Origin of the sequence: Nocardia sp. NPDC058176 (assembly GCF_042883805.1) — a bacterium.
Classification (GTDB): Bacteria; Actinomycetota; Actinomycetes; order Mycobacteriales; family Mycobacteriaceae; genus Nocardia.
In genome coordinates this window covers 912,091-966,873 of record NZ_JBHVVA010000001.1, presented here as the reverse complement: position 1 = coordinate 966,873, position 54,783 = coordinate 912,091, and the positions used below count along the sequence as shown (strand labels likewise).

Annotated in this window: 53 protein-coding genes (2 of these 53 cut by a window edge); 29 read left to right on the top strand and 24 right to left on the bottom strand. The window is 70.0% G+C overall.

Annotation, left to right across the window (positions count from 1 at the left end; translation table 11 throughout):
- The 8 genes in view from ACFVVM_RS04600 to ACFVVM_RS04565 are tightly spaced (at most 15 nt apart) and all read right to left on the bottom strand, a layout consistent with a single transcriptional unit that may run on beyond the window.
- Nucleotides 1-298, bottom strand: partial view of an ABC transporter substrate-binding protein gene (locus ACFVVM_RS04600; RefSeq protein ID WP_387612918.1) — the 5' portion only. 644 nt of this gene lie to the left of the window's left edge; the window shows 298 of its 942 coding nt (coding positions 1-298); it begins with the start codon at nt 296-298; the stop codon falls past the left edge of the window.
- Complete coding sequence (locus ACFVVM_RS04595) at nt 295-1,014, bottom strand: class II aldolase/adducin family protein (protein ID WP_387612916.1); 720 nt, start codon at nt 1,012-1,014, stop codon at nt 295-297. Before ACFVVM_RS04595 ends, ACFVVM_RS04600 begins: the two co-directional genes overlap by 4 nt.
- Before the next feature lie 15 nt (nt 1,015-1,029).
- Complete coding sequence (locus tag ACFVVM_RS04590; RefSeq protein WP_387612914.1) at nt 1,030-2,199, bottom strand: LLM class flavin-dependent oxidoreductase; 1,170 nt, start codon at nt 2,197-2,199, stop codon at nt 1,030-1,032.
- Nucleotides 2,196-3,296 carry an LLM class flavin-dependent oxidoreductase gene (locus tag ACFVVM_RS04585; RefSeq protein ID WP_387612912.1) on the bottom strand — a complete coding sequence of 367 codons (1,101 nt, stop codon included), beginning with the start codon at nt 3,294-3,296 and terminating at the stop codon, nt 2,196-2,198. Before ACFVVM_RS04585 ends, ACFVVM_RS04590 begins: the two co-directional genes overlap by 4 nt.
- On the bottom strand, nt 3,293-4,318 hold the full coding sequence (locus ACFVVM_RS04580) for an ABC transporter substrate-binding protein (RefSeq protein ID WP_387612910.1): 1,026 nt from the start codon (nt 4,316-4,318) through the stop codon (nt 3,293-3,295). The genes ACFVVM_RS04585 and ACFVVM_RS04580 overlap by 4 nt, the downstream gene beginning before the upstream one ends.
- The gene (locus ACFVVM_RS04575; RefSeq protein ID WP_387612908.1) at nt 4,315-5,073 is read right to left on the bottom strand and encodes an ABC transporter ATP-binding protein; all 759 of its coding nucleotides are present in this window, start codon (nt 5,071-5,073) and stop codon (nt 4,315-4,317) included. Before ACFVVM_RS04575 ends, ACFVVM_RS04580 begins: the two co-directional genes overlap by 4 nt.
- Nucleotides 5,070-5,885 carry an ABC transporter permease gene (locus tag ACFVVM_RS04570; protein ID WP_387612906.1) on the bottom strand — a complete coding sequence of 272 codons (816 nt, stop codon included), beginning with the start codon at nt 5,883-5,885 and terminating at the stop codon, nt 5,070-5,072. The genes ACFVVM_RS04575 and ACFVVM_RS04570 overlap by 4 nt, the downstream gene beginning before the upstream one ends.
- 1 nt (nt 5,886) lies before the next feature.
- Nucleotides 5,887-6,924, bottom strand: a complete 1,038-nt coding sequence (locus tag ACFVVM_RS04565; protein WP_387612904.1) for an NrtA/SsuA/CpmA family ABC transporter substrate-binding protein — start codon at nt 6,922-6,924, stop codon at nt 5,887-5,889.
- A gap of 211 nt (nt 6,925-7,135) precedes the next feature.
- On the opposite strand from ACFVVM_RS04565, the gene ACFVVM_RS04560 reads away from it, so the two are divergent.
- The 3 genes from ACFVVM_RS04560 to ACFVVM_RS04550 all read left to right on the top strand — a co-directional run bounded on the left by ACFVVM_RS04560 (nt 7,136) and on the right by ACFVVM_RS04550 (nt 10,438).
- Nucleotides 7,136-7,885 (top strand): IclR family transcriptional regulator, encoded by a 750-nt coding sequence (locus ACFVVM_RS04560; protein WP_387612902.1) that lies wholly within the window; start codon nt 7,136-7,138, stop codon nt 7,883-7,885.
- Nucleotides 7,886-7,999: 114 nt separating this feature from the next.
- A complete protein-coding gene (locus tag ACFVVM_RS04555; RefSeq protein ID WP_387612900.1) occupies nt 8,000-9,421 on the top strand; it encodes an MDR family MFS transporter in 1,422 nt (473 codons plus the stop codon).
- Between the two features lie 75 nt (nt 9,422-9,496).
- Nucleotides 9,497-10,438: a class I SAM-dependent methyltransferase gene (locus tag ACFVVM_RS04550; protein ID WP_387612898.1), complete on the top strand. Its 942-nt coding sequence runs from the start codon at nt 9,497-9,499 to the stop codon at nt 10,436-10,438.
- Here the strand turns inward: ACFVVM_RS04550 and ACFVVM_RS04545 are convergent.
- On the bottom strand, nt 10,435-11,439 hold the full coding sequence (locus tag ACFVVM_RS04545; protein ID WP_387612897.1) for a hypothetical protein: 1,005 nt from the start codon (nt 11,437-11,439) through the stop codon (nt 10,435-10,437). The genes ACFVVM_RS04550 and ACFVVM_RS04545 overlap by 4 nt on opposite strands.
- A 229-nt stretch (nt 11,440-11,668) precedes the next feature.
- On the opposite strand from ACFVVM_RS04545, the gene ACFVVM_RS04540 reads away from it, so the two are divergent.
- Nucleotides 11,669-12,661: an LLM class flavin-dependent oxidoreductase gene (locus ACFVVM_RS04540; RefSeq protein WP_387612895.1), complete on the top strand. Its 993-nt coding sequence runs from the start codon at nt 11,669-11,671 to the stop codon at nt 12,659-12,661.
- Between the two features lie 12 nt (nt 12,662-12,673).
- Here ACFVVM_RS04540 and ACFVVM_RS04535 read toward each other — a convergent pair whose 3' ends face one another.
- A complete protein-coding gene (locus tag ACFVVM_RS04535) occupies nt 12,674-13,501 on the bottom strand; it encodes an NADPH-dependent oxidoreductase (RefSeq protein WP_387612893.1) in 828 nt (275 codons plus the stop codon).
- A 131-nt stretch (nt 13,502-13,632) separates the two neighbouring features.
- On the opposite strand from ACFVVM_RS04535, the gene ACFVVM_RS04530 reads away from it, so the two are divergent.
- Nucleotides 13,633-14,211 carry a pyridoxamine 5'-phosphate oxidase family protein gene (locus ACFVVM_RS04530; RefSeq protein WP_387612891.1) on the top strand — a complete coding sequence of 193 codons (579 nt, stop codon included), beginning with the start codon at nt 13,633-13,635 and terminating at the stop codon, nt 14,209-14,211.
- Between the two features lie 9 nt (nt 14,212-14,220).
- Here the strand turns inward: ACFVVM_RS04530 and ACFVVM_RS04525 are convergent, their stop codons facing one another.
- The gene (locus tag ACFVVM_RS04525; protein WP_387612889.1) at nt 14,221-15,153 is read right to left on the bottom strand and encodes a LysR family transcriptional regulator; all 933 of its coding nucleotides are present in this window, start codon (nt 15,151-15,153) and stop codon (nt 14,221-14,223) included.
- 76 nt (nt 15,154-15,229) lie between these two features.
- Here ACFVVM_RS04525 and ACFVVM_RS04520 point away from each other — a divergent pair, with 76 nt between their 5' ends.
- A complete protein-coding gene (locus ACFVVM_RS04520) occupies nt 15,230-16,447 on the top strand; it encodes an MFS transporter (protein ID WP_387612887.1) in 1,218 nt (405 codons plus the stop codon).
- Nucleotides 16,448-16,507: 60 nt separating this feature from the next.
- On the opposite strand, the gene ACFVVM_RS04515 is transcribed toward ACFVVM_RS04520, so the two are convergent.
- Entirely contained in the window at nt 16,508-17,245 is a 738-nt protein-coding gene (locus ACFVVM_RS04515) for a glutamine amidotransferase (protein ID WP_387612886.1), read from the bottom strand.
- A gap of 61 nt (nt 17,246-17,306) precedes the next feature.
- Nucleotides 17,307-18,299, bottom strand: coding sequence for an SMP-30/gluconolactonase/LRE family protein (locus tag ACFVVM_RS04510; RefSeq protein ID WP_387612885.1), 993 nt, complete (start codon nt 18,297-18,299; stop codon nt 17,307-17,309).
- A gap of 178 nt (nt 18,300-18,477) precedes the next feature.
- On the opposite strand from ACFVVM_RS04510, the gene ACFVVM_RS04505 reads away from it, so the two are divergent.
- From ACFVVM_RS04505 to ACFVVM_RS04430, 16 genes are all read left to right on the top strand, one after another.
- On the top strand, nt 18,478-19,005 hold the full coding sequence (locus ACFVVM_RS04505; RefSeq protein ID WP_387612884.1) for a MarR family winged helix-turn-helix transcriptional regulator: 528 nt from the start codon (nt 18,478-18,480) through the stop codon (nt 19,003-19,005).
- Nucleotides 19,006-19,201: 196 nt separating this feature from the next.
- Nucleotides 19,202-20,737 (top strand): aldehyde dehydrogenase, encoded by a 1,536-nt coding sequence (locus ACFVVM_RS04500; RefSeq protein ID WP_387612883.1) that lies wholly within the window; start codon nt 19,202-19,204, stop codon nt 20,735-20,737.
- Nucleotides 20,734-21,102, top strand: a complete 369-nt coding sequence (locus ACFVVM_RS04495; RefSeq protein WP_387612881.1) for a RidA family protein — start codon at nt 20,734-20,736, stop codon at nt 21,100-21,102. The genes ACFVVM_RS04500 and ACFVVM_RS04495 overlap by 4 nt, the downstream gene beginning before the upstream one ends.
- Nucleotides 21,103-21,152: 50 nt before the next feature.
- Complete coding sequence (locus ACFVVM_RS04490; protein ID WP_387612879.1) at nt 21,153-21,671, top strand: cupin domain-containing protein; 519 nt, start codon at nt 21,153-21,155, stop codon at nt 21,669-21,671.
- Between the two features lie 35 nt (nt 21,672-21,706).
- On the top strand, nt 21,707-22,657 hold the full coding sequence (locus tag ACFVVM_RS04485; protein ID WP_387612877.1) for a PDR/VanB family oxidoreductase: 951 nt from the start codon (nt 21,707-21,709) through the stop codon (nt 22,655-22,657).
- A 1-nt stretch (nt 22,658) separates the two neighbouring features.
- Nucleotides 22,659-23,669 (top strand): VOC family protein, encoded by a 1,011-nt coding sequence (locus tag ACFVVM_RS04480; RefSeq protein WP_387612875.1) that lies wholly within the window; start codon nt 22,659-22,661, stop codon nt 23,667-23,669.
- Nucleotides 23,666-24,637 (top strand): alpha/beta fold hydrolase, encoded by a 972-nt coding sequence (locus tag ACFVVM_RS04475; protein ID WP_387612873.1) that lies wholly within the window; start codon nt 23,666-23,668, stop codon nt 24,635-24,637. The genes ACFVVM_RS04480 and ACFVVM_RS04475 overlap by 4 nt, the downstream gene beginning before the upstream one ends.
- Nucleotides 24,634-25,371, top strand: a complete 738-nt coding sequence (locus tag ACFVVM_RS04470) for an SDR family oxidoreductase (protein ID WP_387612871.1) — start codon at nt 24,634-24,636, stop codon at nt 25,369-25,371. Before ACFVVM_RS04475 ends, ACFVVM_RS04470 begins: the two co-directional genes overlap by 4 nt.
- A gap of 24 nt (nt 25,372-25,395) precedes the next feature.
- A complete protein-coding gene (locus tag ACFVVM_RS04465; RefSeq protein WP_387612869.1) occupies nt 25,396-26,178 on the top strand; it encodes an SDR family oxidoreductase in 783 nt (260 codons plus the stop codon).
- Between the two features lie 25 nt (nt 26,179-26,203).
- On the top strand, nt 26,204-27,883 hold the full coding sequence (locus ACFVVM_RS04460; protein WP_387612868.1) for a thiamine pyrophosphate-binding protein: 1,680 nt from the start codon (nt 26,204-26,206) through the stop codon (nt 27,881-27,883).
- A complete protein-coding gene (locus tag ACFVVM_RS04455) occupies nt 27,880-28,344 on the top strand; it encodes an alpha/beta fold hydrolase (RefSeq protein WP_387612866.1) in 465 nt (154 codons plus the stop codon). The genes ACFVVM_RS04460 and ACFVVM_RS04455 overlap by 4 nt, the downstream gene beginning before the upstream one ends.
- Nucleotides 28,341-28,574 (top strand): recombinase-like helix-turn-helix domain-containing protein, encoded by a 234-nt coding sequence (locus tag ACFVVM_RS04450; protein ID WP_387612864.1) that lies wholly within the window; start codon nt 28,341-28,343, stop codon nt 28,572-28,574. Before ACFVVM_RS04455 ends, ACFVVM_RS04450 begins: the two co-directional genes overlap by 4 nt.
- 1 nt (nt 28,575) lies before the next feature.
- Nucleotides 28,576-29,664, top strand: a complete 1,089-nt coding sequence (locus ACFVVM_RS04445; RefSeq protein WP_387612863.1) for a Rieske 2Fe-2S domain-containing protein — start codon at nt 28,576-28,578, stop codon at nt 29,662-29,664.
- Nucleotides 29,661-29,999: a hypothetical protein gene (locus tag ACFVVM_RS04440; protein ID WP_387612862.1), complete on the top strand. Its 339-nt coding sequence runs from the start codon at nt 29,661-29,663 to the stop codon at nt 29,997-29,999. Before ACFVVM_RS04445 ends, ACFVVM_RS04440 begins: the two co-directional genes overlap by 4 nt.
- Before the next feature lie 66 nt (nt 30,000-30,065).
- Nucleotides 30,066-31,337 carry an MFS transporter gene (locus tag ACFVVM_RS04435; protein ID WP_387612860.1) on the top strand — a complete coding sequence of 424 codons (1,272 nt, stop codon included), beginning with the start codon at nt 30,066-30,068 and terminating at the stop codon, nt 31,335-31,337.
- A gap of 9 nt (nt 31,338-31,346) precedes the next feature.
- Complete coding sequence (locus ACFVVM_RS04430; protein ID WP_387612858.1) at nt 31,347-32,093, top strand: M50 family metallopeptidase; 747 nt, start codon at nt 31,347-31,349, stop codon at nt 32,091-32,093.
- Here ACFVVM_RS04430 and ACFVVM_RS04425 read toward each other — a convergent pair.
- On the bottom strand, nt 32,084-32,566 hold the full coding sequence (locus ACFVVM_RS04425; protein ID WP_387616752.1) for a gluconokinase: 483 nt from the start codon (nt 32,564-32,566) through the stop codon (nt 32,084-32,086). The two genes, ACFVVM_RS04430 and ACFVVM_RS04425, sit on opposite strands and share 10 nt — an antisense overlap.
- Nucleotides 32,567-32,697: 131 nt before the next feature.
- Between ACFVVM_RS04425 and ACFVVM_RS04420 the strand changes: the two genes are divergently transcribed.
- Nucleotides 32,698-33,615 (top strand): LLM class F420-dependent oxidoreductase, encoded by a 918-nt coding sequence (locus tag ACFVVM_RS04420; protein WP_387612856.1) that lies wholly within the window; start codon nt 32,698-32,700, stop codon nt 33,613-33,615.
- A 12-nt stretch (nt 33,616-33,627) separates the two neighbouring features.
- Here ACFVVM_RS04420 and ACFVVM_RS04415 read toward each other — a convergent pair whose 3' ends face one another.
- The gene (locus ACFVVM_RS04415; RefSeq protein ID WP_387612854.1) at nt 33,628-35,664 is read right to left on the bottom strand and encodes a CocE/NonD family hydrolase; all 2,037 of its coding nucleotides are present in this window, start codon (nt 35,662-35,664) and stop codon (nt 33,628-33,630) included.
- Between the two features lie 238 nt (nt 35,665-35,902).
- Here ACFVVM_RS04415 and ACFVVM_RS04410 point away from each other — a divergent pair, with 238 nt between their 5' ends.
- The gene (locus ACFVVM_RS04410; protein ID WP_387612852.1) at nt 35,903-36,703 is read left to right on the top strand and encodes a VOC family protein; all 801 of its coding nucleotides are present in this window, start codon (nt 35,903-35,905) and stop codon (nt 36,701-36,703) included.
- 5 nt (nt 36,704-36,708) lie between these two features.
- Here the strand turns inward: ACFVVM_RS04410 and ACFVVM_RS04405 are convergent, their stop codons facing one another.
- Nucleotides 36,709-38,658: an alkyl/aryl-sulfatase gene (locus ACFVVM_RS04405; RefSeq protein WP_387616750.1), complete on the bottom strand. Its 1,950-nt coding sequence runs from the start codon at nt 38,656-38,658 to the stop codon at nt 36,709-36,711.
- Between the two features lie 140 nt (nt 38,659-38,798).
- Nucleotides 38,799-40,604 (bottom strand): PucR family transcriptional regulator, encoded by a 1,806-nt coding sequence (locus ACFVVM_RS04400; RefSeq protein WP_387612850.1) that lies wholly within the window; start codon nt 40,602-40,604, stop codon nt 38,799-38,801.
- A gap of 134 nt (nt 40,605-40,738) precedes the next feature.
- Between ACFVVM_RS04400 and pruA the strand changes: the two genes are divergently transcribed.
- The 3 genes from pruA to ACFVVM_RS04385 are packed head-to-tail and all read left to right on the top strand — an operon-like array spanning nt 40,739 to nt 43,997.
- Nucleotides 40,739-42,391 (top strand): L-glutamate gamma-semialdehyde dehydrogenase, encoded by a 1,653-nt coding sequence (gene pruA, locus ACFVVM_RS04395; RefSeq protein ID WP_387612848.1) that lies wholly within the window; start codon nt 40,739-40,741, stop codon nt 42,389-42,391.
- Nucleotides 42,391-43,347, top strand: a complete 957-nt coding sequence (locus ACFVVM_RS04390; RefSeq protein WP_387612846.1) for a proline dehydrogenase family protein — start codon at nt 42,391-42,393, stop codon at nt 43,345-43,347. The genes pruA and ACFVVM_RS04390 overlap by 1 nt, the downstream gene beginning before the upstream one ends.
- A gap of 38 nt (nt 43,348-43,385) precedes the next feature.
- Nucleotides 43,386-43,997 carry a TetR/AcrR family transcriptional regulator gene (locus tag ACFVVM_RS04385; protein ID WP_387612845.1) on the top strand — a complete coding sequence of 204 codons (612 nt, stop codon included), beginning with the start codon at nt 43,386-43,388 and terminating at the stop codon, nt 43,995-43,997.
- Here the strand turns inward: ACFVVM_RS04385 and ACFVVM_RS04380 are convergent.
- Nucleotides 43,980-46,046, bottom strand: a complete 2,067-nt coding sequence (locus ACFVVM_RS04380; protein WP_387612843.1) for an AMP-binding protein — start codon at nt 46,044-46,046, stop codon at nt 43,980-43,982. The two genes, ACFVVM_RS04385 and ACFVVM_RS04380, sit on opposite strands and share 18 nt — an antisense overlap.
- Nucleotides 46,047-46,360: 314 nt before the next feature.
- Here ACFVVM_RS04380 and ACFVVM_RS04375 point away from each other — a divergent pair, with 314 nt between their 5' ends.
- The gene (locus ACFVVM_RS04375) at nt 46,361-48,931 is read left to right on the top strand and encodes an ATP-dependent Clp protease ATP-binding subunit (protein WP_387612841.1); all 2,571 of its coding nucleotides are present in this window, start codon (nt 46,361-46,363) and stop codon (nt 48,929-48,931) included.
- Nucleotides 48,932-48,982: 51 nt separating this feature from the next.
- Here ACFVVM_RS04375 and ACFVVM_RS04370 read toward each other — a convergent pair whose 3' ends face one another.
- From ACFVVM_RS04370 to ACFVVM_RS04360, 3 genes are all read right to left on the bottom strand, one after another.
- Nucleotides 48,983-49,375 carry a hypothetical protein gene (locus tag ACFVVM_RS04370; protein ID WP_387612840.1) on the bottom strand — a complete coding sequence of 131 codons (393 nt, stop codon included), beginning with the start codon at nt 49,373-49,375 and terminating at the stop codon, nt 48,983-48,985.
- A 130-nt stretch (nt 49,376-49,505) separates the two neighbouring features.
- The gene (locus ACFVVM_RS04365; protein ID WP_387612838.1) at nt 49,506-50,435 is read right to left on the bottom strand and encodes a carbohydrate-binding protein; all 930 of its coding nucleotides are present in this window, start codon (nt 50,433-50,435) and stop codon (nt 49,506-49,508) included.
- 318 nt (nt 50,436-50,753) lie between these two features.
- Nucleotides 50,754-51,986 carry a cytochrome P450 gene (locus tag ACFVVM_RS04360; protein WP_387612836.1) on the bottom strand — a complete coding sequence of 411 codons (1,233 nt, stop codon included), beginning with the start codon at nt 51,984-51,986 and terminating at the stop codon, nt 50,754-50,756.
- A gap of 208 nt (nt 51,987-52,194) precedes the next feature.
- Here ACFVVM_RS04360 and ACFVVM_RS04355 point away from each other — a divergent pair, with 208 nt between their 5' ends.
- Nucleotides 52,195-52,749, top strand: a complete 555-nt coding sequence (locus ACFVVM_RS04355; protein ID WP_387612834.1) for a TetR/AcrR family transcriptional regulator — start codon at nt 52,195-52,197, stop codon at nt 52,747-52,749.
- 6 nt (nt 52,750-52,755) lie between these two features.
- On the opposite strand, the gene ACFVVM_RS04350 is transcribed toward ACFVVM_RS04355, so the two are convergent.
- The 3 genes in view from ACFVVM_RS04350 to ACFVVM_RS04340 are tightly spaced (at most 2 nt apart) and all read right to left on the bottom strand, a layout consistent with a single transcriptional unit that may run on beyond the window.
- The gene (locus ACFVVM_RS04350; RefSeq protein WP_387616748.1) at nt 52,756-53,958 is read right to left on the bottom strand and encodes a cytochrome P450; all 1,203 of its coding nucleotides are present in this window, start codon (nt 53,956-53,958) and stop codon (nt 52,756-52,758) included.
- Between the two features lie 2 nt (nt 53,959-53,960).
- Nucleotides 53,961-54,560 carry an ATP/GTP-binding protein gene (locus tag ACFVVM_RS04345; RefSeq protein WP_071928221.1) on the bottom strand — a complete coding sequence of 200 codons (600 nt, stop codon included), beginning with the start codon at nt 54,558-54,560 and terminating at the stop codon, nt 53,961-53,963.
- On the bottom strand, nt 54,535-54,783 hold the 3' portion of the coding sequence (locus ACFVVM_RS04340; protein WP_071928220.1) for a DUF742 domain-containing protein. The gene runs 102 nt beyond the window's last position; only the last 249 of its 351 coding nucleotides appear in the window; the start codon falls outside the window, past its right edge — the gene reads right to left on this strand; its stop codon occupies nt 54,535-54,537. The genes ACFVVM_RS04345 and ACFVVM_RS04340 overlap by 26 nt, the downstream gene beginning before the upstream one ends.

The window sequence follows — 54,783 nt, the reverse complement described above, 5'->3', positions numbered from 1 at the left end:
CGAGCCTGCCGTTCTCCACGCGCGGACCGGAGATGCCGAGGTAGACGATGTCGCGCTGGTTGGCCAGGGCGGTGAGCGGCGGGGTGAAGCCGGTGCCGATGATGTCGTAGCCGCCCTCGGTGAACAGCCAGTCCGAGTGCTCGCCGGGCAGACCGGTCTTGGGGTCGACACGCTCGGCAGCGGGCAGGGCGCGCAGGTCGACCCATTCGACCTCGGGCAGCAGCCGTTCGAGGATCCCGCGGTGGCGCAGGACGAACAGCGAGTTGTTGTGCGGGAAGTAGCCGACACGAATACTCATCGGGCGTCTCCGATCAGGCCGAGACGACGGGCCTCGTCGACCAGTCCGCTGCGCTTCCACTGCACCGCCAGGTTCGACGGATCGAATTCGACCGAGCCACCGAGGGTTTCGGCGATGGCCTGATACTGCGCGCCCTCTTCGAGGAGCACGACGAACTTCGCCAGCTCGAGCAGACCGGCCCGGCCGATGACATTGGCGCCACCGTTGGCCTCGAAGATCGCGACCAGGTGCGGGTCGGCGACGAGACGGTCGAGAATGAAATCGCCCGCGCCGATGGTGCGGTCGATGTGCGGCGGGATCTCGCGCGAGAGCGTGAGCCGCTGCGAGGCCGCGTAGCGGATGGGCAGGGTGCGGTGGGTCTGCGCCCAGCCACCCAGCCACGGGGTGTGGATGTGCACGACGGAGGTGATCTCGGGGTGTGCGCGGAAGACCTTCGCGTAGCCGGTGACGAAACCGGCGGATCCCTTGCCGGACAGCACTTCTCCGTCGAAGGTGGCCACCACGGGTTCGACGGTGCGGTCGGTGGCCCACGGGCCCGGTTCGTTGAGGGCGACGGCGATCTCCTCGCCGGGCACCCGCTCCACGAAGTTGACGGTGCCGTTGCCGGTGACGGTGCCGGTCTCCCGGAACACCCGGAACGCGGTGTCGGCGTCGCGGGTCGCCGCCTCGACGAAGGCCGTGACGGCCTCCGGCAGACGGGTTTCGGTGGTGGTCATCGGTGAACTCCTGCGTTATCGGGCCGTCGCGAGGACGGTGTCGGTGGACGGGGTGGTGAGCCGGGAGCGGCCGAGCAGCGGCAGTACTTCCTCGCCGACCCGGTAGGCCTCCTCCAGGTGCGGATTGCCCGCGAGGATGAAGGCGTCGACGCCGAGCTCGATGAGTTCGTCGAGCCGCTCGGCGACCTGCTCGTAGCTGCCGACCAGGCCGAAGGCGGGACCGCCGCGGATCAGGCTGAAGCCGCACCAGACATTCGGTTGGACCTCCAGATCGCGGTAACCGGTGATGGTCTCGGGCACCCAGCCGGTGATCCGCGCCGCGCCGACCGAGTCGCCCTGGGCGGCGCGGTTGGCGGCCTCGCGGTCGACGAAGGCCCAGCCCTTCTCGATCTCGGCCCACGCCGCTTCCTCGGTGTGGCGGGCGACGATGTCGATGCGGACCGCGAATTTCGGTGTGCGGCCGGTGCTCTCGGCATGGCGGCGGACTCCGTCGAACTTGGCGCGCAGGTCGGCGTAGGGCTCGAGCCAGGACAGGTAGTAGTCGGCGTGGCGGCCCGCCGCGGCGACGGCGGCGCCCGAGGAGCCGGAGAAGTACACCTCCGGGAAGGGCTGACCGGCCAGTCCCGGTGGCAGGGCGGCGCCTTCGGTGCGGAAGAAGCGGCCGTCGTGGTCGTAGGGTTCGCCGTCCCAGACTCCGCGCAGCACGTCGAGGAATTCGGTGGTGCGGGCGTAGCGGTCGTCGTGGGAAACCTTGTCGCCCCACCACAATTGGGCCGGTCCCCCGCCGCCGCTGATGATGTTGTAGACCAGCCGGCCGCCGGTGGCTCGTTGCAGGCTCGCCGACATCCGCGCCGCCTGCACCGGGTGCAGGAAGCCGGGCTGGAAGGCGACCATGAACCGGTAGGTGGTGGTCTCGGCGGCCAGCGCGGCGGCGAAGGCCCACGGGTCGTCGGTCACCGGGAACGAGGGCAGCAGACCACCGAGGAAACCGGCCGACTCGGATGCCTTCGCGACGGCGGCGACGTGGTCGAGGTAGGTGTAGTGGTCGAGTTCGCCGCCGCGCACGGCCGGGGCGAGGTTGCCCGGGCCGTAGCCGCCCGCATTGCCCCGGTTGTAGCGGCGCGGGGTGCGCAGGGAGGCGTGGTCGCCTTCCATGCCGATGCGCCAGTAGACGTCGATGCTCATGCGCTGACCTCCTGCGCGGTGGTGAGGGTGCGGCCCGCCGGGTCGACGCGGAACAGCAGGTGCTCGCCCGCCCGGTGGATCTCCTCGATGTTCGGATGCCCGGACAGCACGAAGCTGTGCACGCCGGCGAGCTCGTAGACCGAGAGCTGGCGGGCCACCTGCTCGTAGCTGCCGACCAGGCCGATGCGCTGGTCGTAGCCGAGCGCGTCGAACCCGGCCCAGCGGCCGTCGCCGAGGGCGTGTTCGGTCGCGGGCTCGGGGCGGCCGAGTTCGGCCCACTGCCGGTGCACGCGCGCCCACGCCTCGTCCTCGGTTTCCCTGGCGATGACGGGCAGCTCGAGGGCGATACGCACCCGGCGACCGGCCGCGGCGGCCCGCTCCCCCAGTTCGGCGGTGGCGCGCGAGATTCCGTCCGGCTGCTCGGTGAGCACGTGCACGTCACCGTGCGCGGCCGACAGGGCAAGCGCCGCGGGCGAGGTGCCGCTCAGGTGCACGGTGGGGAACGGCAGACCGGACAGGATGCCGCGGAAGCCGCCGTCGATCACGTCGTAGTAGCGGCCCGCGTATTCGAAGCCGGTCCCGGCGAATCCGGCGGCGCCGATCTCGTTCTCGTTCCAGACGCCGCGCGCGACGGTCAGGAATTCCGCGGCCCGCTCGTAGCGTTCCTCGCCCGCCACGAGGTCACCGCGCGAGCGGGCCTCGGCGGGGTCGGTGTCCACGGCCAGCCGCCAGTTCAACCGCCCCGCCGAGTGCCGCTGGAGGGTGGCAGAAACCTTGGCCGCGTAGACCGGTGTGCCGAACGCGGGCTGGAATTCGACGGTGACCCGGGTGTAGCGGGTGGCGCGCAGGGCCGCGCCCGCCACGATCCACGATTCCTCGCCGAGTGGGTCGTAGGGGGCGAGCACGCCGTCGAAGCCGTTGAGTTCGGCCGCGTCGACGATCTGGGCCAGTTCGTCGAAGGGACCGAACCGGCCCGGTCGCACATCGGTGGTCTCGGTCAGGGCAGCCTGCGGGCCGAAACCGCCGCGACCACGCAGTTGCGGCCGGGCGCGACGACCGTCGCCGCGGCTGGGCAACCGCCAGTGGAACTCGGTCATGCGGGCACCTGCTCGGCGGCGACGATCTCCGCGGCGCGGGCCAACGGTTCGGGGGCGACCCAGGATTCGAGGTCGAAGTCGGCGGCCAGGAAGCCGTGGGAGTAGAGGAACTGCTTCTGCACGCCGAGCAGCTCGACCCGTTCGGCGGTGAGCGAGGGGTGCAGGCCGCGATGGAACTCGTCACCATAGGCGGCGGCGACACCCTCGGGCCCGGACAGGGTTTCGCGCTGCAGCACCGCGCGGACACCGTCGAGATCACCGGCGGCCCAGTCGGCGGCGCGCAGGCTCTGCGCGAGGAAACCGATCACGACCTCGGGCCGGGACTCGAGCAGGTCGGCGTGCACGGTGATCGGGCGCGGGGTGCCGTTGTTGACGCGAAGCCGCTTGGTCGCGGAGGCGTCCAGATCGACTGCGACGCGCAGTCCGTGTTCCTTCGCCACCTCCTGGGCGCGGGCGCCCTTGACGTAGATGGCGTCGACCTTGCCCTCCAGCAGCTCCTCGACGCCCCAGGTGGTCGAGCGGTTCCGGGACTGGATCTCGGTGCGCACCTGCGGATCCCGCTCGACCGCGAGTTCGGTGACCACCACATCGGCCAGGGTGAGCCCGGCCGGGCGCAGGGCGTTGACGAAGCCGTGCAGCGCCATCGCCCGCGGGAAGCTGCGGGCCTGGTCCTGTGCCCAGGCGGGCACACCGACGCGCAGACCGGCCAGCCCGGCCGCCTCGGTGACCGCGGAGTCGGGGCCGACCAGGATCGCCTGCGCCTCGTCGATCCAGGTGAGCCCGATCAGCCGCGTCGGCGAGCCCTGCGCGCGGGCGGCCAGCGCGGGCACATTGCCGCCCTCGCGGATCAGCCCGGACAGGTCGTGCAGGAAGTGGTGGCCGGCGAGCTCGGGGCCCGCGTCCTGGAGGACACCGAATTCCAGCCCGGCACCGGCGGCGGTCTCGCCGAGCCAGCCGAGGCTGTGCGCGAGGCCGCTCGCGGTCGGCACGGGGCAGCGGGTGTACCACAGGGTTTCGGTCATGACAGGCTCCTTGTGTGTGGTCCCACGCCGAGCTGGGCGAGGAATTCCGTTCGGTAACCGAGGGTTTCGGGCGCCGCGTGATCGCGCGAGCGGGGCAGATCGATGACCTCGTCCACGGCGAAGCGGCCGCGGTCGAGGATGAGCACACGGTCGGCGAGCCGGATCGCCTCGTCGACGTCGTGGGTGACCATGAGCACGGCGGGGCGATGCCGGGCGACGAGATCGCCCACCAGGTCCTGCATCTGGAGCCGGGTCAGCGCGTCCAGTGCCGCGAACGGCTCGTCGAGCAGCAGCAGTTCGGGCTCCCGGACCAGCGCTCTGGCCAGGGCGGCACGCTGGGCCTCGCCGCCGGAGAGGGTGGCGGGCCACTGGCTCGCCTTGCCGTCGAGGTGCACCTCGTCGAGCGCGCGCAGGCCGGCCTCGCGCTGTGCCTTGCCCCGGCGCAGGCCGACGATCACATTGGCCAGCACCCGCTTCGACGGGATCAGCCGCGGTTCCTGATAGACGGTGGTGCGGCGCGGAGGTACCAGGACTTCCCCGCCGTCGGGCGTTTCGAGACCGGTGAGCAGCCGCAGCAGGGTGGTCTTGCCGGTGCCGCTGGGCCCGAGCAGCACGACGAACTCGCCGCGCCGGATGGTCAGGTCGATGCCGTCGAGCACGGTCTTGTCGCCGAAGGCCTTGCGCAGACCGGTGATCGAGACCGCCACCGGGGCCTGGGTCGAGGCCGGGACGGGTGCGGCTGTCGTCGTCGTCATCGGATCGCCACCTGCTTGCGCCAGGGCATCGCGTAGCGTTCCGCGAGCCGAACGAGCATGTCGAACACCAGACCGAGCAGCGCGTAGAGGACCACGCACAACACCATGTAGTCGGTGCGGTTGTATTCCTGGGCCAGCGTCACCAGATAGCCGACCCCCTCCTGCGTGCCCACCTGTTCGGCGGCGATCAGGCCGGTGATGCTGATCGACAGGCACACCCGCAGCGCCATCAGGATGCCGGGCAGCGCGGCGGGAATGATCACCTCGAGGACGAGCCGGGTGCCGGTGAGCCCGAAACTGCGGGCGGCCTCGACCATCTTGCGATCGACATTGCGCACCCCGAGATAGGTGTAGGCGTACATCGGCGGCATGGTCGCCACCGCGATCAGCAGCACCTTGTACAGCTCGTCGATGCCGAACCAGGCGATGAACAGCGGCACCAGTGCCAGGAACGGCACCGCCCGCACGATCTGCAGGGTCGAGTCGACGAGTTCCTCACCGAGGCTCGACAGGCCCGACAGCAGTCCGAGGATCAGCCCCACCGAGACGCCGAGCGCGACGCCGGCGGCCGCGCGGCCGAACGAGGCGAGCGCGAAATCGACGAGCTGACCGCTCTTGAACAGCTCGAGGAACGCCGTCCAGACCGCGGCGGGTCCGGCGATCACCCGCGGTGAGATGGCACCGCTGGCCGAGCCCGCCCACCACGCCACCACGATGGCGGCGGGCAGGGTGGCACGCAGGCCCAGCGAGAGCCAGCGCGGACGCTGCCGGGGCACGCGTGCCCGCGGCGGCGCCAAGGCGAGGGTGCTCATGTCAGTCTTCCTTCAGCGCGGCCAGCTGCTCCGGGGTGAGCTTGGACTTCAGGTCGTAGAAGATGTCGTCGGCGGTGATCCGGCGGGTGATGACGCCGTTGTCGGCGAAGGTGTTCACCACATCGGCCAGGTCGGTGGCATCGGACTCGGTCGGCAGGCGCGGCACGGTGACCTCGCCACCGACCCGGACGGCGTCGGCGAGGCGGTCACCGGTCAGCGCGCGCGGGCCGGTCTTGTCGAAGACGTTCTCGAAGTCGGCGGGCGCGGCCTTCTGCTTCGCGGTGAGGTCCTGCAGCACTTCCAGGTACTTGGCGGCGATGTCGGGGCGCTCGTCCAGGACCTCGGTGCGGAAGACCACCACGGTGTTGTCCTTGGAACCGATCGACTGCTCGGTGGCGATCTCCACCGCGCCGGCGGCCTTGGCCTCCTGGTACGGGATCAGGAACGAGGCCCACGCGTCGACCTTGCCGGTGGCGAAGGCGGAGGCGGCGTCCTTCTGCTGGAGCGGAACCCGGGTCACCTGATCGGGCGAGATACCCGCCTGGGCAAGGGCTTTCAAGGTGATGTACTCGCCCTTGGCGGCCGGATTGACCGCGATCCGCTTGCCCACCAGCCCGGCCACCGTGGTCACGCCCGATTCCGGGGTGACGACGATGCCGCTCTGGTCCTGTCCGGCCGGGTCGGCCACCGCGACGATCTTCACGCCGACGTCCTTGGACAGCGCGCCGACCACAGGGCTGAACGCGGCGCCGGAGACGTCGAGTTCGCCGGTGTTGAACAGCTTCAGGTTGGAGCTGAAGCCCGGAGTCGTGTTGACCCACTGGATCTTCGCGCCCAGCGGGGCCAGCGCGGCGTCGAAGGTGCCGTCGCGCTTGCCGACCGCGAGCGGGCCGGTGTTGCCGGGATCGGTGACCTTGAGGACGAACGAGTCCTGCGCCCCCTGCTCCGGGGTGGAGTCGGAGCCACACGCCGCGACGAGGGCGACGGCGGGAACGATCGCGAGGGCGATCCGCGAGAAGGCAGACAGCCTGCGGGTCATGGGGGCTCCTGTTCGGAAAGGGCGGGTGATGCCTACGCAGCGTAGGAGCGAGTGTGGTGCCGAACGAGGGATGTCTTTCCATGGATCGGAAAGCTTGACAGAGATGCTTTCGCCGTTCTATGCAGTTCGATCCATCGATGCCAGCTGGACCTTTCCGCACAGCGGAATACGAACGGCTGTTTCGGCATCCGCCTGTGTTACCGTCGCTGCTGTGGAGACCCCCAGCGTGCAGACCGTGACCAGGGCCCTGTCGGTACTCGACTGCTTTCGTGGCGGCGAGGAGCGCGGGGTCTCCGAGGTCGCGCGCGCCCAGGGCCTCGCGGTGAGCACCACCCACCGCCTGCTCGGCGCGCTCGTGGAGGCCGGTTTCCTGGAGAAGAACGCCGAGTCCAGCCGCTATCGGATGGGTGGCGCGCTGGCCGAGTACGGGCAGATCGCCTACCGCCAGCACAAGATCTATCTCGCCGAGCCCTACCTCGAACAGCTGGCCGCGACCACCGGGGCGAGCGCGTCGGTCGCCACCCGCCACCACATCCACGCCGTACTGCTCGGAACCAGCCGGTGGCGTGAGAGCGACGGGCACAAGCTGCAGGGCGTTCGGCTGCCGTTGCACGCCAGCGCGCTGGGCAAGGCACTGCTGGCGTGGTCGGAGGTCAGCGACGACGAATTGCGTTCGCTGCCTTACGAAGAGGGCACCGAGCGTTCGGTCTCGGGGCCGGAGGAGTTGCGCGCGGAGCTGATCCTGACCCGCGAGCGCGGCTACGCCTTCAACGATCGCGAACTCGATCCCGGTTTCCGCACCATCGGCATGCCCATCCTCGACCCGCAGGGCCGGTGCCGGTTCGCGCTCGGGATGCGCGGGCCCGCCACGCTGATGATCGACGAGCGGGTGCCGTTCTTCGTCGAACTGGCCAAGGTGACCGCCGCCGAGATCGCCGCGAAGTTCGCCGCCGCGAGCTGAACGACCGCGCCCGGCGCCGATCGCGTCACACCGCCGGTAATTTCCGCGCGGAAACAATCGCGCCGCCGATACGTTGTCCCCGGATGGTTGGTCGAAGCAACGAGAGGATCGCCGGTGGCAACGGAGACCGCGAGTCCGGCCATCGGCCTGCGTTCCGAGCGCGGACCGATCCTCGCATCGCTGATGCTGGCGACCGGACTGGTCGCGCTCGACTCGACCATCATCGCCACCGCGGTGCTCACCATCACCGACACCCTCGGCGGGTTCGCGCTGTTCCCCTGGTTGTTCTCGATCTACCTGCTCGCGCAGGCGGTGACGGTGCCGATCTACGGCAAGCTCGCCGACATGGTGGGGCGCAAGCCGATCATCCTGGTCGGGATCGCGGTGTTCGCGCTGGGCTCGCTGCTGTGCGGGCTCGCCACCAGCATGGTGGCGTTGATCGTGTTCCGGGCGATCCAGGGCATCGGCGCCGGGGCGATCCAGCCGATGACGATGGTGATCGCCGGTGATCTCTACACCCTCGCCGAACGCGCCAAAGTTCAGGGCTACCTGGCCGGTGTGTGGGCCAGTTCGGCGGTGCTCGGGCCGCTGCTGGGCGGCGCGTTCGCCGACTATCTGAGCTGGCGTCTGATCTTCCTGGTCAATCTGCCGCTGTGCGCGGTCGCGGCCTGGATGCTGGTGCGCCACTTCACCGAATCGGCACCGCGGCGCGCGCAGCGGATCGACTATCTCGGCGCCGTGCTGCTCACGCTCGGCGCGGGCGGGGTCATTCTCGGTCTGCTCGAAGGCGGTCAGGCCTGGGCGTGGACCTCACCGATCTCGCTGGGGTTGTTCGCCGGCAGCGTGGCGTTGCTCGGGTTGTTCACGGTGGTCGAACTGCGCGTGGCGAATCCGATTCTGCCGCTGTGGATCTTCACCCGGCGGGTGGTGATCGCGAGCAGTACCGTCTCGCTGCTGATCGGCGCGGTCGTGCTCGGACTCACCTCCTACGTGCCGACCTTCGCCCAGGGCGTGCTCGGCACCGGGGCGCTCGTGGCCGGACTGACGGTCGGCGCGCTCACCCTCGGCTGGCCGCTGGCCGCCTCGAATGCCGGACGGCTCTACCTGCGGTGGGGTTTCCGCATCACCGCCCTCATCGGCAGCGCGCTCGCGGCGCTCGGCTGCGCGACCACCCTGCTCATCGACGAGCAGGCGAGCACCTGGCAGATCGCGGTGTCGTGCTTCCTGATCGGCGGCGGTATGGGCCTGGTCGCCACACCGACGCTGATCGCCGCCCAGGCCAGTGCCGAATGGCAGGAACGCGGCGTGGTGACCTCGGCCAACATGTTCGCGCGCTCGCTGGGCAGCGCGGTCGGCGTCGCGGTCTTCGGCGCGGTGGTCAACGCGGGCATTCGCGATCCCGACCACCCCGCGCCCACCGAACTCGCCCACGGCATCCACCTCGTCTTCGTCGCCATGTTCGTGATGGCGGTGATCATGCTCGTCGCCGCGATCACCATGCCGGGACGGACGAAGGTCGTGCCGGTCGACGCGTGAGCGACGGCCGGATGGTGGCCCCGCGCGAGATCGGTTGCGGGCCACGATGCTCGGTAAGGTCGGGGAATGTGGGGAATGGGATATAAGGAACAGGACAGTGACCGGGCGGCGCTGCGGGCTCGTCGCGCGAGTTCGTTCGGGTCGCAGGCCGCGATCTACGCCGAGCATCGGCCGGACTATCCGGCGGCGAGTGTCCGCTGGGCGCTCGAGCCGCTGGGTGGACGGGACGCGCCGGTCGTCCTCGATCTGGGCGCGGGGACCGGGAAGCTCACCGAGGGGTTGCTCGCGGTCGGCGCCGAGGTGATCGCCGTGGAACCCGATGACGCGATGCGCGCCGAGCTGGTCCGCCGATTTCCCGGGGTGACCGCGTTGTCCGGTACGGCGGAGGCGATTCCGCTGGCCGACAGGTCGGTGGACGCGGTGGTCGCCGGGCAGGCATTCCACTGGTTCGATCAGGAGCGGGCGTTTCCCGAGATCGCGCGGGTGCTGCGCGCGGACGGGGTGTTCGCGGCGTTCTGGAATCGGGACAACGACCAGGTCCCGTGGGTCGTCGGGCTGCAACGGGTCATGCTCAGCGACGCGTCGTTCGAGCCGCGCAAGGGTAGCATCCGGCGACCGACGCACCCGCTGCTCACCGAGTTCGAGCACGCCGAGTTCGACCACACGCACCGACGCACCGCCGAATCCCTCACGGCCACCATCGGCACGCACTCACACACCGTCGTCATCTCCGAGACACAGCGGGCCGAACTGCTCGACCGGATCCACACCTACCTGAGCCGCACACCGGAGACCGCCGACGGCGAGTTCGATTTCCCGCTGCGCACCGACGTGCTCCGGGCGAAAACTGCGCGCCGACGCGCCGGAATGATCCCGAAGGTCGACACCACCACCCGCGCGGGTCGAATCGCCCTGGTCGTAGTTGGACCGTTGATCACCAGGCACTCAGGCGAGCATCGGCCGAGAAGCCCACGCCACCATTGCCTGGTGATCGACTGTCCAGGTCAGGTGTCCTAGCTGGCCCGCTCCTCTCGGCGGCGGACGACGTCGACGATCTCGCCGGGGGCGAACTCGACGACGCGGCGGACCCTGGAGTTCGCAACCGGGGCCAGGTCGACCACGATCGGGGCGCCGGGGCCCGCGTGGGTGATCACGGTGATCCGGTCCTGGAGGTAGCCGCCGTCGGGGACGGCCACGCGGATGACGTCGCCGACGGTGAGCGCTTCGGCGTGAATCGCACCGCCGGGCACGATGGTGTCGACGGTGCCGCACCGGGTGTGACCCGCGGTGGCGCCGAGACCTCGTTCGGCGATGGTCCACCACACCGGGGTGTCCGGCTCGCCGGTGCCGAGGCGGCGGTGCCACGCCAGGACCCGGTCGCGTTCGGCTTCGGCGCCCGCGCGGGTCTCGTGCAGGGAGATCTGGCGGCGGACCGGGGCGTTGCGTGGTCGGCTCGTGCCCGCGGCGCCGTCGATCACCAGGATCCAGCGGGCGCCCGCCGCGGTGTCGCGGTGTGCCGAGACGCGCTTGGCCAGGGCCAGGCCCGGTGTCGCGCCGAGCCGGTCGGCCGCCTCCTCGATGCTGTCGGCGAGGCCGAGTGAGCGCAGCAGTTCGGCGACGGTCAGCTCCGAGGTGCCCAGTTCCTGGGCGAGCGCGGGCATCGGGGTGCGGCGGCGCCAGCCGATCCGGGCGCAGTGCTCGTGCCTGGTGAACCACAGGCCGCTGCGGGCGCGGCGGTGCCGGTCGACGACCACCGCCCACCAGTCCCATTCCGGTTCGGCGACCAGCCGTCCCCGGATCCAGCGTTCTCGCTCGGCCGTGGACACCCGGTCCTCGGGCGGGACGAAATTGCGCAGCGCGGCGCGTACCGCGGACTCGGTACGCCCCAGCGTGTGCGCGGTGCGCGCCAAGTCGACCCCGGCGCGCAGGTCGTCGGCCAGGACCCGGTACTCCGATTCCCGCCAGGTGGTTCCATGCCTGCTCGGTGGCAGCAGATCACCACGGTCGTTGTCACTCATCCCCGTGCCCCCGTTCTCGCACCGTCCGGCCACCCTCGCGCCGGACTCGTAGTGTGACCCTTCGACGATACCGGTGGGGTATGACAGAAAACGCCTGTCTGCCAGCGGCTTTCCAGCAACTCACCACATTCCCGCCAGAACCGGGGACACCGCACCCCACGCGCCGGGAAATACTGCGAGCCCCGCACCGGTTGGCCTCAACAGGGATGTTTCACAGTCGAGGAGGCTCATGAACGCGGTCACGCTGTCGGTTCTGGATCTGGCGCCGGTACAGGCCGACGCGACGGCCGGCGAGGCGCTGCACGCGACCACCCGGCTGGCCCAGCACGCCGAGGAGCTGGGCTATCGCCGGTTCTGGGTGGCCGAGCACCACAACATGCCCGGCATCGCGAGCGCGGCGCCCGCGGTGGTGCTGGCGCATCTGGCGGCCTCGACCTCGCGGATCCGGCTCGGATCGGGCGGGGTGATGCTGCCCAACCACGCGCCGCTGGTGGTCGCCGAGCAGTTCGGGACGCTCGAGTCCCTGCATCCCGGCCGCATCGACCTGGGTATCGGACGCGCTCCCGGCACCGATCCGGTGACCGCACGCGCCCTGCGCCGCCATGCCGACGGCCTCGGCGCCGACTCCTTCCCCCGCGAACTCACCACGCTGATCGGCTTCTTCCGCGGCACCGACGCCGACGGGATCGTGGCCAGCCCCGGCCGCGGCGCCGAACCGGAGGTCTGGTTGCTCGGTTCGAGCGGGTACAGCGCCCAGGTGGCCGCGGCACTCGGCCTGCCCTTCGCCTTCGCCCACCACATCGCCCCCGACAACACCGCCGCCGCGCTGAACCTCTACCGCGACAACTTCCGGCCGTCGGAAACGAGGAGCGAGCCGTACACCATCGTCGCCGCCTCGGCCATCTGCGCCGACACCGACGCCGAAGCCGACCGCCTCGCCGCCCCCCGTGACCTCGCCTTCGCCAACCTGCGCTCGGGCCGCCCGCAGGCACTGGCCACCCCCGACCAGGCCGCGGGCTTCCCCGGCAGCGACGCCGAACGCCACTTCGCCGCCCAGCGCAAGGCCGGCCAACTCCAGGGCTCCCCGGAAACGGTCCGCGCCCAAGCCGCCCAACTCCTCGACGCCACCACCCCCGACGAACTGATGCTCAACACCCTCGTCTACGACATCGACGCCCGCATCCGCTCCCTCGACCTCACCCGCAAGGCCATCAACGGGTGATCGGTCTCCTGCTCAGTGCAGGCGGAATCCTCTGGCGGCCAGGTGTTCTCGGAGGCGGTGGCGGCCGTTGAGGGATTCCTTGGTGCCCAGGCGGGCCAGGGTGCGTTCGGTCCAGGAGAACGGGAGGCCCTGGTCGGTGTAGATCTCGCCGATGCGCTGTTCGTAGTCGGCGACCGGTTCGCGCTGGATCGACAGGTCGTAGGTTTCCTGGTGGAGGACGGCGGTTTGTGGGAGGCGCGGTTTCACGCGGGTGCCCTCGGTGGGGTCGGGGTGGCCGACGACGAGGCCGAAGACGGCGAAGACGTGGTCGGGGAGGTTGAGTTCGGCGGCGACGCGTTCGGGGTCGTTGCGCAGGGCGCCGATGTAGACGGTGCCGAGGCCGAGGGATTCGGCGGCAACCACCGCGTTCTGGGCGGCCAGGGCGGCATCGACGAAGCCGACATAGCTGGACTCGAGGTAGTCGGCGCCTTCCAGCGGGGCGCCGTGATCGTCGGCGAGCTGGCGCAGGCGGGCGAAGTCGGCGGTCCACACCAGCAGCACCGGGGCCTGCACGATGTGGGCCTGGCCGCCCGCGACGTCGGCCAGCCGGGCCCGGCGCTCGGGGTCGCGCACCTCGATGACGCTCCACACCTGCAGGTTCGACGACGTCGAGGCCGACTGCGCGGCCGAGACCAGCAGCCGGATGGTCTCCGGCGAGACCGGATCGGGCAGGTAGCGTCGCACCGACTTGTGCTCGTGCAACACCTGCAGCACCGGATTCCACTGCGCGGGAACCTCGACGGCCGGGTCGGCATAGCGCTCTTGCACGGGGTGGACTTGGCTGGGGGCGGTCTGCGTCATAGGAGCCATCGTCGGACATCGCGGTGGCCCTCGTCTGCGGTAACCCTCATCGTGAACCGAAGTGGCCTGGACCGGGGCCGATACACTCGAGGCGGGGAGCTCGCCGCTCGGCGAGACCGGAAATGAGCGTCATGGGCAAGATCTTCGACCGGATCGATGACAAGCTGCGGGCCTTCATCACGGCGCAGCCGATGTTCTTCGTCGGCACCGCGCCGTCGGCGGGCGGGCACGTCAACGTCTCGCCGAAGGGCTATCGCGACACCTTCGCCGTCATCGATGAACACACGGTCGCCTATCTGGACCTGTTCGGCAGCGGCGCGGAGACGATCGCCCATCTGCGCGACAACGGCCGGATCACCGTCATGTTCTGTTCGTTCGACCGCGTCGCCCGCATCCTGCGCCTGTTCGGCACCGGCCGCGTGGTTCGCCCGGATTCCCCCGAATTCGCCGCGCTCAGTGCGCATTTCGGCACCGGACACACGGGAATCCGCGCGGTGGTGGCGATCTCGGTCGAGCGGATCGCCGATTCGTGTGGCTGGTCGGTGCCCCGTCTCGACTTCGTCGAGGAGCGATCCGTTCTCGACGAGGCGCACACCCGCCGCACCGACGCCGATTTCGCCCGGCGCATCGCGGGCGACAACTCCGCCAGCATCGACGGCCTGCCCGCGCTCGAGCCCGATCACCCGGTGCCCTCCACCGTGCGCGGCTGAGGTCGGCAGTCAGGCCGCCGACACGGTGCCGGGATTCTCGAGTGCCAGCAGCCGGGACAGCGCGAGCAGAGCGGGATCGGCCCGGTCGGCGCGCCACACCAACCCGAGCCGGCTGGTCCCCTCCAGCCCGCGCACCGGCAGGAACCGCAGGTCACGGCGCGCATTGTGTTCGATCACCGGGCGGCACACCAGCATGGCGTGCTGTCCGGCGGCGGCCAGTGCCATCCCCTGCTGGATGGTGGTGATGCCCGCGGTCGACGGGATCGGCGTGCCCGAGGGGGTGGCGGGTGGGGTGCGTGCGGCTTTCCAGTAGTCGGCGGCGTCGCCGATCCGGTGCAGCAGGTCGAGCTCGGCCAGCTCCTCCATCTCGATGGCATCGCGGTCGGCCAGGCGGTGTTGCGCGGCCAGCGCGACGAACTGGTCCTGGGCCGGGAACCGGTAGCCGACGGTGAGTTCCGGTTCGTGGCAGGGCAATTCGACGATCACGGCGTCGACGGTGCCGTCGAGAACGGCGGAGAAGGGTGAGCCCAGCGGCAGGTCGTGCATGTCGACGGTGACGCCGTGTTCCTCGCGCAGCGCGCGGAAGCCGCGGGTGATCTCCTCGTAGACCATGCCCGTGAATCCGATCCGCAGCTCCTGCAGCGCACCGCGCAGGGCACGCTCCCGCGCCCGCGCGAAGGTCGTCGCGAGCGCGCGATAGGCCGGGCGGACCTCCTTGACGAACTGCTCGCCGAGGCGAGTCAGCGCCACCCTGCGGCTGGTGCGCTCGACCAGTCGCGCGCCGACGCGGGCCTCCAGCGCGGCGATGAGCTGACTCACCCGTGACTGGGAGTAGCCGAGACGCTCGGCGGTGCGGCCGAAGTGCAGTTCCTCGGCGAGGGTGATCAGGCACTCGATCTGCTGGAGCTGCACCTGGTGCATCGTGGGGTACTCAGCGGCCATATCCATGAATCTAGCTCATTGATCGGTGAGCAGATCGGCGTTGTTCCGCCGGTCGCCGGGCGGTGGACTGGTGGGCATGACAGTTACGGTTTCGCCCGCCGCTCCCGATCGAACATCGCCCGCCCGGTGGGGTGCGATCGGTGTGCTGACCCTGAGCACGTTCCTCGTGGTCACCTCCGAAATGCTGCCGGTCGGTGTGCTCACGCCGATGGGTGATGGCCTCGGGATCTCTTCGGGCGCAGCGGGACTCAGTCTCACCGTCACGGGGCTGGTCTCCGCGGTGACGGCACCGGTCGTACCCCGGCTGCTCGGGAATCTGGACCGTCGCATCGTGCTGGCCGCAGCGATGGTCGTGCTCGCCGCCGCGAACGCGCTGACCATGGTCGCGAGCGGATTCGGGACGCTCATGCTGTCGCGGGTTGTCCTCGGGATCGGGATGGGCACGGTGTGGGGTCTCGCGTCGGCGGTCGCGACCCGGCTGGTCGCTCCTCGCCACATCGCGCTCGCTGTGTCGTTCACCGTGAGTGGCGTCGCCGCGGCCTCGGTGCTCGGCGTGCCGCTCGGCACGTTCATCGGGAACGGCTTCGGCTGGCGCGCCGCGTTCGGCGCGCTCACGGCTGTCGGGCTGGTCGTCGCCGCGGGTCTGATTCTGGTTCTCCCGCGTCTGCGCCGCCCCGAAGGACCAGGCGTTGACACGGTGTCGGTGCCACCCCGACCGCTGCTGCGGCCCGCCGTCGTCACCGGCTTGGTCGTGGTGGTGTTGCTGGTGACCGCGCATTTCGCCGCCTACACCTACGTTCGGCTGGTCCTCGAGGATCGCACCGAGCTGCCCGCGAACGCGATCGCGCTGCTCCTGCTGCTGTACGGCGTGTTCGGTCTCGTCGGGAACTTCGCCGCCGGTGCGCTCGCCGCGCGTCGGCCGGTCAGGACCGCCGCGCTGCTGGCCGCGGGGATCGCGACGGCGATCACGACCCTGGCGGTGTTCGGCACCGCGGCGCTCGCGGCCGGGGCGGCCATCGCGCTGTGGGGGCTGGCCTACGGCGGGCTCTCCGTCGGCGCGCAGCTGTGGATGACCGCGGCGGCACCGGACCGGGTCGAACACGTCACCGGCCTGTACGTCGGGGTGTTCACCGCGGCCATCGCGGCGGGCGCGTTCGTCGGCGGGCTCGTCGTCGAGAGCGCCGGAATCCTTCCGCTGCTGTGGAGCGCCGCCGCCCTCGCGGCCGCGGCACTGATCGCCGGGGTCCTCGGCCCCGGACCCGAATCCGGCACTGCGAGCGGTACGACACTCTGATCGACCGGACTGCGGTCAGCCACCTCGAAGTCGCCGACGCGGAACGGGAGCCGCTGACACCTACGAGCTCAGTCGACTCCGCGTGGTGAAGCGGCGCAGAAGTTCCCTGGGCACCGGGACCGATTCCCGACGCCCGAGTTCGGCCAGCGAATCGGCCTCGCTCGGATCGAAATATCCTGCGTGCCGGTAGGTTTCGATACGGACGGCCAGACCATCGCCGTCGAGTTCGGGATGGAACTGGGTGGCGTAGACATTGCGGCCCACCCGGATCATCTGGACCGGGCAGCCCGCGGATTCGGCGAGCAGGACCGCGCCGGGCGGCACCCGCTGAACAGCCTCCTTGTGCCCGACGAACGCGCGGAAGGATCGCGGGATGTCGGCGAGCAGTGGGTCGTCGGCGCCGTCGGTCAGGGTGATCGTGGCGGCGCCGACGGGTTCGCCGTAGCGCTCGGCACCGACCTCGCCACCGAGGACCTCGGCCAGGATGCCCAGCCCGTAGCAGGCGCCGAAGTACGGGAAGTCCCGGTCGACGATCTCGGCGATCAGCTGCCGCAGCGGTGGTTCGAATCGCCGCTGGTAGTCGTACTTCTCGTGCTCCGGGTTGCTCACATTGCTCGGCCCGCCGCCGACGATCACGGCACTGAACTCGTCCAGCTCGACCTCGGGGAACCCTTGGTCGAGCTGGACGCGCACCATCTCGTCGGCGGTGAGGCCTGCCGCGCGCAGCAGCGCGGTGTACTCGTCGTCGGCGGCTGCCCGCTCGGGGCGCAGCTGCAGTAACAGGCAGGGCTTGGACATCGTCGGACCGTCCCCTCAGCGCGGTGCACGTGCCGGATGGGTTCGACGATACTGCGCCGGGTCACGGCACAGCGGTCACCGCGACGGCCGATTCGGACAGGCTGCCGAGATAGAGGGTGCCGTCTTGTTCGGCGACCGAGGTGACCATGGCGTAGTTGTCGCCCTCGCGCTGCAGATCGTGCACGACGGTGCCGTCGAAATCGAGTGCGAGCACCCAGGTGGAGCGCACCGGCGCGGGCTGCAGCCGGTCCGGCAGCGCCCAGGACAGGCGGCGGAAGATGCCGGGCAGCGCGAAGAGGCGGTCGAGCAGCGGGTTGCGCGGGGCGACCATGCCGACCCAGACCAGTCCGTCGCTGCCGAGCGACATGTTGTCGGGTGAGCCGGGCAGGTTCTCGACGAGGAGGTCGCTGGTGCCGGCGCGCGGACCGGTCAGCCAGTGCCGGGTGATCCGATAGGAGCCGGTCTCGGCGACGAGCACACAGGACCGGTCCGGGGCGAGGACCACGCCGTTGGCGAACTGCAGACCGTCGACGAGCACGTCGAGGGTGCCGTCCGGATCGCGGCGCACCAGCTGCCCGTTGCCGGAGTGCTCGAGGATGTCGCCCATCCACTGTTCGAACGGCCAGCGCCGCGAGGCGATCGAGAAGTAGAGGGTGCCGTCCTCGTCCCGCACCACATTGCTCGGGAAGGCCAGCGGCTCGCCGTCGATCTCGCCGACGACCACTTCGGGTTCGGCACCCGCCTCGGCCAGGCGCAGGATGCCGCGGCCCGCCACACAGATCAGCAGCGAACCGTCGGCATCGGCGTGCATGCCCAGCGCGCGCCCGCCGACGCCGGCGATCCGCTCGACCGCGCCGCCGGCCGGGTCGATGCGCCAGATCGTGCCGTCGTCGGTACCGGCGACGATCTTCCCGTCCGGCGTGAGCACGACGTCCTCTGGTCCCTTACCGGGCAGCGGCAGCAATCGTGTCGGCGGCAGGGGCGGTTCGCTGTGCGTCTGCCGCGCGCGAGCGGTGGGGCGAGGCGGAGTCCAGCGGTGCGGGCGCATCTTCATGCCCATTGCTACCACGGCTAACTATCCGCGCGGTAGTCGGTGAGCGGACGGAAGCGCCACGCGCACAAGGTCTCTGCGGTCCGTCGAGCGCACCGAATTCGGCGACCGGAGCGCGGCGGCCCGCCGGGCGCCGGTGCGGGATCGACCGTGCGGCGATGGTCGACGGTACGCTCGCGCTGTGGATGGAGTGGATGTCATCGTGGCGAACTGGGCGGTCGCCCGGCCGGAGCTCGATGTGTCGGCGCTGCGGGTGTTCGGCCGTCTGCATCGCAGCTTTCTCGTGTACAAGTCCTCGATCGCGGCGACCTTCGAGCGCTACGACATCACCGATTCCGGATTCGACGTGCTGGCGTGCCTGCGCCGCGCGGTCCCCGATCACCGGCTCACCGCCGGGCAGCTGGCCGAGCAGACCCTGGTGACCACCGGCGGGCTGTCGCTGCGGGTCAAACGGCTCGAGGACGCCGGGCTGGTGACGCGGACGCGCGACGCCCAAGACGCGCGCATCGTCTATGTCGAGATGACCGCGAAGGGCCTCGGGCTCGTCGACGTGGTCGCCGACGAGCACTTCGCCGCGCTGCAGGCCATGCTGGCCGGGCTCGACCAGTCGGAAGTGGACGAGCTCGAGGTCCTGCTGGAGCGTCTCGAAGGGTCAGCGCGGGCGGCGCGACCCGACGCGGTGGCGTCCGAGGCCGGTCAGATCTCCTGAGTCCCCGACCGGACTTCGCAACTTTTTTCTGCGGTCAGTGATGGGGGTCACTACCCCTGTGACCTGCGTCTCCCCTGTTTCCGGGCGATGAAATAGCGGTTACAAGCTTCCCGTCTGCGGTTTCTCTCGTTGACGTCTTAGCGCTAAGCGATTACAAATGCCTTAGCGCAAAGATATCTCCGAGAGAAAGCACCCCATGACACTCGCCACCAATCCGCCCGCGGCACTCGGCGTCGCCGCGGACGATCTGCGTGATCGCATCCTCGTCGCCGGTCGGTGGACACAAGGGCGCGGCGACCGCATCGAGTCGGTCGACCCGGCGACAGGACGGGTGTTCGCCACCCTGCACGCCGCGACCACCGAGGACGTGGACATCGCGGTGCGCGAAGCCGCGGCGGCGGTGCGGACGAGCGGCTGGGACCGCATGCTGCCGCACGAGCGCGCCGCCGTGCTGCACCGGATCGGGAACGCGATCGAGGCCAACCGCGACCGCATCGCGGCGCTGCAGACCCTCGACACCGGCAAGACGCTCACCGAGACCCGCGCGCTGACGACCAGCGCCGCCAACACCTTTCGCTACATGGCCGCCGCCGCGGAGACCATGGACGCCACTCTGACCACGCCCCGCGGACCGTGGCTGACGATGTCGACGCACCGCCCGATGGGCGTTATCGCGGCGATCACACCGTGGAACTCCCCCATCGCCTCAGATGCCCAGAAGCTGGCGCCCGCACTGGCGGCGGGCAATGCCGTGGTCAGCAAGCCGCCGGTGTGGGCGCCCTGGGTCACGCTGTTGCTGGCCCGGCTCTGCGCCGAAGCCGGTTTGCCGCAGGGCATCCTGTCGGTGCTGCCGGGGCCGGGCCGCACCGTCGGGGAAGCGCTGGTCGAGCATCCGGACGTGGCGAAGGTGACGTTCACCGGCGGGACCTCGACCGGTCGGCGGCTGGCGCATCTGGCGGCCGAGAAGCTCATGCCGGTCACCCTCGAGCTCGGCGGCAAGTCACCGACGATCGTCTTCGCCGACGCCGACCGCGAACGGGCCCTGCGCGGCGTTCTCTACGGCATCTTCTCCTCGAGCGGCCAGAGCTGCATCGCGGGGTCGCGAATCTTCGTGCAGCGCGCCATCTTCGACGACTTCACCGATGAGCTCGTCGAGCGTGCCGCACGTCTCCGGCTGGGGCCGGGCACCGATCCGCGCACCGACATCGCGCCGATGATCGCTGTGCGGCACCGTGATTCGGTCGCCCGGATGGTCGAGGACGCCGTCGCCGCCGGTGCGCGGGTCCGCTGCGGGGGCGCGGTGCCCACCGAGGCGCGGCTGGCCGAGGGCGCCTACTACCCGCCGACCGTTCTCACCGATGTCGGCAACGACGCGCGCATCTGCCAGGAAGAGGTGTTCGGTCCGGTCGCGGTGGTCCTGCCGTTCGACGACGAGGACGACCTGATCGCGCAGGCCAACGACACCGTCTACGGCCTGGCCTGCGGGGTCTGGACCCAGGACTATCGGCGCGCGCTGCGCGTCGCCGACGCGGTCGCTGCCGGGACGGTCTGGATCAACACCTACAAGCAGTTCTCGATCTCGACCCCGTTCACGGGGCTGCGCGACAGCGGCCTCGGGACCGAGAAGGGACGCGACGCCGTCCGTCAGTACTGCGAGCAGAAGAGCTATTACCTCGATCTCGCCGATCAGCCCCTGACCTGGGGAACCCATCCCGCGGAAGGACTTTCATGACTCAGCTCATCGATTCGGGCACCGGAGCGGCCCATCCCTACAGCCCCGCCTTCGTGGCGGGCGGCTTCGGCTTCGTCTCCGGCGCGCTGTCGGTCGACGCGGACGGGCGCGCGGTCGACGGTGTCGAACCGGCGCTCGAAGCCGCGATCGCCCGGCTGTCCGAACGCCTCGCCACCATCGACATGACCCTCGGCGACGTGGTCAAGACGACCTACTTCGTCACCGACGTCACGCTGCGCGACGCGGCGAATCGCCACTACGAGCGCGTCTTCCGGACGCCGCGGCCCGCGCGGTCCTTCGTCGAGGTGGCCGCACTCCCCTACGGCGCCACCGTCGAGATCGAAGCCATCGCCCACCGGGCCTGACCCGCACCTTCCGTCGAATCATCCACTCCGCCAAGAGAAGAGGACATCCCATGAGCGCACCCGAGCAGACCACCACCGACCTCGACGCCCTGATCGACTCCTGCATCGCCAGCCGGGACACCCGCCACGAGGACTGGGACACCCTGGGTTTCCAGGCGGCCAAGGGCGGTGACCGGTTCAAGCGCGCCCAGATCCGCTATGTCGGTTCCGGCGCCACCGGCAATCACGAGGGCGACGCACGCGCACTGCAGGCCGAGCACTTCACTTTCTCCAACATGCGCCTGCCCGCGGGTGCGGTGGGCCCCGAGCACACCCATCACGACGTGGAAGAGGTCTTCTTCGTGCTCGAGGGCGAGCTCGAGGTGGCCGTTCACGATGTCGAGGACGGCACCAAGAAGGTCGTGCGCCGGCTGGGCTACCGCGATCTGATCCGGGTTCCGGCGGGGGTGCCGCGCAGCCTGGCCAATGTCGGCGACACCGACGCGCTGTTCTGCGTGGTGATCGGCGCGCCCAAGCCGCAGCTGCCCACCTACCCGCCGAGCTCGGAGATGTACGGCGTCACCCGCTGAGCCAGCGGCGAACTCGACCACCGGAAGGAGCAGCGATGTCGAACGCGACCCGACGGCTGCGCGTGCATCAGAAGACCTGGGAGGCGCACGGCGTCACCAGCCTCACCCTCGTCGACCCGAGCGGTGCGGCGCTGCCCAGCTGGTCCCCCGGCGCGCACATCGCACTGCATCTGCCCAACGGGCTCGTTCGCGAGTACTCGCTGTGCTCGGATCCCGCCGACGACAGTCGCTGGTCGGTCGCCGTGCTGCGCACCGAACAGTCCAGGGGCGGCAGTGTTCTCGTCCACGACGGTCTTCCGGTCGGCGCCGAGCTCGATGTGGAAGGGCCGCGCAACGCGTTCGCCATCGATGAGTCGGCCGGAGCGCACATCCTGGTCGCCGGTGGTGTCGGCATCACGCCGATCGTGGCGATGATGCGCGAGCTGGCACGGACGGGCCGCCCCTGGCGGCTGCTCTACGCCGGGCGTTCACGCCGATCCATGGCCTTCGTCGACGAGGTCGCCGCCCACCCCGCCACCGCGGTGATCCATGCCGACGACGAGCACGGCGGTCCGCCCGACCTCACCGCGGTGCTCGGGTCGGCGTCCGGCGATTCGGTCGTGTACTGCTGTGGGCCCGCGCCACTGCTCGACGCCGTCGCCGCGGCGGTTCCCGACGGTGTCACCGTCCGGACCGAGCGGTTCGCGGCGCCCGTCGCGACCGGAAACGAGGCGGCGGGGTCGGCCTTCGACGTGGTGCTCGAGCGCAGTGGCCGCCGGATCCCGGTCGGGGCCGAGCAATCGGTGCTCGACGCGCTCGTCACCGCCGGGGTGGACGTGCCCAGCTCGTGCACCGAGGGGATCTGCGGCACCTGCGAGGTGGGCGTCGTCAAAGGCGACGTGGACCACCGTGACTTCCTGCTCGGCGAGGCCGAACACGCGGCGAACCGCACGATGTTCCCCTGCGTGTCCCGGTGTCGCTCGGCCGAACTCGTTCTCGATCTCTGAAATGGACCCGACAGTGTTGACCCATCACCTCCCGCCGATCAGCGCCGAGCCCGTCTGCACCCTGCGGGCGCTGCGCGCGGTGACCCTCACCGTTCCCGATCCGGCCGCCTCCCGCGACTTCTATCACGAGGTCTGGGGCCTGAGCACCGTCGACGAGGACGACGACCGCTATTGGTTGCGCGCGACCGGCACCGCGCACCACGTGCTCGGTTTGCAGCGCGGCGACGACAACGCGCTCGGCCGGATCAGCTTCGCGCTGGCCACCCCGCGCGAGGTCGACGAGGCGGGACGGGCGCTGGAACGCCTCGGCATCCCGATGCTGCGGCCGCCCGGTCTGCTCGACGACGCGGCGGGCGGGTACGGGCTGCAGCTGGTCGATCCCGAGGGCCGGGTGATCGAACTGTCGGCCGACACCTACGCGGTCTCGGAGCTGGAACCCGCTGGGCGACGGGCGATTCCGCGCAAGATCGCGCACGTCGTGCTCAACACCACCGACATCGAGCGCACCGCGGCGTTCTACACCCAGGTGCTCGGGATGAAGATCTCGGACTGGTCCGAACGGCAGATGACATTCCTGCGGTGCAACTCCGATCATCACGTCATCGCGCTCAATCAGGCGCGGTGGCCCTCGCTCAATCATGTGGCCTACGAGATGTCGTCCATCGACCACTTCATGCGCGGTATCGGGAATCTGCGGGCGCACGGGATCGCGCCGCAGTGGGGGCCGGGCAGGCACGGACCCGGGGACAACACGTTCTCCTACTTCACCGATCCGGCCGGGCTGGTCTGCGAGTACACCTCCGAGGTCGCCCAGATCGACGAGGACGCGTGGCTGTGCCGGACCTGGCGCCGCACGCCGCAGCTGTCGGATCAGTGGGGTACCGCGGGGCCGCCGACGACGACCGTGCGCACGGCGATGGCCGGGGTGCCCGATCTCGGTGCGCGTGCACTCGTGGTCCCGGGGCGGGGCGACTACTTCTATGGGGCGCCGATTCCGGCGGATGCCGCATGATCGCCGTCGCGCCGACGGTGCGCTCGATCGGCGGTCTGGTGATCCATGGGTACGGCACCGAATCCGTCGGGCACCCCGTCGTCGTACTGCTGCACGGCATCGGTGGGTCGGCGGAGTCATGTGCGCCGGTGGCCCGGCTGCTGGCCGAGTCCGGGCTCGCGGTGTGGTGTGTCGATGCCGCCGGATACGGCGATTCCGCGGATCCGGGACCGGACCACGATGTCGTCGGTGACGCGCTGCGGGTACTCGACGCAGTGTCACCCGACCGCCCGGCCGTGCTGTTCGGCACGTCCTGGGGCGGTGTGGTCGCCATGTCGGCCGCGCTGCGCCGACCGGACCGGGTCGCCGCACTCGTCCTGGCCGACAGCACGCGCGGATCGGGCACCGACGGCGCCAAGGCCACGGCGATGCGCGCCCGGATCGCCGAACTGGCCGAGCACGGCGGGGAATTCGTCGCCGCAGCGCGGGCACCACGGTTGACCGGGCCGAATGCCGATCCTGATGTGGTTGCGGCAGTCCATGCATCGATGCACGCACTGCGCCTATCGGGCTTCGCGGCCGCTGCCGAATTCATGGCGTCGACCGATCTCGGACCACACCTGGGCGAAATCGCCTGCCCGACCCTGGTTCTGGTGGGCGAGCACGACATCGTCACCGGGGTTGAGGAGTCGCGCCTGCTGGCCGAGCACATCGCCGGCGCCCGGCGCGATGTCACCGTCGGCGCGCGACACCAAGTCACCACCGACACACAGCACCACGCCATCGCCGGCACCCAGCACGAAGTCACCACCGACGCACGGCGCCAACTCACCACCGACGCACGGCGCCAACTCACCACCGACACAGGGCGCCAAGTCACTGCCGACGCACGACACCATGTCATCGCCGATGCCGGACACGTTGCCATCCAGGAGCAGCCACAGCTGGTCGCCGAGTTGGTCGTGCGCTTCGTCGGGGAACTGTCATGAGCGCCGGGACCGTCGTCGTCACCGGGGCCGGGCGGGGGCTCGGGTTCGCGATTGCCGAACGGCTGTGCGTCGAGGGGCATCGGATCGTCGTCGCCGAGCGCGATCCCGACACCGCGCACGCGGCTGCCGAGGCACTGACCGGTGCGGGGCACGATGCGCGGGCGGTCGTCACCGACATCGGCGATCCGACCTCGGTGCGCGCCCTGGCCGAGCGGCTCGACGGCGATCGGGTGGTCGGGTTGGTCAACAATGCCGCCATCGCGGATGGTGTCGGCGGCCAGACGTTCTTCGAGCTCCCGGACGAGGAGTTCGGCCGCATCACCGATGTGAATGTGCGTGGCACGTGGTCGGTCACCAAGTATCTGTGGCCCGCCCTCTCGGCCACGGGTGGCGCGATCGTCAACATCGCCTCCGATGTCGCCATGTACGGGTCGCCGCGCCTGGTGCACTACGTGTCGTCGAAGGCGGCAGTGATCGGCATGACCCGGTCCATGGCTCGCGATGCGGGCCCGTACGGCGTGCGGGTCAACGCGGTCGCGCCCGGGCTGGTCCGGGTGGAGGCCACCGCGGGCATTCCGGACTCCCGCTACCAGCTCTACACCGACGGTCGCGCGCTCCCGCGCGAACAGACCCCCGAGGACGTGGCGGGGGTGGTGCGGTTCCTGCTCTCCGCCGACGCCGCGTTCGTCACCGGCCAGACCATCGTCGTCGACGGCGGATTCGTCTTCCGCTGACCTCCGATCCACCGAGGAGTTCCCATGGACTTGCAGTTGCGTGACCGCGCGGTCCTGATCACCGGCGCCAGCTCCGGCATCGGACTGGCGACGGCCCGGCTGCTCGCGCAGGAGGGTGTCCGGCTCGCGCTGTGCGCCAGGGACGAGGAGCGGCTGCGCGCGGCGACCGCCGACCTCGCCGAGCGCACCGAGATCGTGACCGCCGCCTGCGATGTCACCGATCGGGCCGATGTCGAATCCTTCGTGACCGAGGCGACCGCCCGGCTCGGCGGGCTCGACGGGGTGGTGTGCAATGCCGGGCGCTCCCTGATGAGCACCATCGACGACACCACCGACCAGCAGATCCGCGACGAGTTCGAACTGAAGATCTTCGGCGCGCTCCACGTCGTGCGCGCCGCGCGCCCGGCCCTGGCCGCCTCGGACGCTGGTTCGGTGGTGATCGTCAACGCCATCCTGTCGCGGCAACCGGAGTCCCGGCTCGCCGTCACCGCGGCCGCGCGGGCCGGGCTGCTCAACCTGTCGCATTCACTGGCCGCCGATCTCGCGGCCGACGGCATCCGGGTCAACTCGGTGCTGCTCGGCCTGGTCGACACCGGCCAGTGGCAGCGCCGCTACGCCGAGAGCGGGTCGCCGGACGATTTCACCGAGTGGAGCGCCGAGATCGCCCGCGACCGCGGGATCGCGGCACGGCGCTTCGGCACCGCCGAGGAACTCGCCTTCCCGATCACCACCCTGCTCTCACCACGCAACAGCTACACGACCGGCGCGACGCTCGAGGTCGGCGGCGGCGTCCACCGCTACGTCTGACCTCGACGAACCCTCAGGAGCCACCATGAATCCCCCGCCCGATCCCACCCGCCGCACCGGCGGCGACGTGCTCGTCGAGGTGATGCGCCGACACGGCGTCACCACCGCCTTCGGCGTCATCAGCATTCACAATCTGCCGCTCGTCGAGGCCGTCGACCGTGATCTCGAGTTCGTGGAGATGCGCCACGAAGCCGCCGCGGTCAATGCCGCCGACGCCTTCGCCCGCGCCTCCGGCGGCATCGGTGTCGCCCTGACCAGCACCGGAACCGGTGCGGGTAATGCGGCCGGGTCGATGGTCGAGGCGCTCACCGCGGGCAGCCGGGTCCTGCACATCACCGGGCAGATCGACAGCGAGTACCTCGCGCCCGGCCGGCCCGCCCCCAGCCGCGGCGTCATCCACGAATTCCCCAAGCAGGCCCAGCTGCTCGACGCCGTCTCCGTGCACGCCGCGACCATCACCGACGCCAAAGATGTGGAGGCCGAGCTCGAGGCCGCCATCGCGCGGATGCTCACGGCGCCGTGGGGACCGGCCAGCATCGAGTGGCCCAGCGATCTGCAGTATCTGGCGACCCCCGATCAGCAGCGCCCGGCGGCTTGGACGCCGCGCCCAGCGCCCGCACTCGACCCCGACGCTGTCGCGCGGGCCGTCGAACTGTTGCGGGCCGCCCGGTCGCCGCTGCTGTGGCTCGGTGGCGGCGCGGCGAACGCGGCGACAGCGGTGACCGAGCTCGCCCACCGCCTCGGCGCCGGTGTGCTCACGTCCAATTCCGGGCGCGGCATCATTCCCGAAGACGATCCGCTGCTGATCGGCAACTTCGCGACCACACCGCCCGCGCGGGCCCTGCTGGACTCCGCCGATGTCGTCCTCGCGATCGGCACCCACTTCCGGTCCAACGAGACCGCCTCCTACAGCCTGCCGATCACCGCCGACATCGTGCAGATCGACATCGAACCGACCACCATCGGCCGCGTCTACCCGGCGACGGTCGGCCTGGTCGGCGAGGCGGGCGATGCCATTCGTGCCATCAACGCAGGCTTGCACGACGTGCAACCGGACGAGACCTGGACCGCCCGCGTCGAGCAGGTGCGCGACCGGGTCCGGGCCGAACTCACCGACTACATCGGCGGCTACGCCGAGATCTGCCGAGCCATCCGCCAGATCCTGCCCGCCCGCTCGGTGATCGCCCGCGATGTCACCATCCCGTCGAGCCAGTGGGGCAACCGGCTGCTCCCGATCTTCGAACGCGCGACCAACGTGTTCCCTCTCGGCGGCGGCATCGGCCAGGGCCTCGCCATGGGCATCGGGGCGGCGCACGCCCGGCCGGACGTGCCGACGCTGGTCATGGCCGGCGACGGCGGACTCGCGGTCCACCTCGGCGAACTCGCCTCCCTCGCCGGCTCGGGCGCACGCTGCGTCGTCGTGGTGTTCAACGACGGCGGATACGGAGTGCTGCGGAACATGCAGGCGAAGAACGGCTTTCGCCGGGCCGGGGTCGACCTGCACACACCCAGGTTCGACCTGCTCGCCGCCGCGATGGACCTGCCGTACCACCTGATCCAGCGGGTCGAGACCTTCGCCGACGCGCTGACCGCGGCCGTCGACCGTGGCGGACCCGCCCTCATCGAGGTCGACGTGGCCGCGATCGAGCCTGTCCCCGGCGCGTTCGTGCCGCCGGTCCACGTGCCCACCGGGTCGCCGTCATGATCACCCCGGCCCCGGTCCGCTGGTGGGACGACGGCGCGCAGCAGGCGGTACTGGCCGCCGCCGAGCCCACGCACGTGTTCGCCGCGGGCAGCGACGCGGCCGCGGCCATCGCCCTCGCCATCACACATCCCGGCATCGTGCGCAGCCTCGTCATCGCCGATCCCGCAGTCGATCTCGACACGATCGGCCCGCTGCTCGCCCGCGTCACCGTGCCGACGCTGGTCGTGGCCTCCGCCCCCGAACCGACGACCGAGCTCACCGTCGCCCAGCGCCTCGCCGGTGACATCGACAACGCGGTCTTCGTCGTCATCGACGGCTCGCCGCGACCGGTGCACACCGAAAGCCGGGCCTCGTTCGTCGAGTGGACCTCCTCGTTCGTCGCCATCGCCGAGGGCCTGGCCGCCCGCGCCGACACCGTTCTGTGCCCACCCACCCCGCTCACCGAAGGAGTACGCCGATGACGACTCGCACAGCCCGCGAGCCCTACCTCGAGGCCAACCAGACCCATCCCGACCCGATCACGCCCTACGAGCACAAGCTCGCCGGTTCGCTCACCGAGGTCTTCACGGCAGGCGCCCAGACCCTCGATCAGGTGGTCGACGGCCTCAACGGTCTGGGCCTGCACGGGCCCGACGGCGGACCGTGGAACGCCGAGAACTTCCGCGCCGAGATGCGTCGACTGGGAGACTGACATGACCATCGAAGCCACCCCCACCCGCGCGACCGCCCGCCCCGGCGCGCCCACCTTCGCCGTCGGCACCCGCCGCCACCTCGACGCCGACGAGATCGCCGCCACCGGCCTGCGCGATCGGTGGTATCCCATCCTGCCCTCGCACATGGTCGAGCCCGGCGCGATGGTGCCCGTGCGCCGTCTCGAGGTCGACTGGGTGCTGTTCCGCGACGCCCAGGGCACGGTGCACATGCTCGAGGACCGCTGTCCGCATCGCAGCGCGCCGCTGTCGGTCGGCCAGCATCTCGGTGACCGCATCGCCTGCCTCTACCACGGTGTCCAGGTCGACGGCGGCGGGACGGTCGTCGCGGTGCCCGGCATGCCGGGGTGCGCACTGGAGGGACGCCGGGCCACGGTGTCGCTGACCGTCGTCGAGGCCGCCGACACCATCTTCGCGTTCGTCCCGCTCACCGCGGAGTCGGTGCCGACCCCGTTCGCGCTGCCCGACCGGCTCGCGGATCCGGAGGTGTCCTGGTTCCCGAACTACGCCGAGTGGGCCGGACCGTGGCGCTTCTACATGGACAATGTCCTCGACCCGATGCACGGCGCCTTCCTGCACCGCAATTCGCACTCGATGTTCGGCGGCGACATCTCCGCGCGCTTCCGGATCAGGGAGACCGACCGCGGCTTCTTCTTCGAGAAGACCGATCAGCGCGGGGTCAATTTCGACTGGGTGGAGTTCGTTCGCGGTGCGATGGACTACGTCGACCTGGAGATCCCCTACGGCCCGGGCGCCGGACCGGGCGGAGTGTTCGGGATCGTCGGCATGAGCACGCCCGTCGACCGGTCGAGCACGGTGGTGTTCCACTGGCGTACGCGCCGGGTCAGCGGATGGCAGCGCGAGGCGTGGCGGTTCCTCTATCGCACGCGGCTCGAGGAGAAGCACTGGGAGGTACTCGAGCAGGACCGGCGGGTGCTCGAGGTGCTGGCCGCCGATGCCGACCGCGAGGAACACCTCTACCAGCACGACCTGGGCGTCTCGCGAATCCGGCGGCTCTACCGCGCCGACGCGAACGCCCAGGCCGAGACCCTCGCCGGTGCGCGTCGATGAGCGCGCAGGACACGATGCTGCTGACGGTCGTACTCCGGCACGACCAGCGGCAGAACCTCGCGCAGTTGCAGGGGCGGCTCGACGACAACGACTGGTGGCACGGGTTTCCGCCCGCAGGCTGCGAGATCGCGTCCTGGGTCGTGGCCATGGGCCTCGGGCAGATCGTCACCCTGCGGCTGTCCGCGCACCTGCTGCCCGCCGTCAACGTCGAGCTCGAACGCCGCGCCTGGGGCACGTTCGCGACGGACTGCCATCCCAGCTACGACTTCCTTCCCGTCCGCGAACGGCTCACCCGCGAGTCCGACGCGCGCAGGAATTCACTCCCCGCCCGCTGAACGCGGCACAGTTCGACCCATATCGATCAGGCGCGCCACGCGCCGACTACCGTCGAGGACGCCATCATGAGCGGACCATCCACCACCGTCGCCCCGAGCGCTGTCACCCGGCCCCACTGGGTCGTGCTCGCCCTGACCTTCATCGCCGTCGTCCTCGACGGCTACGACACCATTGCCCTGGGCCTGTCGATTCCGGCCCTGTCCAAGGACTGGGGCGTCTCCGCCTCGCACTTCACCCCGGCGCTCGCGCTCACCAGCCTCGGCGTCGCGCTCGGCTACATCGCGGTGGGTCAGCTGGTGGCCCGTTTCGGGTGCCGTCGCGTCATCCTCGCGGCGGTCCTCGTCTTCACCGTGGGGTCGCTGCTCACCGCGTGGGCGTCGTCGATCTGGGAGCTGACCGCCCTGCGGTTCGTCACCGGCCTCGGGCTCGGCGCGGTCCTGCCCGCGGCCGTCGCCCACGCCACCGCCCTCAATCCCGCGCGCCTGCGGCAGTCGATCACCGTGTTCGTGACGATGGGGATCTCGCTCGGCGCGCTGATCGCGGGCCTGCTCGGCAGCAAACTCATCGGCGCCTATGGCTGGCCGTCGGTGTTCGTCGCCGGGGCGATCGCCTCGGCGGTGCTGTTCCCGCTGCTGTGGCTCGGGCTGCCCGACGAGCACGCCGTCCTCGGTACGGTCGAGCCCGCCGCCGCCAAGCACAATGCTTCGGTCGCCCGTCTCTTCGACGCCGGGGTGCGGACCCGCACCGTGCTCCTGTGGGGATTCTCGTTCCTGGTCTTCGGCGTCTTCTACATCTTCTCCTCGTGGCTGCCGACCCTGCTCACCAGTTATGGCTTCACCACCGGGCTGGCCCCGCTCGGGTCCGCGGCACTAGGGGTCGGCAGCATCATCGGCGCCGGCGTGCTCATGGTGGGTGTCCTGCGGTTCCGGATGACCTCGGTCCTGATGATCACCACGATGCTGGCCATCGTGTTCCTGATCGTCTCGGGCTTCCTCGGCGCGGACAAGGCGCTGCTGCTCATCGTGTTCGGTGGGGTCGGGCTCGGGCTGCAGGCCGGGATGATCGGGCAGGCCGCGGTCGCGGTGTCGCTGTACCCGGCCGGGACCGCGGCCACCGGGGTCGGCTGGGCGGCGTCGATGGGACGCATCGGCTCGGTGCTCGGCCCGATCGTCGGCGGTGCCCTCATCGCCCTCGGCACCTCGACGAGCACGATCGTGTTCCTGGCCTGCGTGCCGATGCTCGGCGCGCTCGCCCTCATCGCGGCGCTGGGCCGGATCTCGGCCAGGAAGGTCTCCGACTCGCCCGACCGGGCGGTGGCGGCGGCGATTCGCGGCTAAGGTGCGGCGGTGGACACCGGATCCGTCAGCTCGTCGTTCGAACAACTGCTCGCCCCCCAGGACGCGCCACCGTGGTGGCTGGTACTCGTCACCGCGGTGATCGCGCTCGTCCTCGTCGGCTATCGGCCGCTCTGGCGGCTGACCAGAGCCGTGGTCACCGTGGCACACGAAGGCGGGCACGCGCTGTTCGCCCTGCTCACCGGGCGCAGGCTGCACGCGATCACCCTGCACACCGACACCTCGGGGCTCACGGTGTCCAGCGGTAAGCCGAGCGGGCTCGGCATGATCCTCACCGCCGCCGCCGGGTATCCCGCGCCCGCCCTGCTCGGGCTCGGGTACGCGGCACTGCTGGGCTCGGGGCGGGTCACGATCATGCTGTGGGCGACCCTGGCCATGCTGGCCGCCGTCCTGATCAAGGTGCGCAACATCTACGGCGTGGTGACCGTGCTGGTGCTCGGCGGGACGGTGTTCGGCGTCTCCTGGTTCGGTGACGACCTGCTGCAGGCCGGATTCGCCTATCTCGCCGCCTGGTTCCTGCTCGCGGCCGCGGTCCGCCCGGTGATCGAGTTGCAGCGCAGCAGGCGCAGGCAACGCGGTCCCGGCGTCTCCGATGCCGATCAGCTGGCCCGGCTCACGCACCTGCCCGCGCTGCTGTGGGTGGTGTTCTTCACCATCGTCTGCCTGGCCGCCCTCGCCGGTGGCGCCGTGCTGATGCTCGCCCCGGTCGAGCAGTTGCATCCGCTGCTTCAGCGATGATCGGCGGCCCAGGCCACCATCGCCTCGGTCACCAGGCGCTGCTGTTCGTCGGTGGCGTCCAGGGTGATACCCGCCTCGTCCGGCTCCAGCGGTTCCAGCGTGGCCAGCTGTGAATCGAGCAGCGAGGTCGGCATGAAGTGCCCGAGCCGAGCGGCCATCCGTCGTTCGAGCTCGACGCGCGGCGCGTCGAGGAACACGAAGTAGGTCTGCGGCGCACCGGCGCGCAGCCGGTCGCGGTAGGCCCGTTTCAGCGCCGAGCACGCGGCGACGCCCCCGTGGTCGCTGTGCGCGCCGAGCCAGTCGGCGACGATGTCGAGCCACGGCGCGCGGTCGGCGTCGTCGAGCGGGATCCCCGCGGCCATCTTCTCGATATTGGCCTGCGGATGGAAACCATCGCCCTCGGCATAGGGCAACTCCAACCGACCGGCGAGCAACGCCCCGACCGTGGACTTCCCACTGCCGGACACCCCCATGACGACAATGACGGGCTTGTCCTCCACACGACCTCCTCGCACCGAATCGATCACCGCCAAGCCTCACATACTCGCGCATGCCCCGGCGCCGATTCGCGCCCGCGGGACCGGGATCGGGCACGATGGTGATCATGGACCTCCGCATCTTCACCGAGCCCCAGCAGGGCGCCGACTACGACACGCTGCTGTCGGTGGCGCGCACCGCCGAGGAGCTCGACTTCGACGCGTTCTTCCGCTCCGACCACTACCTCGCCATGGGCGACGCCTCCGGTCTGCCCGGCCCGACCGACGCCTGGATCACCCTGGCCGGACTGGCCCGCGACACCTCCCGGATCCGGCTCGGCACCCTGGTGACCGCCGCGACCTTCCGGCTGCCGGGACCGCTGGCCATCCAGGTCGCCCAGGTGGATCAGATGTCGGGCGGGCGGGTCGAGCTGGGCCTGGGCAGCGGCTGGTTCGCGGCCGAGCACGCGGCCTACGGAATCCCGTTCCCGGACAACCGTTTCGGCCTGCTCGAGGAGCAGCTGGCGATCATCACCGGGCTGTGGGAGACCAAGCCCGGCGAGACGTTCAGCTTCGAGGGCGACCACTATCAGCTCACCGACTCCCCCGCCCTGCCCAAACCGGTGCAGGATCCGGTGCCCGTGCTGATCGGCGGCAACGGCAAGGTCCGCACCCCGCGCCTGGCCGCCCGCTACGCCACCGAGTTCAACATGCCGTTCGCCTCGATCGACGACAGCGCCGCCCAGTTCGACCGGGTGCGCGCCGCGGTCCGCGCGGCCGGCCGCACCGACGACCTGGTGTACTCCAACGCGCTGGTGGCCTGTGTCGGGCGCACCGACGCCGAGGTCGCACGCCGGGCCGCCGCGATCGGGCGCGAGGTCGACGAATTGAAGGAGAACGGCCTGGCCGGTTCGCCCGCCGAGGTCGTCGACAAGATCGCCCGCTACCGCGAGATCGGCGCGAGCCGGATCTACCTGCAGATCCTCGACCTGGCCGATCTCGATCATCTCGAACTCATCGCCGCCGAGGTGAAATCGCAGCTCTGAGGTCGACGGCGGTCACGGGATCGGCTTGTCGGTCGGCAGGTTGACGAAACTCGGGGCCGCCGGATCCAGGTGCAGGTGCTGGGGTTTGAGCTCGGTGTTGTTGAGCATCGGCCGGAAGGCCAGCCCCTTGGGCGAGTTGCCCGCGAAGACGTCGACCCGCACGCGGTGTCCCGGCGCCAGCACCGCCTGGGTGGGGATGACGGCGATGTCGATGGCCACCGGGTGTCCGGTGGGCACCGGCAGGAGCTGGTCGAGGCTGAGCGGATTGAACGGGGCGGTGAGGTCGCCGTTGACCGAGCGGGCGCTGCGGCGCTCGTCGATCGCGCGCATCGAGGCGGTGAGCTGGCCGGTGGTGAGGACGGTCGAGGTGCCGTCGGGGGCGACATCGTTGACCGTGACGTTCCAGTAGCCGTCGGCGGCATCGTGAATCGTGTTGAGCCGCACGTTGATCGGGCCCGAGATCACTGTCTGCTCGGCCAGCGGGGCGCTGGTGAAGGTGAGCCCGTTGCGTTCGGCGATGCGGGCGTCCTTGGCGCACAGGTCGAAGGCCGCGGTCATGCCCGCCGAGCCCTGGGCCGCGTCGCGGGAGCAGGCGGTGGTGATTCCCGGTGCGACGGTGAGTGTTTCGGTCGCGCCAGGGCCGGTGGCCGACAGGGAGCCGTCGTGCAGGCTGTCCTCGGTGCTGCCGCTGGCCGCCGCGGACAGATAGACCCGGCGATGCGTGACGCCCGGCTGCGGGAACTGGTCGAGGGTGATCCAGTCGCCACCCTGCTGCTTGACCGTGACGGGACCGAATTCCTCGATGCCGCTGTCGATGTCCTTGAGCCACTTGTCGAACCAGGCGCGCTGCAGGACGTCGAGACGCGGCGGGGCACCCGGCATGCCCGTGCCCGCACCGGGATTGGCGTGGTAGGTGTCGCCGACGACGAGCTGTTTGCGTCCGGCGGGCAGCGGGATCTGCTCGTAGAGCTTGGTGGCGCTGTTGGCGAAGATGTCGTGCCAGCCGCCGTAGACGAAGGTGGGCACGGTGATCTGTTCGGGGCGGCCCAGGATCGCCTGGCGGAAATCGGATTTGTCGTCCAGTGCCGCGGCGAGCTCGGGGGGCATGTCGTCCAGGGTGGGGGTGAGCAGTGCCTGGGCGAGCAGGTCGAAGTTGGTGGCGGGGTCGGCGATGCGGTCGTTGAGCCAGGTCCAGTCGAACTCGCCCTGGACCATCGAGGCCACATCGGGCACGAGCTTGAACTGGTTGACCGAGTTCAGCCACATCGGCAGGAAGGTCGTGCCGACGCCGCCACCCGGGGCGACGACGTCACGCATGAGGTCGCTGCCGGGTTCCACCGGGAAGATGGCCTGCAGTGGCGCGGGCGCGTTCTCGGCGGCGCGCAGCTGGTTGATGCCGGAGTAGGAGCCGCCGCTCATGCCGATGCGCCCGTTCGACCACGGCTGGGTGGCGGCCCAGTCGATCACCTCGCGGGTGTCGAGCTGTTCGCGCGCGCCGAGGGTGTCCCACTTGCCCTGGGACAGGCCGGTTCCGCGCACATCGGCGACGACCACGGTGTAGCCGCTGCGGATGAGGGCGCGGTCGACGCCGAGCATGGTCTGGATCATGCCGCCGTCGAGGGCCTGCATGAGGTCGCCGAAGCCGCTGATCGGCGTGGTCGACAGGTTCAGGCTGCGCACGAGGTCGACGGCCATCGGCTGCAGACCCGGGGTGGCGGCGGCCGATTCGATCAGCCCGGTCATCAGTTTCGAGTACGGGGTGAGGCTGACGATGGTCGGCAGCGGGTTCGTCTCGATGACGCCCGCGGCATCGGCGGGCCGGTACAGATCGGCCTTGAGCACGACCCCGTCGCTCATCGGGATCGAGACACCGCGCTCGACCCTCACCTCCGGGTAGGCCGCCTGCTCGTCGTGCAGGGCGGTCCAGTGTCGAGCCGGATCGTCGCCCGGGTGCCCGGCCGCCGGTCCGCCACCGCAACCGAAGACCACGACGACCGCGAGGATCGTCGCCAGCATCCGGACCATTCCACGCTCGGAACCTCTTGCCATATGTGTCGCTCCCCGACCGGTTCGTCTCCATCGTTGACCAAGCCACCGCACGATCGGCGCGGAAACCGTAACAGCGCTAACGACATGCGCGGCCGAGGGTCGGCCCGCTCGGACTGTCGCAGTGAACACGGATCGTTCCAGTTCAGCGGGTTTTCCGGGCGCTCGAAGGTGTCGGTGTCCGGTGGTTGACTGGCTTGTGCCGGTGCGCCGAAACCCACGACGACGAGGAGGATCGACCATGCCGACACGGGACGAAGCTTGGCCGCAGGGCACGCCCTGCTGGATCGACTGTCAGGTCGACGACACGACCGCCGCTCGCGCGTTCTACAGCGAGTTGTTCGGCTGGGACATCCCCGACGATCCCGTCGATCCGAGCGGCTATCTCATCGCCCGGTTGCACGGGCGACCCGCGGCGGCCGTGGGGCCGAAACCCGTCGGCCTTCACATGCCTTCGGTGTGGACGACCTACTTCGCGGTCGACAGCGCCGATGAGATCGCGGCACGCATCACCGCCGCCGGTGGGCAGGTGATCGTCGCGCCGTTCGACGTGGCCGACGCAGGCCGGATGGCGGTCGCCGCCGATCTCACGGGCGGGGTGTTCGGCCTGTGGCAGACCGCGGCTCATCACGGTGCCGCGGTGTTCGACGAGCCGGGTTCCTACTGCTGGAACGAACTGCACACTCCCGGATTCCAGCAGGCACGCGCGTTCTACTCCGAGGTGTTCGGCTGGCACTACACCGACATCGCAGACACGCCCGAGTTCACCTACGCCACCTTCGCGCTGCCCGGCCGGTCCCGCGAGGTCGGCGGCATGATGGACGCGGCCGCCCTGGGTGCCCCGCCCGCCTGGCTGGCCTGGATCCAGGTCGAGGACACCGACGGCGTCCTGGCCACGGCCACCGAGCTGGGCGCCACCGTGCTCACCGGCCCCGGCGACAGTCCGTTCGGACGCGGCGCCGTCGTCCAGGGACCGCAGGGCGAGGTGTTCGGGGTGATCGATCCGGCCAAGGCCGTCGGGGAGGTACCCACTGGGATCTGAGGCCGCTACGGCGTGACGATGGCGAAGTTCGGGTCCGGCTTGTCGATCAGACCGGGCAGTTTCGCCAGCGCGGTGGCATCACCGTCGATGGCGATGTCACCGCTCAGTACGCCCTCCTTCAGATCTCCGCCGCCGACCAGGCTGCGGATCAGGGCCGACCGGGTGAGGGTGATGGTCGCCTCGGCGGCGGGCAGGTCGTCACCGGGGAAGCGGTCGTAGTGGACCAGGATCCCGTTGCGGAGTTCGGTGCGGTGAATCCGGTTGCCCTCGTCGGCGATCCGCCAGTCGGCGGTCATCCTGGTGGCCCAGGCCTTCGGGCCATCGATCCGCAGGGCGACCGCGTCGAAGACCTGCTCCACACTCAGCGCGGTCGCCAGCGCCGCGGAGTTCGCCGAAGTGGGCGTACCGAAGGAGCCGTTGCGCAGTTCGTAGGCGCCGCTGAGATAGAAGTTGCGCCAGGTGGCGTTCTCGGCGCCGTAGGCGAGCTGTTCGAAAGCGCTCGCCTGCAGCGCTTTCGCGGTCTCGTCCGCCGGGTCGGCGAAGATGACGTAGTTGACCAGCTGGACGACCCAGCGGTAATCGGCCTCGTCGTAGGCCCGCTGCGCGTGCTGCAGCACCGCGGCGGCACCACCCATCGCGGCGACATGGCGGCGGGCGTTCTCCACCGGCGGATGCTCCCACAGGTGCGCGGGGTTGCCGTCGAACCAGCCCATGTACCGCTGATAGATGGCTTTGACATTGTGACTGACCGAGCCGTAATAGCCACGCGTCGACCAGGATTCGGAGAGCGCGGGTGGCATCTGCACCATCTCGGCGATCTCGGTACCGACATAGCCCTGGTTCATCAGGCGCAACGTCTGGTCGTGGAGATAGGCGTACATGTCGCGTTGCAGCGACAGGAATTCCACGATCCGGTCAGTACCCCAGATCGGCCAGTGGTGGGAGGAGAACACCAGATCGGCGCGGCGCCCGTAGCGGTTGATCGAATCGGTGAGGTACTTCGCCCAGACGTGCGGGTCACGGACCAGCGCGCCGCGCAGGGTGACGATGTTGTGCATGGTGTGGGTGGCGTTCTCGGCCATGCACAGGATGCGCCGCTCGGGGAAGTGGATGTTCATCTCGGCGGGCGCCTCGGTACCCGGGGTGAGCTGGAAGACCATCCGCACACCGTCGACGGTCTCGGTCTGCTCGGTCCGGGTGACGTCGAGTGTGGGAGCGACCAGACCGACGGTTCCGATCGAGGTGGTCTGGCCGAGGCCGGAACCCACCTGTCCCTTCGGTCCGCGTGGCAGCGCGGCGCCGTACATGTAGGCGGCCCGCCGTGACATGGCCGTGCCGGTGTAGATGTTCTCCGCGACGGCGTGTTCGAGGAAACCGACGGGCGCGATCACCGGGCAGCGGCCCGCGCCCACGTCCTGCGGGGTGATCACGCCGTGACTGCCACCGAAGTGGTCGACATGGGAGTGCGTGTAGATCAGCCCGGTGACCGGCCGGTCGCCGCGGTGGGCGCGGTAGAGCGCGAGCCCGGCGGCCGCCGTTTCCGCGGAGATCAGCGGATCGATGACGATCACGCCGGTGTCACCTTCGATCAGCGTCATGTTCGACAGGTCGAGCCCGCGGACCTGGTAGAAGCCCGGCGCGATCTCGTAGAGGCCCTGCTTGGCGGCGAGCTGGGATTGCCGCCACAGGCTCGGATTCACCGATTGCGGACAGCTTCCGGTGAGGAAGTCGTAGGAGTCGTTGTCCCACACCACCTTTCCCGATGCGTCGGTGACCTTTCCCGGTTCGAGGGCGGCGATCCAGCCGCGGTCGGCATCGGCGAAATCGGCGATGTCGTCGAAGGGAAGGGTGTCGGTGACCGCACGGTTCGCCTCGGTGACCGCCGGGGTGGGGTCGGTCTGGGTCCGTGCCGGGTCGATGCCGCGCGGCCGATCGCCGCATCCGGTGACGGTCATCCCGACCGCCACCGCGGCGGCCGCGCCGACCCCGACACCCAGCACGCCCCGACGCGAGAACGCGCCCCGTTCGCTATCCATCACTGCACCCTTTCGCCAACAACTGCCGTCGCTATTGCACACTAACTGCAATAGCGTCCTCAGGGCAGGGAAACGGGCACAGCGGCCAGTTGGATCTCGAGCAGGAGCCGGTCCGCGGGGTCCGCCAGGTCGACGCCGAGTACCGCTTCCACCCGTCGCAGGCGGTAGCGCAGCGTGTTCGGGTGGATGCGCAGTTCCGTGGCGGCGGTGCTGACCTCGCCGTGGGCTCGCAGGTACGTCTGCGCCGATACGCGCAGTTCGGCGCCGTGCGTTCGGTCGTATTCGTCGAGGGTGCGCAGACGCGGGTCGTGGAGGTCGGGGTGCGCTCGGATCAGGTCGACGATCTCGGTGAGGAGTACCGCGGTGCGCGCGTCGGCCAGGGTGGTGACACTGCCGCCGGAGGTGGCGGGCGAGTCCAGCACCCGGTCGACTTCGGCGCGGGCACCCGCCACGGCGGTCAGACCGGCGACCGGTGCGGCGATCGCGGCTCGCACGATCAGCCCGCGCGACTCCTCGAGCTGAGTGACCAGCCGCCGGACCCAGGAGCTGACGCCGGTTTCGGAGTGATAGCTCGGCAGGAGGACATAGACCCGGTCATCGATCACTTCGGTGACCGAGTCATCGCGAAAAGCACTGGCGTGCAATCGGATCAGCCCGCTCGATGCGCTCAGCCGAGTGGCCGAGTCATCCGCACCGATCGCGCCGGCCGAACCCATCGCCCCCGCCGAGGCGACCGAACCGACCGCACCCCGCGAGCCGGCCGCGCTCACCGCGCCCGCCGGGGCGACAGTGGTCCCCGGATCCGCCGGCGCGCCATGGCCGCCCGACGTGCGCCGGCCGATAGGGCCGAGGGGGCTGGCCGGACGGAATTGTGCGAAGCCGATCACCGCGGCCGGACCGGCGACGGGCAGGTTCAGCGCAGCGGCCACCGATGGGATGTCGACGCCTTCGCCGTGTGCGCCGAAGAGTCGGCGTACCAGCAGTGCCTCGGTCGAGGGTGCGTCCAGTCCGCGCGCGATGATCCGCGCCGCCACCGCGGAGGCACCCCGCAGCACCTCGGCGGCATCGGGGCGCAGCGGTCGATCGCCCTGCTGGAGCCAGATGGTGCCGAGCATTCTGGATTGCGCACCGTCGGTGCCGCGCCGGATGCCGACGACGAGTCGGCGGCGGATGTCGAGTTCGGGGTGCTCGGGCACGTCGACGACCTCCTCGCTGCGGCGGACCCGGTCGAACACACCCCATTCGCGCAGGATTCGCAGATAGTCGCCGGGACCTTCGCGACCGAGGATGGAGCGGATGCGCAGCTGGTCGGCGGAGGCGTCGGAGGCCGAGTAGGCGAGCACATGCGAGTGCGGGTCCTCGATGGAGACCATGCCGTCGGTCTCCCTGGCCACGACCTGGGCCAGGGCGAACAGGTCGGTGTCGGGCGCGAGCAGGTCGTGGTCGTCGCCTGCCGCGCGCTGACCGGGTGAGCGGTCGAGCGTGCGGCGCACCAGTGCGAACACCTGGTCCCAGCGGGCGTGCCGGTGCACGTGCACCAGCGCGATCCCGGCGGCGTGCGCGGCCGAGCGCACCTCGGGCGAGTCGTTGGCGCTCTTGGTCATCAGCACCCGCGGCCGCTGCCCGGCTTCCCGATCGCCGACACCGTGCAGCCAGTGTGCCGTCGCCTCGGCATCGACGCCGACGAGCAGGTACACCGCGGGCAGCGCACCGTGGGTCTCGAGGTGTTCGGGCAGGTCGGCGGGTTCGACCAGCGCGACCGACCGCACCGCCACCTGCTCCCCCGCCGGCGCGTCGACCAGGGTGGCGACGGTGTGGTCGAGCGCGCTGAGCAGCGCGCCGAGCGTGGTGTCCTCGTCGAGCATCGCGCGCCTCCCGGATGTTGGCAGATTGGACCAAAGAATCACCATCGATTCGTCCGATCAGACGATTATGACCGCTCCGTGCCGGTGTTGACTACGTCACATCAGGTATCCGCCACGACGCAGGAGCCGCACCCATGGACGCCATCGCGACCACCCCACCGCCGGTCAACGAGCCGGTCGGCACCTTCGCTCCAGGAACGCCGGAGCGCGCCCGGCTGCAGTCCGCACTCACCGAGCTGACCACCACCCCCACCGACATCCGGCACGTCATCGACGGCCGTCATCTCCGCGGCGACGGCCCGGCTTTCGACGTGGTCCAACCACATCGGCACGCCGCTGTCCTGGGCACCCTCCACGACGCGAGCGCCGCCGAGGCGGCCGCCGCTGTCGAGGCCGCCACGGCCGCGGCTCCCGCCTGGCGGGCCATGTCGTTCGACGATCGCGCAGCCATCTTCCTGCGCGCCGCCGACCTGCTCGCCGGGCCGTGGCGGGCCAGGATCTGCGCCGCGACCATGCTCGGACAATCCAAGTCGGCCTATCAGGCCGAGATCGACGCCCCGTGCGAACTGGTCGACTTCTGGCGGTTCAATGTCTCCTTCGCCCGCCAGATCCTCGCCGAGCAGCCGATTTCCACGCGCGGGGTGTGGAACCGGATGCAGTACCGCTCGCTGGAGGGCTTCGTCTACGCGGTCACGCCGTTCAACTTCACCGCCATCGCGGGAAATCTGCCCACCGCGCCCGCGCTCATGGGCAACACCGTGGTCTGGAAGCCCGCGCGGACCCAGGCCCTCGCCGCCTACCTGACCATGCGCCTGCTCGAGGCCGCCGGACTGCCGCCCGGGGTGATCAACCTCGTGCACGGTCCCGGCCCGGAGATCTCCGAGGTCGTCCTGGCCGATCCGCGCTTGGCTGGTGTCCACTTCACCGGCTCGACGGCCACCTTCCAGCACCTGTGGCGCGAGGTCGCGGGCAGGCTGGACCGGTACCGGACCTATCCGCGGCTGGTCGGTGAGACCGGCGGCAAGGACTTCGTGCTCGCGCACTCCTCGGCCGATCCGGCGGTGCTCACCACCGCCCTGCTGCGCGGCGCGTTCGACTACCAGGGCCAGAAGTGCTCGGCCGCCTCGCGCGCGTTCGTCCCGCGCTCGGTGTGGGCGCGCATGTCGGAGGAGCTGATCGAGCACACCGCGGCGCTGCGCTACGGCGACATCACCGATTTCACGAATTTCGGTGGGGCACTGATCGATCGACGCGCCTTCGACCGCAACACCGCCGCGCTGGACCGGGCCAAGGCGACCCAGGGACTCACCGTGATGGCGGGTGGCCACAGCGACGACAGTGTCGGCTGGTTCGTCGAGCCCACCGTTGTCGTCGGTGACGATCCCACCGACGAGATCTTCCGCACCGAGTACTTCGGCCCGATGCTGGCGGTGCACGTCTACGACGACAGCACGCCGACCGGTTTCACCGACGCCATGGACCTCGTCGATCGCGGCAGCGCCTATGGCCTCACCGGCTCGATCATCGCCGAGGACCGCACCGCGATCACCGCCGCCACCGAACGGCTGACCTTCGCGGCGGGCAACTTCTACATCAACGACAAGCCCTCCGGCGCGGTCGTCGGCCAGCAGCCCTTCGGCGGTGGGCGGGCCTCGGGCACCAACGACAAGGCCGGGTCCGCGCAGAACCTGCTGCGCTGGACCTCGGCGCGCACCATCAAGGAGACCTTCGATCCGCCCACCGAGCACCGCTATCCGCACCAGGCACCCGAGACGGAGGTCCGCTGATGTCCGCACTGCGCTCGACCATGCTCGCCGCCGCCCGGTCCGCGCGTCTCGAACGCACTGTCACCCGGCTGCCGGTGAGCCGCGCGGTGGTGGCCCGGTTCGTCGCGGGCACCACCGAGGAGCAGGCGGTCGACGCGGCGCGGACCCTGCTGCGCTCCGGTCGTTTCGTCAGCATCGACTACCTGGGTGAGGACACCACGGATCTCGCGAGCGCGCAGGCCACCGTCGCGAACTATCTGTCGCTGATCGCCGCGCTCGGCCGTCTGCCCCAGGCGGAGGTGGCGGCCGGAGCCGTTCGGCCGCTGGAGGTCTCGGTGAAGCTCTCGGCCCTGGGTCAGGCCCTGCCCCGAGACGGGCACGCGATCGCCCGCGACCACGCCCACCAGATCTGCGCCGCCGCCGAGGCCGCCGGACTGTGGGTCACCGTCGACGCCGAGGACCACACCACCACCGACTCCACGCTCTCGATCGTGCGGGAACTGCGCGCGGAGTTCCCGTGGCTCGGCACGGTGTTGCAGGCGTATCTGCGCCGCACCGAGGAGGACTGCCGGGCGATGGCGGGGCCGGGATCGCGAATCCGGTTGTGCAAGGGCGCCTATGACGAACCGGAGTCGGTGGCCTTCCGCGACCGGACCGAGGTCGACGCCTCGTATCTGCGCTGTCTGGCCGTGCTCGTCGCGGGTGCGGGCTATCCGATGATCGCCTCGCACGATCCGGCCGTGCTCGGCGCCGCCACGGTCGCCGTGCAGTCCGCGCAGCGCAAGACCGAGGAGTACGAGTACCAGATGCTGTTCGGCATCAGGGCCGACGAGCAGCAGCGCCTCGCCGACACGGGCAATCACGTGCGCGTCTACGTCCCCTACGGCGACCAGTGGTACGGCTATTTCATGCGCCGCCTGGCCGAACGCCCCGCCAACCTGGGGTTCTTCCTGCGCGCGCTCGTCGGCGGGCAGTGATCCACCCGGGCCGCGGCGGTCTGTGCTGAGATGGGTCGATGAGGTCACAGGCCGAGACAGCGGACGAGCGGCGGCCCCGACGGCGGCGCGATCCGGACAAGACGCGCGAGGCCATCATCGACGGACTGCTCGCCGCGGTCGGCGATGGCGACATCGAGCCCACCTCCCGTGAGATCGCCGCCAGGGCGGGGACTTCCGTGCGCAGCGTCTTCGTGCACTTCGCCGACCGGGAAACGCTGCTCGTCGCGGCGATGGATCGCCAGTCGGCGATGGTGGAGGCCTGCCTTACCGAGCCCGATCCCACCCGGCCGCTCGCCGAGCGGATCGCGCTCGCGGTCGAGCAGAGCGCGGCGATCTTCGCCCTGCAGCGCACGCCCCGGCTGGCGGGCCTGCGGGAATCGCGCGTGACCCCGGCGATCGACACTCGGATGCGCCGCACCGACGTACGCATCCGCACCACGCTGGCCACCCTGTTCGCGCCCGAACTCACCGCACCCGACGGCGCGGTCGACGACGAGCTGCTCGATCTGGTCGACGGAACCCTCGCCTGGCCGATGCGTCACCATTTGCAGGACCGGCGCGGGCTGACCGCCGAACAGGCCTCGACGACGATCGAGCGCGCGCTCTGGCGGCTACTCGCTCAGCGCTGATTCCGGGCGAACCAGCACCCGCTTGAGGATCTTGCCGGTCTCCCCGCGCGGCAGGGCGCTGAGGAAGGTGACATCGCGGGGCACCGAGAAGCGGCTGAGGCGGTTGCGGATGTAGGTCCGGACCATGTCCGAATCCAGGCCCGCGCCTTCGCGTTTCACCACGAAAGCGGCCAGCCGCTGCCCGAATTCCCGATCGGGCACGCCGACCACGGCCACCTCGGTGATCTGCGGCAGATGGGCCAGTGCCTCCTCGACCGGGCGCGGGAAGACGTTCTCGCCACCGGAGATGATCATCTCGTCGTCGCGGCCCGCCACGAACAACCGGCCCGAGGCGTCGAGATAGCCGAGGTCGCCGGTGTCGAGCATGCCGTCGGCCTCCTCCGGCGGCGCGGCGTTGACGTAGCCGTCGAAGAGCATGTGGTTGGCGACGAAGATGTGCCCGGTGGAGCCGACCGGCACCGGCCGCAGATCCGGGCCGAGCACCGCGACCCTGGTGCCGAGCGGGGGCCTGCCCGCGGTGGTCGGCGAGACCCGCAGGTCGTCGGGTGTGGCGACGCTGGCCCAGGAGACCTCGGTCGAGCCGTAGACGTTGTAGAGCACGTCGCCGAAGGTGTCGAGGAAGCGCAGCACGGTGGCCCCGGCCAGTGGCGCGCCGCAGCTGACCACGTGCCGCAGGCTGGACAGGTCGAAGCCCGCGCGCACGTCCGCGGGCACGTCGAGCAGCCGTTCCACCATGGTGGGCACCACGATCAGCGTGCTGATCTTGTGCTCGGCGATCGCGCGCAGGCAGTCGAGGGCGTCGAACCCGTCGGTGAGCACCACCGTGGCGCGCAGCGCGGTGCTCAGCTGCAGACCGGCCAGGCCCCAGGTGTGGAACAGCGGCGCCGGAATCAGCATCACCTCCTCCACGCGCAACGGAATCCGCGACAGCAGTGCGGCGATGGTGCTGAAGCCCTTGGCGTGCGGGCGGCGCGCGCCCTTGGGTGACCCGCTGGTGCCGGAGGTGAGCACGATCAGCCGGCCGGGGTGCGCGGGCACCGGGAAGTCGTCCTGGCCCAGCGCGATCAGCCCGTCGACGGTCGTGCGCTCCGGGTCGGGCGGGCACTGATCGGTGGTGAAGCGCGGGATCTCGCTGTGCAGGTAGCGGATCAGCGTTTCCAGCTCGCCGTCGACGTAGACCGCGCTGAGACGGTGCCGCTGCACGATCTCCTCGATCCGGCGCCCGGACAGTCCGGCGTTGAGCAGCGCCACGTCCACACCGAGTTTGCCCGCCGCGACCATGGTCTCGACCATGCCCGCGTGATTGCGGGCCAGCAGGCCGATGGCGTCACCCGCGCGCAGGCCCAGTGCGTACATCGCGCCCGCCAGCGCGTTCGAGCGCGCGTCGACCTCGGCGAAGCTGCGCTGCCGGATCGGGTCGATGATCGCCACCCGGTCCGGCTCGTGCGCGGCGCCCGCGGCGTAGCCACCGGCGAGGTTGAAACCCCATTTCGACAGCACCCGCAGCTGTTTCACCATCGACACCGGCTCGGGCCGCATCAGACCGGTGGCCGCGATGCTGCGCGCGACCCCGGCGTTGCGGCGCAGCGGCGAACGCTCGGCGTTGATCACCACCGAGGAGCGGGTGCCGGCGATCACGTCGGAGGTCCGGCGCAGCCCGGCCTTGACCCAGTCGGTGACCGCCGAGTTGCCGCGATTGGCCAGCGCGGGATGGACGGTGGCGGCGGCGAACAGGGTGATGTCGAGCCGGGTGCGCTCCACATCCCCGCGCAGCCGCACGGACACGAAACTCCCGAGGACCGGGCTGCGCAGTTCGAAGCTCTCGTACCAGCGGCCGATCGACAGCACGAACTCGTGGGTCTGGATGCCCGCGGCGGCCGAGCCGACCCGCACCTGCCAGACGACCGCCCCGTCGGGACGCTCGACGCGTTCACAACTACCTATGCCGGTGAACATCCGCGGATAACTCTGCGGATCCAGCAGCACATCCCACAATGCCTGACGCGCGATCGTGAAATCCGCGCTGACATCGATGACGTCGTTGACCAAACTCCGTGCTCTTCCCGTCGGCCTGTTCGACCAGCTCGGTCGGCGGGCAAATATGGGCGCGACGGCCAATACCACCGCGCGGGTCGTCACGCTACCCGTCCGTGCCGCTCCCCGATCAAGAATCAGACAAAACCGGTGGTTTCGGGGCGATTCGGCCGGATTTTGGTTTGCGCGCCACACCTCACGATGTTGCTGATGTGAAACTGTCCAACCGCTTGCACGCCGCCGCGCATTGCCGAAGTATTGCTGGCAGTACCGACCCGATCTGCAGGAGTCGCCGCGACGCGCGGCGTGACGAGCGAAGAGGTGTGGGCATGACAGCGAGCTGGGCAGGTTCGACAGACCCGTTCGACGACATCTTCCAGCGGTTCTTCGGTTCCGGGATGTCGGCGAAACCGCCGGTACAGCGCATCGATCTCAGTCGGCTGATGACCGACAACGCGAAGTTGCTGGTCGGTTCGGCGCGCGAGGCGGCGCGGGACTGGGGCAACCCCGAGATCACCCCGGAGCACCTGCTCTACGCGGCCACCGAGGCCGAGCCCGGACGCAGCATCCTGGCCGAGCTGGGGCTCGACCCTGACCAGCTCGCCGACGATCTGCAGGACTATCTCGACACCGGCGAGCCCAGCGAGAACACCCTGGCCGACATCACTCTCAGCCCCGCCACCAAACTGGCCCTGCGGGCCGCCCAGCGCCAGGCCGCGCAGGCGGGCAGCAGCTACCTCGGCCCGGAACACATCCTGCTCGGCATCGCCTCGCTGTCCGACAGTGTGGCGGCGCAGATCCTCGGTTCCGGGATCGCCGCGACCCAGAGCAGTGGCGGAACCGGTGGCGCGGGCAGTCAGCCGTTGCCGTCGCCGCGCAAGGAGAAGTCCGACACCCCCACCCTGGAGGAGTACGGCCGCGACCTCACCGCCGAGGCCCGCGAGGGACTGGTCGACCCGGTGGTCGGCCGGGCGGAGGAGATCGAGCAGACCATCGAGATCCTCTCCCGGCGCCGCAAGAACAATCCGGTGCTGATCGGTGATCCCGGGGTCGGCAAGACCGCGATCGTGGAGGGGCTGGCGCAGCGGATCGTCAACGGGGACGTGCCGTCCACGCTCACCGACCGGCGCGTCATCGCGCTCGATGTCGGGTCGCTGGTGGCGGGCAGCAAGTATCGCGGCGAGTTCGAGGAGCGGCTGACCAAGATCCTCGACGAGGTGCGCGCGCACAAGGACGAACTGATCGTGTTCATCGACGAGTTGCACACCATCGTCGGCGCCGGGGGCGGCGGCGAGGGGTCGATGGATGCCGGCAATCTGCTCAAGCCCGCGCTCGCCCGTGGCGACCTGCACGTGGTGGGCGCGACCACGATCGACGAGTACCGCAAGTACATCGAGAAGGACGCCGCGCTCGAACGCCGCTTCCAGCCGGTGATGGTGGCCGAACCGTCGGTCGCCGACACCATCGAGATCCTGCGCGGCCTGGTCGACGTCTACGAGGAGCACCACCAGGTGCGCTACTCCGACGAATCGCTGATCGCGGCCGCCGAGCTCTCCGACCGCTACATCACCGACCGGTTCATGCCCGACAAGGCGATCGACCTGATCGACCAGGCGGGCGCGCGCGTGCGGCTGCGTTCGGGTACCCCCGATCCGGAGGTCAGGGCCAAGGACGAGGAGCTGGCCCGCCTCAATCGGGAGAAGGACGCCGCGGTCGCGGGCGAGGACTACGAAAAGGCCAAGGCACTCAAGGCCGACATCGCCGCCGCCGAGCAGGAGCTCGAGGAATCCGGCGTCACCGCCGCCGACCCCGAGGTCGACGTGGTCGACATCGCCGAGGTGATCTCGCGCCAGACCGGCATTCCCGTCGCCGATCTCACCGCCGAGGAGAAGCAGCGCCTGCTCGAGCTCGAGGACGTGCTGCACAAGCGGGTGATCGGCCAGGACGAGGCGATCGTCGCGGTCGCCGAGGCGGTGCGCCGGGCCAGGGCCGGGCTCAAGGATCCGAACCGGCCGATCGGCTCGTTCCTGTTCCTCGGCCCGACCGGTGTCGGCAAGACCGAGCTGGCCAAGTCGCTGGCCGAGGCCGTCTTCGGCGACGAGGACCGGCTGATCCGGTTCGACATGAGCGAGTTCCAGGAGAAGCACACCGTCTCCCGGCTCGTCGGCGCCCCGCCCGGATACGTCGGCTACGACGATGCGGCCCAGCTCACCGACAAGGTGCGCAGGCAGCCGTATTCGGTGATCCTGTTCGACGAGGTCGAGAAGGCGCACCCGGATGTGTTCAATGTGCTGTTGCAGCTGCTCGACGACGGCCGGGTCACCGATTCCAAGGGCCGCACGGTCGATTTCAAGAACACGATCGTGATCATGACCTCCAACATCGGCTCGGACCTGATCCTGAAGGCCCCCGAGGGCGACCTGGACGCGATCGAACCGGAGCTGATGGAACGGCTCGGTCAGCACTTCCGGCCCGAGTTCCTCAACCGGATCGACGAGACGGTGGTGTTCCACCGGCTCGACAAGTCGCAGCTGGAACGGATCGTGAACCTGATCCTGGACCGCACCCGCCGGATGCTGGCCGCCCAGGACATCGGGCTCGACATCAGCGAGTCCGCGGTGGACTGGCTCGGCGACAAGGGCTTCCAGCCCGAGTACGGTGCCCGGCCGCTGCGGCGCACGGTGCAGAAGGAACTCGACAACCGGATCTCGCGGCTGCTGCTCGACGGCGGACTGGAACCGGGCGCCACGGTGAATGTCGACACCGCCGACGACGATCTGGTCGTCACCGCTGTGACATCGACCGAGGACGTCTCCGGCAACGGGTCCGCGCCGAAGAAGGGCGCGAAGAGGCCGGCGGCGAAAAAGGGCGACAAGAAGAAGCTGGTCGACCAGAAATGATCCGGACACGAGGGTGGCCCGATCCGTGCGGACCGGGCCACCGTGGTCGAATCAGCCGCCGGTGATCACGCAGGATTCCCCGAACCGGTAGCCACGGCCGACGCTCACGTCGATGCCGCGACCGACACCGTTCTGAATGGCGGCGAGTGAGTGCGCGCCGGTGCTCGACGGCACCCACTCGAAGGTGGCGATGCCGTCGGTGGGGGTGACGACGGCCAGCAATGAGCCGTTGTCGTAGAAGGAAACGGGATCGATGCCGACGCTGAGGCGGGCCAGCAACTGGTGGGTGCACCCGGTGCCGTAGTCGGTCGCCAATCCGAAACTGAGTCCGGGGAGCACGCTCAATTGCGAGACCCCGGCCGATGCCGAAGGTGCGCCGATCGTCATGGCCAGCAGTGCGGTTCCGGTGGCGGCGACGGCGAGGGCGAATTTCCGGTCACTCATATCTCACGTCCCTTGTGCTGCGGGGCCGACCGAACGCGAGGTCGGCGAGTCGGTGTCAATCCTGGCCCCATCGCCGGATCGATGGGGGGAGAACACACGAAACGTTTCCTTTTCTCGCCGACCCCGTCGGTCAGGCCCGCGACCAGAGGGCGGGTGTATTCGGTGGCGTCCAATTCGGGTCGTGGACGGTGTGTGCCTGGCGGCAGCTGTAGGTGACGCCCTGGTAGGTGACCTTGTCGCCGACGGCGTAGGTGGCGTGCTGCCGCCAGGGTGCGGTGGTCGGGTGTTCGTGGCCGCCGCCGGGTGTTGTCGTGGTGACCGGTGGTTTCGTCGTGGTCACCGGTGGTTTCGTGGTCGTCGGGGGCGGGGTCGTCGTGGGCGGTGGAGTGGTCGGTTTCGGCGTCGAAGTGGTCGGCTTCGGCGTGGTGGTCGGGGGTGTGCCGCCGCCCCCGCCGCTGATCTCGAGGTCGACACAGCTGTAGAAGGCGGCCGCGGTATCGCCGATGTTCCAGACCGCGCGCAATTTCTGGCGACCGGAATACTTCGACAGATCGATCGTGTGACTCACCCGCATGGACGGTTGTTCGTTACGGCCGTCGAAAACCGCGATCCGCGTGCCGCCGAGGAAATACTCCCAATTCAGGGTGCGATGATTCGCGGTGTTCTGCCAGGTGAATGTCGTGCTCCCGGATACTTTCTGCGGCACCCAGCCCAGACTGTCGTCATCGAGTTCGAGATATCTGTTCGCACTGCAATTGGTCAATCCTTTGGGCCCCTCGACGCTTTGCGGCTCATAGCGTATCGGCCCACACGACACGATCCCTTTGGCACATTGTTCCTGCCTGCTCGCCGGTCCGGTGACCCAGCCGTGGGCCTCGGCATTCGCGGCCGGAACGAGCGCGGTGGCAATGGGCGCCAACACCATCGCGCCCATGACGGACAGCATTCTACTTCGCACTATCTTCACTCCTAGGAAAACGCACACGGAGGACGGCAGGGGGCTGACGTGCCGTCCGGTAGAACATTTCGAGTGACAGGACAGTAGGACGAGGAAGATCACCCGTCAAGCGGTCTCCAAAAGGGAAAAGACCGCTACCGACCGGTATTCATCGACCGATTCCTCCATGTGCGAATTCGGCGAACAATCCGGAGAGAACCAACCGGTATCCACACGAGGCAAACCCTCCGCTAACCGTGCTGTTCCACGCTGTCCCAGGATTTGCCAGATTCTCACGATAGGTAGCCATGTTCGAAACAAGCGCTCTTACCAGCCTGCGTTCCCTCCGCGAGACGAGCACTGGCGAATGTTGCGCGCCTCCCCCGAATTCGTGTGCCCGAGCCCGCATCCCGCGCGAGTACGCGGGCCGTGCACCGACGGTCAGTGGCCGATGACGCGCAGGGGAAGCGTCGCGTGGCGGCGTACGAACAGGCTCGGTACCCAGCGCGGCGGCTCCGCGTCGATGAGGCCGAATCGCTCGGTGCGCTCGAGCAGCAGCGTGATCGCGGCCGTCGCCTCCAACCGGGCCAATGCCGAGCCGATGCAGAAGTGGGCTCCCGCGCCGAAGGCCGCGTGCGCGCGACCGCGCGGGCGATCAAAGGCGAGGACGTCAGGATCGGGATAGGCCACCGGATCCCGGTTCGCCGCACCCCACAGCAGCAGCAGGTGGCTGCCCGCGGGCAGATCGACACCACCGAGCCGGGTGTCGACCAGAACATGACGGTGATGGCCGCGGAACGGCGACTCCAGGCGCAGCGCTTCGTCCAGGAACGCGGGAATCAGGTCGGGGCGCTCGCGCATATGTGCTTGCAGCCCAGGATCGGTGGCGAGCAGCCGGGCTGCCGAAGCGATCAGACCCGCGGTCGACTCACCGCCGGCACCGATCAGCTGCACCAGGATCAGCACTGCCTGCGGCTCGTCGATCGTGCCCGCGCGCACGGCCGCGACGAGCACGTCGAGCAGTGTCTGTGGCGAATCCGGCGCACCGGTCCGCTGCGTAGCGCCGGTGACGGCCAGGTAGCAGTAGTGGGCCAGTTCGGCCGCCGAGGAGATCAACGCGGGCATCCGTCCCTCGGCGACGACGCCGCCCAGCATCTCGGTCGAGTCGTAGGCCAGGGTGAGCAGTCGCGGCACATCCGCGCCGGGTAGGCCGGCGAGTTCGGCGATCAGTGCCAACGGCAGCCGGTCGGCGATCCCGGTGGCCCAGTCGATTCGGTCGCCGTCGAGTTCCTCGAACCAGAGTCGTTCGACCAGCGCGTTCACCCACGGGCCCAGTGCGCGGACCCGTTTGGCCAGTGCCGGGCCGACGATGCCGCGATGCGCGCTGTGCACATCGCCGTCCGCCGTGGCGAGAACGTGCAGGCCCTGCCCGGTCGCGTCGAGATCGAAGGTCGTCGGCGCCGCGCCCGGCCGGTCGACGAGCACACCGGTCAGATGCGAGGAGAACTCCGTCGTCCGCCGGGCCGCTTCGGCGACCGTGTCCCAGGAGGCGACGAGGAAGAAGTCGGTTCCCGGCACCCGGTGCACGGGCGCGTTCTCGCGCAGCGCGCGGTAGAGCGGGGTGGGATCGTCCAGTACCGCCGCGTCGAACAGATCCAGCGCGTCGAGGTCCATGGTTGCCGCCTTTCGTGGTCGGGCTGTCGAGCACCGACACCGTCTCGCGGTGACACGGCCACGGCAACGACCGTCTCGTCCTGCGACAGCGGATCACCCGGAACGCATGGTTCGAAGATCGGTGAAACCACCTTCTTCCAGCACCGATTCGACTAGACAGATTCGACAGGATGTCTCAGCTCGAGACAGCGAACCGAGGAGTCTGCGGATGACCGGACAGACCGACTGGCTGGCGGGCGGCGACCGGCGCGCCATGGCGGTCGACCGCATCGAACGCGCCGCCCTCGCCCTGTTCCTCGAGCGGGGCATCGACATGGTCACCGCCGAGGACATCGCCGCCGCGGCGGGTTGCTCGCGCGCGACGCTGTACCGCTACGCGGGCGGGAAACCACGGATCGTGCGGGCGGTCATGGTCCGGGCCGCGGGCAATGTCGTCGCCAGGGTGGAGGCGGCCATCGATCCGGTGCCGCCCGCCCGACGACCGGTCGAGGCCATCCTGGCCGCCGTCGCGGCCATTCGCGCCGACCCGGTCCTGCGGCAGTGGCTGATCCGGCACCGCTCCGCCGACACCGACGAATTCCTCGCCGACGCACCCGAACTCGGCCGCATCGCGACCACCCTCACCAGCATCGTCCCGGACGACGCGGCGGCGGGCTGGATCGTGCGCGTGGTGCTGTCCCTGCTCACCTGGCCGCTGCCCGACGCCGCGGCCGAACGACACCTGGTCGAACGTTTCGTCGGACCAGCGCTCCGGGCTCGATGAACCCGCTCAGGGCATCGGCAGCGGCGGGGTCTTCGGGAACTCGACCGGTAGTGCGGCCAGGGAGCGGTGGAAGGGGCCCGGTCGCCAGACCAGTTGCTCGGCGGGCACGGCCAGGGTGAGTTCGGGGAGGGCGTCGAGGAGCTGGTCGATCGCGTCCTGCACGATCAGGTAGGCCACCGACTTGGCGGGACAGCCGTGCGGGCCCGCGCTCCAGGCCAGGTGCGCGCGATTGTCGACGACATCGCGCCCGGCGATGGCCGGATCGTTGTTGCACGCGGACATGCTGATCACGACGGGTTCGTGCGCGGGCAGCCAGGTCTGGTCGACCAGGATGGGCTGGCGCGGGTAGGTCATGCAGAAGTTGGCCAGCGGCGGATCGGTGAACAGCACCTCGTCGAGCGCGTCGCGGGTGGACAGGCTGCCGCCGAGGACGCTGCCGCCGAAGCGATCGTCGGTGAGCATCAGCCGCAGCGTGTTGACCACCAGGTTCAGCATCGGTTCGATCCCCGCACCGTAGAGCACCAGCAGCTGGTGCACCATCTCCTCGTCGGTGAGCGCCGCCGGGTGGTGCAGCAGGCGGGTGGCGACATCGTCGCCGGGCTCGCGCTGGCGCAGCGCGACCAGGTCCGACAGCGCCGTCGCCAGGAGGTTGTTGCCCGCCTCGGCCTCGTCGCCCTCGAAGATCTGCGCCATCCCGGTGGCCACCTTCGCCCCGATCTCGGGGGTGCAGCCGAGCATCGAGTTCAGCGCCTGGAAGACCAGCGGAAAGGCGTACTGGCTCAACAGATCCGCCGACCCGGTCGCGCAGAAGCTGTTGATCAGCGGAATCGCGAACTGCTCGACCGTGCTGTGCATGGCGTACAGGTCGACCCCGGCGATCCCGGCCACGTTGGCCTGCCGGTACCGTGCGTGCTCGGCACCGGTGGTGCGCAGCGCGGCCGGACGGAACTGCAGCATCGGCAGCACCGGGCAGTCCGGCGGGATGTCGCGCTGCCACATGCGCGGATCGGCCGGGAAGTGGTCGGGATCGTTGAGGATCCGGACCGCGGTGTGATACCCGATGACCAGCGTCGCCCGGATCCCCGGGGACAGTTCGACAGGCACCAGCGAGCCGAAGCGACTCCGCATCTCCCGATAGGCAGCCTGCGGATCGGCCGCGAACTCGGGTGCGTACATCGGCACCCGCGCCTCGGCCACGGGGTCGAGCATGGTCACACTGCTGCTTCCTGCCTACGGAACAGGTACTCCGCCAGGGTGATCAGGGCACGCAGTCCGTGATCGCGCCGCCGCGCGTCCACCGCGACCACCGGGGTGTCCGGCGCGAGATCGAGCGCCTCCCGCACCTCCTCGAGCGGATAGCGCCGGAATCCCTCGAACTCGTTGACCGCCACCGCGTACGGCACGCCACGCTGCTCGAGCGCCGAGAGCACGTCGTCGGCCTTCTCGATGCGCCGGGTGTCGACGAGCACCAGCGCGCCCAGCGCGCCGCGCGCCAGTTCCTCCCACAGCGGGGCGAACCGTTCCTGCCCCGGCGTGCCGAACAGGTACAGCGCCAGTTGCGGATTGAGCGTGAGCCGGCCGAAGTCGAGGGCGACGGTGGTCTGCACCTTGCTGCCGAGCCCGGCCATGTCGTCGACGCCGATACTGGCCTCGGTGATGGTCTCCTCGGTCCGTAGCGGCCGGATCTCGGAGACCCCGCACACGAATGTCGTCTTGCCGACGCCGAAGTTCCCCGCGACCAGGATCTTCACCGACCGGGTCACGGTCTCGGCGACGTATTCGACCTCAGCCCGCGATGGCACGGAGACCATGCAGTACCTCCTTGATCAACGCGAGTTCCGGCTTCACCTCAGCCGGTGTCGGGCACTGCAGATGGCCGCTGTCGAGCAGATCGGACACGATGATCTTCACGACGGAAGCGGGTAGATCGAGATAGGCCGACAACTCGGCGATCGACAGCGCGCCGCGGCGGCTGGTGAGCGCCAACAGGCGGCGTTCGTCGGGACGATGGTCGGGCCTGCCGTCGGCGACGGC

What these genes read in the sequence shown, in the direction of transcription:
- ACFVVM_RS04535 (WP_387612893.1), bottom strand. Translation starts at nt 13,501, where the DNA reads ATGACGCAGACCGCCCCCAGCCAAGTCCACCCCGTGCAAGAGCGCTAT.
- ACFVVM_RS04360 (WP_387612836.1), bottom strand. Translation starts at nt 51,986, where the DNA reads ATGGACCTCGACGCGCTGGATCTGTTCGACGCGGCGGTACTGGACGAT.
- ACFVVM_RS04520 (WP_387612887.1), top strand. Translation starts at nt 15,230, where the DNA reads ATGACAGTTACGGTTTCGCCCGCCGCTCCCGATCGAACATCGCCCGCC.
- ACFVVM_RS04410 (WP_387612852.1), top strand. Translation starts at nt 35,903, where the DNA reads ATGCCGACACGGGACGAAGCTTGGCCGCAGGGCACGCCCTGCTGGATC.
- ACFVVM_RS04375 (WP_387612841.1), top strand. Translation starts at nt 46,361, where the DNA reads ATGACAGCGAGCTGGGCAGGTTCGACAGACCCGTTCGACGACATCTTC.
- ACFVVM_RS04515 (WP_387612886.1), bottom strand. Translation starts at nt 17,245, where the DNA reads ATGTCCAAGCCCTGCCTGTTACTGCAGCTGCGCCCCGAGCGGGCAGCC.
- ACFVVM_RS04530 (WP_387612891.1), top strand. Translation starts at nt 13,633, where the DNA reads ATGGGCAAGATCTTCGACCGGATCGATGACAAGCTGCGGGCCTTCATC.
- ACFVVM_RS04460 (WP_387612868.1), top strand. Translation starts at nt 26,204, where the DNA reads ATGAATCCCCCGCCCGATCCCACCCGCCGCACCGGCGGCGACGTGCTC.
- ACFVVM_RS04545 (WP_387612897.1), bottom strand. Translation starts at nt 11,439, where the DNA reads ATGAGTGACAACGACCGTGGTGATCTGCTGCCACCGAGCAGGCATGGA.
- ACFVVM_RS04450 (WP_387612864.1), top strand. Translation starts at nt 28,341, where the DNA reads ATGACGACTCGCACAGCCCGCGAGCCCTACCTCGAGGCCAACCAGACC.
- ACFVVM_RS04540 (WP_387612895.1), top strand. Translation starts at nt 11,669, where the DNA reads ATGAACGCGGTCACGCTGTCGGTTCTGGATCTGGCGCCGGTACAGGCC.
- ACFVVM_RS04465 (WP_387612869.1), top strand. Translation starts at nt 25,396, where the DNA reads ATGGACTTGCAGTTGCGTGACCGCGCGGTCCTGATCACCGGCGCCAGC.
- ACFVVM_RS04595 (WP_387612916.1), bottom strand. Translation starts at nt 1,014, where the DNA reads ATGACCACCACCGAAACCCGTCTGCCGGAGGCCGTCACGGCCTTCGTC.
- ACFVVM_RS04525 (WP_387612889.1), bottom strand. Translation starts at nt 15,153, where the DNA reads ATGGCCGCTGAGTACCCCACGATGCACCAGGTGCAGCTCCAGCAGATC.
- ACFVVM_RS04440 (WP_387612862.1), top strand. Translation starts at nt 29,661, where the DNA reads ATGAGCGCGCAGGACACGATGCTGCTGACGGTCGTACTCCGGCACGAC.
- ACFVVM_RS04570 (WP_387612906.1), bottom strand. Translation starts at nt 5,885, where the DNA reads ATGAGCACCCTCGCCTTGGCGCCGCCGCGGGCACGCGTGCCCCGGCAG.
- pruA (WP_387612848.1), top strand. Translation starts at nt 40,739, where the DNA reads ATGGACGCCATCGCGACCACCCCACCGCCGGTCAACGAGCCGGTCGGC.
- ACFVVM_RS04585 (WP_387612912.1), bottom strand. Translation starts at nt 3,296, where the DNA reads ATGACCGAGTTCCACTGGCGGTTGCCCAGCCGCGGCGACGGTCGTCGC.
- ACFVVM_RS04490 (WP_387612879.1), top strand. Translation starts at nt 21,153, where the DNA reads ATGAGCGCACCCGAGCAGACCACCACCGACCTCGACGCCCTGATCGAC.
- ACFVVM_RS04580 (WP_387612910.1), bottom strand. Translation starts at nt 4,318, where the DNA reads ATGACCGAAACCCTGTGGTACACCCGCTGCCCCGTGCCGACCGCGAGC.
- ACFVVM_RS04390 (WP_387612846.1), top strand. Translation starts at nt 42,391, where the DNA reads ATGTCCGCACTGCGCTCGACCATGCTCGCCGCCGCCCGGTCCGCGCGT.
- ACFVVM_RS04475 (WP_387612873.1), top strand. Translation starts at nt 23,666, where the DNA reads ATGATCGCCGTCGCGCCGACGGTGCGCTCGATCGGCGGTCTGGTGATC.
- ACFVVM_RS04550 (WP_387612898.1), top strand. Translation starts at nt 9,497, where the DNA reads ATGGGATATAAGGAACAGGACAGTGACCGGGCGGCGCTGCGGGCTCGT.
- ACFVVM_RS04590 (WP_387612914.1), bottom strand. Translation starts at nt 2,199, where the DNA reads ATGAGCATCGACGTCTACTGGCGCATCGGCATGGAAGGCGACCACGCC.
- ACFVVM_RS04370 (WP_387612840.1), bottom strand. Translation starts at nt 49,375, where the DNA reads ATGAGTGACCGGAAATTCGCCCTCGCCGTCGCCGCCACCGGAACCGCA.
- ACFVVM_RS04355 (WP_387612834.1), top strand. Translation starts at nt 52,195, where the DNA reads ATGACCGGACAGACCGACTGGCTGGCGGGCGGCGACCGGCGCGCCATG.
- ACFVVM_RS04435 (WP_387612860.1), top strand. Translation starts at nt 30,066, where the DNA reads ATGAGCGGACCATCCACCACCGTCGCCCCGAGCGCTGTCACCCGGCCC.
- ACFVVM_RS04455 (WP_387612866.1), top strand. Translation starts at nt 27,880, where the DNA reads ATGATCACCCCGGCCCCGGTCCGCTGGTGGGACGACGGCGCGCAGCAG.
- ACFVVM_RS04485 (WP_387612877.1), top strand. Translation starts at nt 21,707, where the DNA reads ATGTCGAACGCGACCCGACGGCTGCGCGTGCATCAGAAGACCTGGGAG.
- ACFVVM_RS04510 (WP_387612885.1), bottom strand. Translation starts at nt 18,299, where the DNA reads ATGAAGATGCGCCCGCACCGCTGGACTCCGCCTCGCCCCACCGCTCGC.
- ACFVVM_RS04385 (WP_387612845.1), top strand. Translation starts at nt 43,386, where the DNA reads ATGAGGTCACAGGCCGAGACAGCGGACGAGCGGCGGCCCCGACGGCGG.
- ACFVVM_RS04420 (WP_387612856.1), top strand. Translation starts at nt 32,698, where the DNA reads ATGGACCTCCGCATCTTCACCGAGCCCCAGCAGGGCGCCGACTACGAC.
- ACFVVM_RS04345 (WP_071928221.1), bottom strand. Translation starts at nt 54,560, where the DNA reads ATGGTCTCCGTGCCATCGCGGGCTGAGGTCGAATACGTCGCCGAGACC.
- ACFVVM_RS04415 (WP_387612854.1), bottom strand. Translation starts at nt 35,664, where the DNA reads ATGGCAAGAGGTTCCGAGCGTGGAATGGTCCGGATGCTGGCGACGATC.
- ACFVVM_RS04350 (WP_387616748.1), bottom strand. Translation starts at nt 53,958, where the DNA reads ATGCTCGACCCCGTGGCCGAGGCGCGGGTGCCGATGTACGCACCCGAG.
- ACFVVM_RS04565 (WP_387612904.1), bottom strand. Translation starts at nt 6,924, where the DNA reads ATGACCCGCAGGCTGTCTGCCTTCTCGCGGATCGCCCTCGCGATCGTT.
- ACFVVM_RS04500 (WP_387612883.1), top strand. Translation starts at nt 19,202, where the DNA reads ATGACACTCGCCACCAATCCGCCCGCGGCACTCGGCGTCGCCGCGGAC.
- ACFVVM_RS04445 (WP_387612863.1), top strand. Translation starts at nt 28,576, where the DNA reads ATGACCATCGAAGCCACCCCCACCCGCGCGACCGCCCGCCCCGGCGCG.
- ACFVVM_RS04470 (WP_387612871.1), top strand. Translation starts at nt 24,634, where the DNA reads ATGAGCGCCGGGACCGTCGTCGTCACCGGGGCCGGGCGGGGGCTCGGG.
- ACFVVM_RS04425 (WP_387616752.1), bottom strand. Translation starts at nt 32,566, where the DNA reads ATGGGGGTGTCCGGCAGTGGGAAGTCCACGGTCGGGGCGTTGCTCGCC.
- ACFVVM_RS04575 (WP_387612908.1), bottom strand. Translation starts at nt 5,073, where the DNA reads ATGACGACGACGACAGCCGCACCCGTCCCGGCCTCGACCCAGGCCCCG.
- ACFVVM_RS04400 (WP_387612850.1), bottom strand. Translation starts at nt 40,604, where the DNA reads ATGCTCGACGAGGACACCACGCTCGGCGCGCTGCTCAGCGCGCTCGAC.
- ACFVVM_RS04495 (WP_387612881.1), top strand. Translation starts at nt 20,734, where the DNA reads ATGACTCAGCTCATCGATTCGGGCACCGGAGCGGCCCATCCCTACAGC.
- ACFVVM_RS04480 (WP_387612875.1), top strand. Translation starts at nt 22,659, where the DNA reads ATGGACCCGACAGTGTTGACCCATCACCTCCCGCCGATCAGCGCCGAG.
- ACFVVM_RS04405 (WP_387616750.1), bottom strand. Translation starts at nt 38,658, where the DNA reads ATGACCGTCACCGGATGCGGCGATCGGCCGCGCGGCATCGACCCGGCA.